The 57,671-nt window shown below is 30.6% G+C and carries 51 protein-coding genes, 1 other RNA gene and 1 other annotated feature; of the genes, 10 read left to right on the top strand and 42 right to left on the bottom strand.

Annotated elements, in window-relative coordinates; all coding sequences use genetic code 11:
• Positions 1 to 520: 520 nt before the first annotated feature.
• Positions 521 to 2,056: an LTA synthase family protein gene (locus KTF99_RS03915; protein WP_227154471.1), complete on the bottom strand. Its 1,536-nt coding sequence runs from the start codon at positions 2,054 to 2,056 to the stop codon at positions 521 to 523.
• A 138-nt stretch (positions 2,057 to 2,194) separates the two neighbouring features.
• On the opposite strand from KTF99_RS03915, the gene KTF99_RS03910 reads away from it, so the two are divergent.
• On the top strand, positions 2,195 to 3,358 hold the full coding sequence (locus tag KTF99_RS03910; RefSeq protein ID WP_003535389.1) for a MerR family transcriptional regulator: 1,164 nt from the start codon (positions 2,195 to 2,197) through the stop codon (positions 3,356 to 3,358).
• A 29-nt stretch (positions 3,359 to 3,387) separates the two neighbouring features.
• Here the strand turns inward: KTF99_RS03910 and KTF99_RS03905 are convergent, their stop codons facing one another.
• From KTF99_RS03905 to KTF99_RS03895, 3 genes are all read right to left on the bottom strand, one after another.
• Positions 3,388 to 4,188, bottom strand: coding sequence for a MurR/RpiR family transcriptional regulator (locus KTF99_RS03905; protein ID WP_217215458.1), 801 nt, complete (start codon positions 4,186 to 4,188; stop codon positions 3,388 to 3,390).
• A gap of 70 nt (positions 4,189 to 4,258) precedes the next feature.
• A complete protein-coding gene (locus tag KTF99_RS03900) occupies positions 4,259 to 4,840 on the bottom strand; it encodes an RDD family protein (protein ID WP_029482046.1) in 582 nt (193 codons plus the stop codon).
• Positions 4,841 to 4,939: 99 nt separating this feature from the next.
• Entirely contained in the window at positions 4,940 to 6,298 is a 1,359-nt protein-coding gene (locus tag KTF99_RS03895) for a PTS sugar transporter subunit IIC (protein ID WP_003535395.1), read from the bottom strand.
• Between the two features lie 304 nt (positions 6,299 to 6,602).
• Between KTF99_RS03895 and KTF99_RS03890 the strand changes: the two genes are divergently transcribed.
• Positions 6,603 to 7,331, top strand: coding sequence for a 6-phosphogluconolactonase (locus KTF99_RS03890; protein WP_003535397.1), 729 nt, complete (start codon positions 6,603 to 6,605; stop codon positions 7,329 to 7,331).
• A gap of 70 nt (positions 7,332 to 7,401) precedes the next feature.
• On the opposite strand, the gene KTF99_RS03885 is transcribed toward KTF99_RS03890, so the two are convergent.
• Complete coding sequence (locus KTF99_RS03885; protein WP_003535398.1) at positions 7,402 to 8,256, bottom strand: YitT family protein; 855 nt, start codon at positions 8,254 to 8,256, stop codon at positions 7,402 to 7,404.
• Positions 8,257 to 8,451: 195 nt separating this feature from the next.
• Here KTF99_RS03885 and rfbA point away from each other — a divergent pair, with 195 nt between their 5' ends.
• Genes rfbA through rfbB form a run of 3 tightly spaced genes read left to right on the top strand, consistent with a single transcriptional unit; the run spans position 8,452 to position 10,946 of the window.
• Entirely contained in the window at positions 8,452 to 9,333 is an 882-nt protein-coding gene (rfbA, locus tag KTF99_RS03880) for a glucose-1-phosphate thymidylyltransferase RfbA (RefSeq protein WP_003535399.1), read from the top strand.
• Positions 9,334 to 9,344: 11 nt separating this feature from the next.
• Complete coding sequence (gene rfbC, locus KTF99_RS03875; protein ID WP_003535400.1) at positions 9,345 to 9,920, top strand: dTDP-4-dehydrorhamnose 3,5-epimerase; 576 nt, start codon at positions 9,345 to 9,347, stop codon at positions 9,918 to 9,920.
• Positions 9,921 to 10,946: a dTDP-glucose 4,6-dehydratase gene (rfbB, locus tag KTF99_RS03870; RefSeq protein WP_003535401.1), complete on the top strand. Its 1,026-nt coding sequence runs from the start codon at positions 9,921 to 9,923 to the stop codon at positions 10,944 to 10,946.
• A gap of 66 nt (positions 10,947 to 11,012) precedes the next feature.
• Here the strand turns inward: rfbB and KTF99_RS03865 are convergent, their stop codons facing one another.
• The 4 genes from KTF99_RS03865 to KTF99_RS03850 all read right to left on the bottom strand — a co-directional run bounded on the left by KTF99_RS03865 (position 11,013) and on the right by KTF99_RS03850 (position 16,379).
• Positions 11,013 to 11,405 carry a pyridoxamine 5'-phosphate oxidase family protein gene (locus KTF99_RS03865; RefSeq protein WP_003535402.1) on the bottom strand — a complete coding sequence of 131 codons (393 nt, stop codon included), beginning with the start codon at positions 11,403 to 11,405 and terminating at the stop codon, positions 11,013 to 11,015.
• Between the two features lie 202 nt (positions 11,406 to 11,607).
• A complete protein-coding gene (locus tag KTF99_RS03860) occupies positions 11,608 to 13,119 on the bottom strand; it encodes a L,D-transpeptidase family protein (RefSeq protein WP_003535403.1) in 1,512 nt (503 codons plus the stop codon).
• A 153-nt stretch (positions 13,120 to 13,272) separates the two neighbouring features.
• Positions 13,273 to 14,781: an LCP family protein gene (locus tag KTF99_RS03855; protein WP_029482048.1), complete on the bottom strand. Its 1,509-nt coding sequence runs from the start codon at positions 14,779 to 14,781 to the stop codon at positions 13,273 to 13,275.
• Between the two features lie 98 nt (positions 14,782 to 14,879).
• A complete protein-coding gene (locus KTF99_RS03850) occupies positions 14,880 to 16,379 on the bottom strand; it encodes an LCP family protein (RefSeq protein WP_003535406.1) in 1,500 nt (499 codons plus the stop codon).
• Between the two features lie 243 nt (positions 16,380 to 16,622).
• On the opposite strand from KTF99_RS03850, the gene KTF99_RS03845 reads away from it, so the two are divergent.
• A complete protein-coding gene (locus KTF99_RS03845; RefSeq protein WP_003535408.1) occupies positions 16,623 to 17,726 on the top strand; it encodes a transglutaminase domain-containing protein in 1,104 nt (367 codons plus the stop codon).
• Positions 17,727 to 17,923: 197 nt separating this feature from the next.
• Positions 17,924 to 18,739, top strand: a complete 816-nt coding sequence (gene spo0A / locus KTF99_RS03840) for a sporulation transcription factor Spo0A (RefSeq protein WP_003535410.1) — start codon at positions 17,924 to 17,926, stop codon at positions 18,737 to 18,739.
• A gap of 111 nt (positions 18,740 to 18,850) precedes the next feature.
• Here the strand turns inward: spo0A and KTF99_RS03835 are convergent, their stop codons facing one another.
• The 11 genes from KTF99_RS03835 to KTF99_RS03785 all read right to left on the bottom strand — a co-directional run bounded on the left by KTF99_RS03835 (position 18,851) and on the right by KTF99_RS03785 (position 32,045).
• Positions 18,851 to 19,612 carry a sporulation initiation factor Spo0A C-terminal domain-containing protein gene (locus KTF99_RS03835; protein WP_009300433.1) on the bottom strand — a complete coding sequence of 254 codons (762 nt, stop codon included), beginning with the start codon at positions 19,610 to 19,612 and terminating at the stop codon, positions 18,851 to 18,853.
• Positions 19,613 to 19,862: 250 nt separating this feature from the next.
• A complete protein-coding gene (locus KTF99_RS03830) occupies positions 19,863 to 20,405 on the bottom strand; it encodes a hypothetical protein (RefSeq protein ID WP_003535413.1) in 543 nt (180 codons plus the stop codon).
• Between the two features lie 200 nt (positions 20,406 to 20,605).
• Complete coding sequence (locus tag KTF99_RS03825) at positions 20,606 to 21,892, bottom strand: PTS ascorbate transporter subunit IIC (protein WP_003535415.1); 1,287 nt, start codon at positions 21,890 to 21,892, stop codon at positions 20,606 to 20,608.
• 12 nt (positions 21,893 to 21,904) lie between these two features.
• Entirely contained in the window at positions 21,905 to 22,201 is a 297-nt protein-coding gene (locus KTF99_RS03820; protein WP_003535417.1) for a PTS sugar transporter subunit IIB, read from the bottom strand.
• Positions 22,202 to 22,204: 3 nt separating this feature from the next.
• A complete protein-coding gene (locus KTF99_RS03815) occupies positions 22,205 to 23,353 on the bottom strand; it encodes a putative N-acetylmannosamine-6-phosphate 2-epimerase (RefSeq protein ID WP_003535418.1) in 1,149 nt (382 codons plus the stop codon).
• Positions 23,346 to 25,445, bottom strand: coding sequence for a BglG family transcription antiterminator (locus KTF99_RS03810; protein WP_029482051.1), 2,100 nt, complete (start codon positions 25,443 to 25,445; stop codon positions 23,346 to 23,348). Before KTF99_RS03810 ends, KTF99_RS03815 begins: the two co-directional genes overlap by 8 nt.
• 49 nt (positions 25,446 to 25,494) lie before the next feature.
• Positions 25,495 to 26,241, bottom strand: a complete 747-nt coding sequence (locus KTF99_RS03805) for a sugar isomerase domain-containing protein (protein WP_254210087.1) — start codon at positions 26,239 to 26,241, stop codon at positions 25,495 to 25,497.
• Positions 26,238 to 26,987 carry a sugar isomerase domain-containing protein gene (locus tag KTF99_RS03800; RefSeq protein ID WP_029482053.1) on the bottom strand — a complete coding sequence of 250 codons (750 nt, stop codon included), beginning with the start codon at positions 26,985 to 26,987 and terminating at the stop codon, positions 26,238 to 26,240. The genes KTF99_RS03805 and KTF99_RS03800 overlap by 4 nt, the downstream gene beginning before the upstream one ends.
• Before the next feature lie 208 nt (positions 26,988 to 27,195).
• On the bottom strand, positions 27,196 to 27,837 hold the full coding sequence (locus tag KTF99_RS03795) for a YggS family pyridoxal phosphate-dependent enzyme (protein WP_003535425.1): 642 nt from the start codon (positions 27,835 to 27,837) through the stop codon (positions 27,196 to 27,198).
• On the bottom strand, positions 27,838 to 29,397 hold the full coding sequence (locus tag KTF99_RS03790) for an amidohydrolase (RefSeq protein WP_029482055.1): 1,560 nt from the start codon (positions 29,395 to 29,397) through the stop codon (positions 27,838 to 27,840). It abuts the gene before it with no gap.
• A gap of 41 nt (positions 29,398 to 29,438) precedes the next feature.
• On the bottom strand, positions 29,439 to 32,045 hold the full coding sequence (locus tag KTF99_RS03785; RefSeq protein WP_003535427.1) for a sensor domain-containing diguanylate cyclase: 2,607 nt from the start codon (positions 32,043 to 32,045) through the stop codon (positions 29,439 to 29,441).
• A 166-nt stretch (positions 32,046 to 32,211) separates the two neighbouring features.
• Between KTF99_RS03785 and KTF99_RS03780 the strand changes: the two genes are divergently transcribed.
• Positions 32,212 to 32,802: an ECF transporter S component gene (locus tag KTF99_RS03780; protein WP_003535428.1), complete on the top strand. Its 591-nt coding sequence runs from the start codon at positions 32,212 to 32,214 to the stop codon at positions 32,800 to 32,802.
• 87 nt (positions 32,803 to 32,889) lie between these two features.
• On the opposite strand, the gene KTF99_RS03775 is transcribed toward KTF99_RS03780, so the two are convergent.
• The 7 genes from KTF99_RS03775 to KTF99_RS03745 all read right to left on the bottom strand — a co-directional run bounded on the left by KTF99_RS03775 (position 32,890) and on the right by KTF99_RS03745 (position 40,285).
• A complete protein-coding gene (locus tag KTF99_RS03775) occupies positions 32,890 to 33,867 on the bottom strand; it encodes a D-cysteine desulfhydrase family protein (protein WP_029482059.1) in 978 nt (325 codons plus the stop codon).
• Positions 33,868 to 33,956: 89 nt separating this feature from the next.
• Complete coding sequence (locus KTF99_RS03770; protein ID WP_008792521.1) at positions 33,957 to 35,054, bottom strand: hypothetical protein; 1,098 nt, start codon at positions 35,052 to 35,054, stop codon at positions 33,957 to 33,959.
• Entirely contained in the window at positions 35,048 to 35,680 is a 633-nt protein-coding gene (locus tag KTF99_RS03765) for a corrinoid protein (RefSeq protein WP_003535432.1), read from the bottom strand. The genes KTF99_RS03770 and KTF99_RS03765 overlap by 7 nt, the downstream gene beginning before the upstream one ends.
• 2 nt (positions 35,681 to 35,682) lie before the next feature.
• Entirely contained in the window at positions 35,683 to 36,324 is a 642-nt protein-coding gene (locus KTF99_RS03760; protein ID WP_003535433.1) for a DUF1638 domain-containing protein, read from the bottom strand.
• Positions 36,321 to 37,760, bottom strand: coding sequence for an ASKHA domain-containing protein (locus KTF99_RS03755; protein ID WP_003535435.1), 1,440 nt, complete (start codon positions 37,758 to 37,760; stop codon positions 36,321 to 36,323). Before KTF99_RS03755 ends, KTF99_RS03760 begins: the two co-directional genes overlap by 4 nt.
• Complete coding sequence (locus KTF99_RS03750) at positions 37,732 to 38,742, bottom strand: uroporphyrinogen decarboxylase family protein (RefSeq protein ID WP_224209045.1); 1,011 nt, start codon at positions 38,740 to 38,742, stop codon at positions 37,732 to 37,734. The genes KTF99_RS03755 and KTF99_RS03750 overlap by 29 nt, the downstream gene beginning before the upstream one ends.
• Positions 38,743 to 38,833: 91 nt before the next feature.
• The gene (locus KTF99_RS03745) at positions 38,834 to 40,285 is read right to left on the bottom strand and encodes a GntR family transcriptional regulator (RefSeq protein ID WP_009300427.1); all 1,452 of its coding nucleotides are present in this window, start codon (positions 40,283 to 40,285) and stop codon (positions 38,834 to 38,836) included.
• A gap of 189 nt (positions 40,286 to 40,474) precedes the next feature.
• Between KTF99_RS03745 and KTF99_RS03740 the strand changes: the two genes are divergently transcribed.
• A complete protein-coding gene (locus KTF99_RS03740) occupies positions 40,475 to 42,691 on the top strand; it encodes a GGDEF domain-containing protein (RefSeq protein WP_117561367.1) in 2,217 nt (738 codons plus the stop codon).
• Positions 42,692 to 43,032: 341 nt separating this feature from the next.
• Here KTF99_RS03740 and KTF99_RS03735 read toward each other — a convergent pair whose 3' ends face one another.
• The 10 genes from KTF99_RS03735 to tmk all read right to left on the bottom strand — a co-directional run bounded on the left by KTF99_RS03735 (position 43,033) and on the right by tmk (position 53,306).
• On the bottom strand, positions 43,033 to 43,734 hold the full coding sequence (locus tag KTF99_RS03735; RefSeq protein ID WP_003535448.1) for a GntR family transcriptional regulator: 702 nt from the start codon (positions 43,732 to 43,734) through the stop codon (positions 43,033 to 43,035).
• Positions 43,734 to 45,665 carry a methionine--tRNA ligase gene (gene metG / locus KTF99_RS03730; RefSeq protein ID WP_003535449.1) on the bottom strand — a complete coding sequence of 644 codons (1,932 nt, stop codon included), beginning with the start codon at positions 45,663 to 45,665 and terminating at the stop codon, positions 43,734 to 43,736. The genes KTF99_RS03735 and metG overlap by 1 nt, the downstream gene beginning before the upstream one ends.
• A 40-nt stretch (positions 45,666 to 45,705) precedes the next feature.
• Positions 45,706 to 45,904 (bottom strand) — a binding site (T-box leader).
• An 89-nt stretch (positions 45,905 to 45,993) separates the two neighbouring features.
• The gene (locus tag KTF99_RS17355) at positions 45,994 to 46,128 is read right to left on the bottom strand and encodes a hypothetical protein (protein WP_003535451.1); all 135 of its coding nucleotides are present in this window, start codon (positions 46,126 to 46,128) and stop codon (positions 45,994 to 45,996) included.
• A 1,013-nt stretch (positions 46,129 to 47,141) separates the two neighbouring features.
• Positions 47,142 to 47,792: a GTP pyrophosphokinase gene (locus tag KTF99_RS03725; RefSeq protein WP_009009604.1), complete on the bottom strand. Its 651-nt coding sequence runs from the start codon at positions 47,790 to 47,792 to the stop codon at positions 47,142 to 47,144.
• A gap of 92 nt (positions 47,793 to 47,884) precedes the next feature.
• Complete coding sequence (locus tag KTF99_RS03720; RefSeq protein ID WP_008792528.1) at positions 47,885 to 49,201, bottom strand: polysaccharide deacetylase family protein; 1,317 nt, start codon at positions 49,199 to 49,201, stop codon at positions 47,885 to 47,887.
• 137 nt (positions 49,202 to 49,338) lie between these two features.
• Complete coding sequence (gene rsmI / locus KTF99_RS03715; protein ID WP_008792529.1) at positions 49,339 to 50,193, bottom strand: 16S rRNA (cytidine(1402)-2'-O)-methyltransferase; 855 nt, start codon at positions 50,191 to 50,193, stop codon at positions 49,339 to 49,341.
• The gene (locus KTF99_RS03710; protein WP_003535464.1) at positions 50,186 to 50,923 is read right to left on the bottom strand and encodes a tRNA1(Val) (adenine(37)-N6)-methyltransferase; all 738 of its coding nucleotides are present in this window, start codon (positions 50,921 to 50,923) and stop codon (positions 50,186 to 50,188) included. The genes rsmI and KTF99_RS03710 overlap by 8 nt, the downstream gene beginning before the upstream one ends.
• The gene (ricT, locus tag KTF99_RS03705) at positions 50,923 to 51,735 is read right to left on the bottom strand and encodes a PSP1 domain-containing protein (protein ID WP_003535465.1); all 813 of its coding nucleotides are present in this window, start codon (positions 51,733 to 51,735) and stop codon (positions 50,923 to 50,925) included. Before ricT ends, KTF99_RS03710 begins: the two co-directional genes overlap by 1 nt.
• 12 nt (positions 51,736 to 51,747) lie before the next feature.
• Positions 51,748 to 52,689, bottom strand: a complete 942-nt coding sequence (locus KTF99_RS03700; protein ID WP_003535466.1) for a hypothetical protein — start codon at positions 52,687 to 52,689, stop codon at positions 51,748 to 51,750.
• Positions 52,686 to 53,306 carry a dTMP kinase gene (gene tmk / locus KTF99_RS03695; RefSeq protein WP_003535467.1) on the bottom strand — a complete coding sequence of 207 codons (621 nt, stop codon included), beginning with the start codon at positions 53,304 to 53,306 and terminating at the stop codon, positions 52,686 to 52,688. Before tmk ends, KTF99_RS03700 begins: the two co-directional genes overlap by 4 nt.
• Before the next feature lie 205 nt (positions 53,307 to 53,511).
• Here tmk and KTF99_RS03690 point away from each other — a divergent pair, with 205 nt between their 5' ends.
• Positions 53,512 to 53,928, top strand: coding sequence for an Hsp20/alpha crystallin family protein (locus tag KTF99_RS03690; protein WP_003535468.1), 417 nt, complete (start codon positions 53,512 to 53,514; stop codon positions 53,926 to 53,928).
• 21 nt (positions 53,929 to 53,949) lie between these two features.
• On the opposite strand, the gene KTF99_RS03685 is transcribed toward KTF99_RS03690, so the two are convergent.
• From KTF99_RS03685 to ffs, 5 genes are all read right to left on the bottom strand, one after another.
• Positions 53,950 to 54,111, bottom strand: coding sequence for a hypothetical protein (locus KTF99_RS03685; RefSeq protein ID WP_003535469.1), 162 nt, complete (start codon positions 54,109 to 54,111; stop codon positions 53,950 to 53,952).
• A gap of 32 nt (positions 54,112 to 54,143) precedes the next feature.
• The gene (gene recR / locus KTF99_RS03680; protein WP_003535470.1) at positions 54,144 to 54,737 is read right to left on the bottom strand and encodes a recombination mediator RecR; all 594 of its coding nucleotides are present in this window, start codon (positions 54,735 to 54,737) and stop codon (positions 54,144 to 54,146) included.
• Positions 54,738 to 54,749: 12 nt separating this feature from the next.
• Positions 54,750 to 56,672: a DNA polymerase III subunit gamma/tau gene (gene dnaX / locus KTF99_RS03675; RefSeq protein ID WP_003535471.1), complete on the bottom strand. Its 1,923-nt coding sequence runs from the start codon at positions 56,670 to 56,672 to the stop codon at positions 54,750 to 54,752.
• A gap of 61 nt (positions 56,673 to 56,733) precedes the next feature.
• Positions 56,734 to 57,192 (bottom strand): nucleoside deaminase, encoded by a 459-nt coding sequence (locus KTF99_RS03670; RefSeq protein ID WP_009009600.1) that lies wholly within the window; start codon positions 57,190 to 57,192, stop codon positions 56,734 to 56,736.
• Between the two features lie 17 nt (positions 57,193 to 57,209).
• Positions 57,210 to 57,295, bottom strand: an RNA gene (gene ffs, locus KTF99_RS03665) — signal recognition particle sRNA small type.
• Positions 57,296 to 57,671: the final 376 nt, after the last annotated feature.

Genomic DNA, 57,671 nt, shown 5'->3' with positions numbered 1-57,671 from the left:
TTATATATTCCAGCCTCTAAATCCACTCCAACCTTAAATACACCATTATTTTAAAGATTTAATGTTGATCGCTCATCAACAAATAACACTGTTTCATTAGATTGATATGTCAAGCCCATATCTTCGTAATTTTCATAAAAAATAAATACTTGACCTACTTTTTATTTCTAGCAAATGCATCAACACTTGCCTCAAGATTTTCTCCATATTCTGTTGCATACCCGGTAGCTTCTAAAACTTACTTTATTTCTGAATTAGTTTTTAATTCTGAGCTGTTTGAGCCACTCGAATTATCTGATTTACTACTGCCCCCAACCATTCCAATACATAAAAATAGTACCAATACAATTGAACTTATTGTAATCTTCAGATAAATACCCATATCTTTGAATCATGGTAAATAGAATATATTATCAAGATTTCATACTATAAAGCATATCTATCTAAAATATTCTTTAAATAATTTTATTAGACTCTTTTCTAGACTTTCTGAAACATATAATAAAAATCAACGCAATACTTAATTAAACTTATAAATATTCTCATCTAAAAAAGTTGAACTCTTTTGAACTTCAGCCTCAATATAAGCCTGACCATACTTTTCAATCGCTGTAGGTAAACTACTAAAAAGATTTGTACCTAAAGCTAACTTATTTCCATCTACTTTAAATCCCATAGCTGCTAACGTAGTTGGAAACATATCTAAATGACTGAACTGTCTGTTTTTTATATTATTACTCGATACTTTAGAATTAATAAAACAGTTATATGTCGTTCTAACATAATCAGCAGGAATATCTTTAGTATATTTAACCGCCATAGTATTATGATCACCAACTAAAACAATTGTTGTATTTGCAAACCAGGACTGTTCCTTACACCATGAGATAAAATTATTTACTTGTTTTGATTGACAAGCATAAATATTCTCATATCTATTTGAATAGGTATTCGGACAAAGTGAACATTTAATTCCATCGGTTGTATGGCAATCTATTGTTGCCATTGTAAAATTAAATTTTTGACCACTATTGACTAAGTTAGTTATCTCCTCCTTAGCAATTCTAAATAAGCCCTGATCATTTATTCCCCACTCGCACACTTCACCTCGTTGCACTCGTCCATCATTCTTAAGGGCTTTATAATCTACGATCTTATAGTTTCCATGTTGTTCGAACAGCTTATCAGTCCCCGCGAAAGTCGCATTACCTCCAATACAAAATTCCTGAATATAACCATTTTCCGCAAGAATATCACCAATCATTTTTGCTCCCGGCATAAATTTAGCATAATTACTCATATCATTAGCTACTTCTGATTTTAATGGCAAGCCTGATGACTGCCCTACCATTGAAGCTATCGTCCAAGTAGTTCCAGTAAACCCCAAAGCCCCTCCAGCTTTGTCAGTATTTGAAAAACTAATATTCTCATTGGCTAATTGAGTCAGCTCAGGTAAACAATTAATTTCTTTGATACCGCCATTAACAACATCCATGAACGTATTTTCATAAGACTCTAAATATATATATATTAAATTATTAGGATTCTCACCAGAAACTGCAACACTCGTTGGATCAGCATAAATAAGTTCTGGATCTCCGTCCGAAACCTCTTTCTTTACAGCAATCTTTTTCGGCTCATATATTTCCGTTTTTTGATTACTTTTGCGCAAATAGTCAAATACCCCAAAATTACTTTCTGCCATAGATAACGCACCTGCCAATAAAACAACTCCTAAAACCCATAGATGACGATTAATCACATATAAAAATCTTGGTTTCACAAATCTATTTGCCCAATATTTTCTTATCAAATAGTAAGAAATTAAAACAATTACCATTATTACCAAAGAAAAAACAAGTGATTCTAAAATCCAGCTAATAATAATACCATGATCAGTACTTGTTGTCGGAGCTAATACAGTAAACAACAACTGATCCATATCTACTTTTCCAAAAGTACGATTACACCACAATACCGAAGTACAAATCATTAACGATAAAAATAAAAAAATACTAAATATAATTATTGATACAGCTCTATGCCTTTTACTCATTACTATCACCAAATTTAATTTTAACATAATCTTTAACAATTTCTAACAAATTTCTAACACAATAATATATTCGTTTCTAAATTAGATTAAAAATTTATTTTTCTTTAAAAAAACAACACTTCACCTTATAATATAACTATGGAAAAACTATATTCAACTGGTGAATTTGCGAAAATGGCAGGTGTCACCTTAAGAACAATCAGATATTATGATAAAATCGGTCTTTTAAAACCAACAAAAATTCTTGATAACGGATATCGCCGCTATTGCAATCGTGATTTAATTACCCTTCAAAAGATCCTCTCACTAAAAGAATTAGGATTCTCACTTGAAGAAATTTATCCTCTTATTCAAGATAATAACCAGGATAACTTTAAAGAGTCGATTAAACTGCAAACCAATCTAATTGATCAGAAAATCAAACATTTAACCAATCTAAAAGATTCTTTAAAAGCAACAGAGCGTCTAATCAATAAAAAAAATATCGCCTGGGACAAAATTATTGAACTGATCCGCTTATCAACAATTGATGATAATCTTGTCACGCAATATATGAATGCTAAAAATCTTGATACACGAATCAAACTGCATGACAAATTTTCAATAAACCAGCAAGGCTGGTTTCCCTGGATTTTTGAACAAATTGATTTTTCCACCGTGTATCGTCTATTAGAGCTCGGCTGTGGAAATGGTAAATTATGGGAGAACAATACATATAATCTTCGTAATCGAGAAATCTTCTTATCAGATAATTCTGAGGGAATGATAGATGAAATTCGTCAAAAACTTGGAAATGATTATAATTATATTGTTGCAGACTGCCAAAGTATTCCTTTTAAAAATAACTACTTTGATACAATTGTTGCTAATCACATGCTTTTTTATTTAAAGGATTTAAAACAAGGTTTAACTGAAATAACTCGTGTCTTAAAGAATAATGGTACTTTTTATTGCACGACCTACAGTAAATATCATATGCAGGAAATTAGCGAACTTGCTCAAAACTTTGACTCACGTATCTCTTTATCTGATGATCCTCTTCCTGAACGTTTCGGTCTTGAAAATGGTAAAGATATTTTAAAAAGCTATTTTAATTATGTGGAATTAAAAAAATATGAAGATTATTTGTTAATAACTGAAGCCCAACCACTTATCGATTATATTCTTAGTTGTCATGGTAATCAAAACGAATACCTTGGTAATCGACTAAAAGAATTTAAAATATATATCGAAGATTTAATCAAAGAATCCCAGGGGATTAAGATCACCAAGGACTCTGGTTTATTTATTTGTACGAAGTAAAGCGACTCTTTTAGGAGTCGCTTTACTTTTTAAATTGGTTCAGGAGCCTCTAGATACCGCTCCGCATAACATGTACAGATCATTCCCGTAATGGCTGCTAAGCAATATGGATGACTGGCATAGTCATTAATACTTTCATAGCGAATATAGTAATCTACATAGGGAATTTCAATATCCGAATTACAAGTAATTAAATATATTTTAGGTTTGTCATTAGTATTTCTAAATAATGTCTTTCTTTCAAAAGCTCGTTTAAAATAAGTACCGGATTCTGATAAAATAATAATCAAATTACTACTATCAGCATTATTGATATATTCAATTTGATCACTATATTTCATTGATGTATGAATACATTTATGGCATGTTTGAAGATCATATTGTAAATTTTGGGCAACACTTTGTGATTGCATATATCCAAAGGCTGCAACATTTGAATAATTCGCAATATCAGTTACCAATTTATAAATATCTTTTTCGTTAATTGTTCTCTTTAATAATTGTAAATTTTCTATAACCCCTTCAACAAAGGATTGACCAGGAACCTCTTTTTGATAACTTTGATAATAGAATTTATTTTTGGCATACTGGTGAGCTGGCTGGTACTTTGCAATTTGACTTTTTAACTCATTATAATCTCGTAAGCCAATATCACGGCAAAACCTAGAAATACTAGAATTAGACACATAGCACTCTTTCGCTAATTCGGTTATGGAGATATCCTCCAGAGCCCGCATGTTCTCTAAAATATATTTAGCAATTCGATAATTATTAGAATTAATTAATTCGCTATTGATCGTTGATAACAAGATAATCGTTAAATTATACATACCAGTTCCACCCTTCATAAAATCTATTAATAATTCAATAGTATATCATGAACAGTTAAAATGTCTAATTTTATTTTCTAATTACTACTGTTCTTGCTAGTTTATCATGAAAAGATTGTGATAAAGGATTAAAATACGCATAAATAATTGAAGCGAGGGTTATTGCATACGCTCCATATTTAAGAATCGGAATAATCTCGGCTGTAATCAATAAGCCAATTAATTTACGGATATACGTGGCTGAAACGACAATCCCACCTTCTATTACTACTGCACCAATGATTTCTCTTAAAAACATTGTTTTTGTATCCACTTTTTGTCCATCAGTTTTAACAACTTGTAGTTTACAAATTTTCTTTCCTAAAGTTTGACCTTTCCATATATATGTCGGAACAGCAAAATAATAACAAATCCCAACAACTACAACAAACAGACCATAGATCATTCCTATTTTATAGCCATATGTTTCTAGTTGAAAAGAATATGGTTGAATATAGTCCTTACCCCTAAGAAAAAAAGTTACAGGAATAGCGACAATCATATTACTACTGTACCAGTCAATGACCATTGCTAAAAAACGCTGAAATCGCAACTTAGCAATATCGTAGCCTTTTATCTCTATTTTTCTTTTATTATCTCTTTTTTTACTCATTTTTCTTCTCCAATAAATTTTTAAAATAAAAAGAGATTTAAAATCTCTTTTTGGTGTGTAAGTTTATCTTTATCCTTGATTGTATCAACTTTTAATAAATTAGCTATTTTCTTCAGCTAATTTCTGTTTTTCCATTAATTTAAAGAATGGATAATAAAGTAGCATATCCAAAATAATTAAGATAATAACCATGATTCCCGCTTTGATATCCATACAGCCCAAGGCTGCGCCAATCGGTGCCGGAGTTGTCCATGGAGTCTCAACTACGCCCTTTCCAACAATATTTAAAGCCATACAAGTATAAGCAATAATTGTATTAATTACCGGTACAAAAATAAATGGTATCATCATTAACGGATTCAAGACCATTGGTAACCCGAAGATGATTGGCTCATTGATATTAAAAATTGCTGGTCCGATTGATAATTTACCTAATGTCTTTAACTCTACTGATTTTGAGCGTAACAAGAGAATACATAAACCTAATGTTGCACCTCCGCCACCAAGTGTAATTACATAAGACCAAAATGGTTGAGTAAAGAAATTGACAATTGGCTCACCAGCTGAAAAAGCAGTGATATTTGCCATTAAATACATTTGCATAAACGGCAGTCTGATTGGCTGCGTAATACTTGCCCCATGTAAACCAAAGAACCAGAAAGTTTGAGCAATAATTGTAATTAAACAAATTCCAAGTAATGAATCTAATCCTGAAATTGCTGGTGCTAAAATCGTCATGATCAAACTAGGTAATAATTCACCACTAATATTTTGAATAATCAATGATAAGCCATAGAAGACTCCCATACAAACAAATAGTGGTAAAATTGAATCAAATGATGAAGCGATTGCTGGAGGAACTCCCTCAGGCATCTTAAAACGAATATTTTTCTTCAACATCACCCTCATTATTTCAACACAGCCGATAGAAACAATAATAGCAGTAAAAATACCTTTAGCATCTAGGTAGGTCGTAGGAATAAAACTAGCTGCCTGTGCTAATAGATCATTAGTATTGGCCCCCTCACTAATTGCACTAGTCAATACCGCAGTTGTTGTTGGTGCACAAATCAATAAAAATACTGTGGTTGAAACAATCGCTGCATTTAATCCTGACATTTCATATCTTTTAGCCAAATGATATGCGATCGCGATAGCAACAAATAGCCCCATTAATGCCATTGTCATATTGTACGGCAGTCGCAAAGCCGTTGCATTGGCCTGAGCCCAATTATACCAGCCAATTAATAGATCACTAATTACTCCCCAATCCGGTAAACTCTTTGGCGTAAATGGTGGAGTTGAAATAATTAAACAAAAACCACCTAAAATCGATAATGGAATCGCCACTACCATACCATCACGAATTGCTGCCAAATGACGCTGGTTCCCAAGTTTATTAGCAATTGGAACTAAAGTCTTATTGGCAATCTCATTGAATTTTTCAATAAAATTCATATTTTAATTCCTCCCTTCTTTTAACCTCCCCATGATTATATAAACTCAACCAGTCTATAAACAATTATTTTGCATAATTGCGAAATAATTTCCAATATTTGGAAATCACTAATTATTTTAGTTGAATTTATGATAAAATGAAAAAATAGCTAAAAAAAGTTATTTTAAAAAATATAAATATTATTAATTATTTTACCAAAATTACCTTGACCTAATATCTTTATTGCCTTAGAATAGCCTTTGTGTAAGCTTTACTTCTTTATCCAAGATGTTTCATAAAATATGAAAATCAAGGAGAAAGATTATGAAATTAATTATTGAAGATTCAAAAGAAAAAATGAGTGAAAGTGCGATGCAAATTTTACTCGGAACAATGATGCAAGATAAGCGTGTAAATATTTCACTAACCGCTGGTCGTTCACCCGAATTATTATATAAAATGATGATTCCATATGTTAAAGATCAAGCAAAATTCGCTGATGTGCAATATTATTTATTCGATGAAGCCCCATATATTGGAAAAACAGCTAAAGAAGATGGTGAAAACTGGAAAGAAATGCAAAAAGTGTTTTTTGAACCAGCTAATATTCCTGCCGATCGAGTTCATATCACTACTATGGACAATTGGGAAACCTTTGATGAACAGATTCGTAATGCCGGAGAAATCGATGCAATGCTGATTGGGTTAGGATTTGATGGTCACTTTTGTAGTAACTGTCCTCGCTGTACACCAATGGACAGCTATACTTATGCATTAGAACGCAAAATTAAAAATGCGGTTAATCCCGCTTATGCTGATAAACCCCAACAACCGGTAACTTTAACAATGGGTCCAAAGAGTTTGATGCGAGTAAAACACCTAGTAATGATTGTCACAGGTAAAGAAAAAGCAGAAATTTTAAAGCAAATGCTTGATTCACCAATCACTGACGAATTACCAGCTACCATTTTAAAACTGCATCCTAACTTTACGGTTATTTGTGATCAAGATGCTGCTTCATTACTAGATTTAAATAACTATAAAAGATTATAACAAAACGGCCTATTGTAGTGTCCCGCCTAAAGTTAGACTGACTTTAGGCGAGCGCTGCATATTAGCCGTTTTATTTATTTTCATATTTTTTTGCACTTGAGAAGCCTTTTCCCCTAACCTCATTTACCTTATTGATAATCATAAAGGCATCAGGATCGATGTCATAAACATAATTATTTAACTGGGTCAACTCTCGATTATTTACAACTGTTAAAACTACTGGGTACTGATTATGCTTAAAACCCGTCTCACTATGAATCAGTGTAGTTCCCCGATCAAGAACACTAATAATCTTTTCATTTATCTCATTAAATTTAGCGCTAACTATTTTGACTTGCATCTGTGATTTTCCAATAACCAATACTTTATCTAAGACAACAGTATAGATCAGCACTAGCAAGATTCCATAAAAAACCATTTCTCGATTACGAATGACCATTTGTCCTAGTAAAATAATAAAATCAAAACCATACATACTTACTGAAATAGGAATACCTAATTTTTTATTTAGGATCAATGGCGGTATATCCATTCCTCCAGTACTAGCTCCACAACGAATTACTAACCCGATTGCTGTACCAATCATTAATCCCGCTAAAATAACGCATAATAATGTATCTTTACTCATCATTTCATTTTTAAAAACACCTTGAAGAATCCCTAAAATGAATGGATAGTAAAAAGAACTGATCAAAGTCGTTAAAGCAAACTTTTTCCCTAATACTTTCCACCCAATTAAAAACATACTGACATTAAAAATTGAAACAAAGACAGTTATTGAAAATCCAGTCGTCGCATTTACTAACAACGCCATCCCTGTTGTTCCACCTGTAATTAAATTATTAGGTAAAATAAACATCGTTACTCCTAAAGCATAAATTGTATTACCTAATAATATTCCGATTATATTTCTGATATCTTTCATTTTCTCACTCTTTCATCATTACTTTCAACTTTATCTATTTTAAATCATAATTGTTTTTTATACAATACAATTACTAATTAATTCTTTTAGACATCTTTTTAGTACTAAAAACTTTAATATCATTATACAATAACACTTGACCCTTACGTTACGTAATGGTTTAAGATTATGATGAAATAAAGGAGGCTTTTTAATATGAAAGGTATTGTATTAGCTGGAGGATCTGGAACAAGATTATATCCTCTAACTCAAGTAACAAGTAAACAATTATTACCAATTTATGACAAACCAATGATTTATTATCCATTAAGTATTTTGATGGAAGCTGGAATCAAAGATATCCTAATCATCTCGACACCTGATGATACTCCTCGTTTTGAAGAACTATTAGGTGACGGCAGCCAATTTGGGATTTCACTTCAATACAAAGTACAACCCTCTCCTGATGGATTAGCTCAGGCATTTATTCTTGGTGAAGAATTTATTGATGGTGAAGGATGTGCAATGGTCTTAGGGGATAATATTTTCCATGGTCATGGCTTAGGTAAACGTTTAAGAGAAGCTGCTAATAAGTTTAGTGGAGCAACCGTATTTGGATATTATGTTGATGATCCTGAGAGATTTGGGGTTGTTGAATTTGATGAAAATGGTAAAGCTGTTTCACTAGAAGAAAAACCAGCTAATCCTAAATCTAATTATGCTGTTACAGGGCTATATTTCTATGATAAAAATGTTGTTGAATTCGCTAAAAGTATTAAACCAAGTGCCCGTGGCGAATTAGAAATTACTGATTTAAATAAAATCTATCTAGATAATGGTACTTTAGATGTAACTTTATTAGGACAAGGATTTACCTGGTTAGATACAGGAACTCATGAAAGTTTAGTCGATGCAACTAACTTTGTTAAAACTGTAGAAACTCATCAAAACCGGAAGATTGCATGTCTTGAAGAAATCGCTTATAATAACGGGTGGATTTCCAAAGACCAGCTTAATACATCATATGAGTTGTATAAGAAAAACCAATATGGTAAATATTTAAAAGATGTATTAGACGGTAAATTTATAGATCAATAAGAGGTAGACAAATGAAAAAAATTGAAACTAAAATCCCTGGTGTGGTTATCATTGAGCCAGATATTCATGGTGATCACCGCGGTTATTTCATGGAAACATATTCAACAAGTAATTTTCATGAATTAGGAATTGATAATGTCTTTGTTCAAGACAACATGTCTTTTACAGCAAAAAAAGGGACTTTAAGAGGCTTGCATTTCCAAAATGATCCAATGGCCCAAGCTAAATTAGTTAGCTGTACTAAAGGAACTGTTATTGATGTCGCTGTTGATATTCGTAAAGGTTCTCCAACTTATAAACAATGGGTTGCAGTAGAGTTGAGTGAAGAAAATAAGAAGATGTTCTTTATTCCTCGAGGATTTGCTCATGGTTTCTTAACATTAACTGATAATGTTGAATTTAGATACAAAGTAGATAATTTATACTCTAAAGAACATGATCGGGGAATTCGTTACGATGATCCTTCGGTCAATGTTGATTGGGGCGGATTATTAAATGGAATTGAACCAATCTTATCAGATAAAGATAAAAATGGTCCTACATTAGATGAAAGTGATTGTAATTTTAAATTCGAAGGAGATAAATAAATGAAAATTTTAGTAACAGGTGGAGCAGGTTTCATCGGTGGAAACTTTGTTCACTATATGGTTGAAACTTATCCAGAAGATATGATCGTTAACTTAGATTTATTAACTTATGCTGGAAACTTAGAGACTTGTAAACCAGTTGAAGGTAAACCGAATTATAAATTTGTTAAAGGTGATATTGCTGACCGTGAATTCATCTTTAAGTTATTTGAAGAAGAAAAATTTGATGTTGTTGTTAACTTCGCAGCAGAATCACATGTTGATAGAAGTATTACTGATCCTGAAATCTTCGTTAAAACAAATGTTATGGGAACAACTACTTTATTAGATGCAGCTAAAGAATTTGGAGTAAAAAGATATCATCAAGTATCTACTGATGAAGTATATGGTGACCTACCTTTAGATCGACCTGATTTGTTCTTTACTGAAACAACACCATTACACACATCTAGTCCTTATAGTTCATCAAAAGCTTCTGCAGATTTATTTGTTTTAGCTTATCATCGTACTTTTGGATTACCAGTAACTATTTCTAGATGTTCAAATAACTATGGTCCATATCATTTCCCTGAAAAGTTAATTCCATTAATGATTTCAAGAGCTTTAGCTGATGAAGAATTACCAGTATATGGTAAAGGTGATAATGTTCGTGACTGGTTACATGTATACGATCACTGTGTTGCAATTGACTTAATTATTAGAAAAGGTCGTGTTGGTGAAGTTTATAATGTTGGTGGTCATAATGAAAGAACTAATTTAGAAGTTGTTCAAACTATTTTAAAAGCTTTAAATAAACCTGAATCTTTAATCAAATATGTTGAAGATCGTAAGGGGCATGATCGTCGTTATGCTATTGATCCAACTAAATTAGAAACAGAACTTGGATGGAAACCAAAATATAACTTTGATACTGGTATCCAACAAACCATTCAATGGTATTTAGATAATAAAGAATGGTGGCAAAATATTCTTTCTGGTGAATATCAAAACTATTTTGAGAAAATGTACGCTGGAAAAGTAAAATAATTGTTATTTAAATTAAAAATTGTTGAACATAAATGAGTTCAACAATTTTTTTTATTATCAAATTAATTAAAATTTGAAGATTTTTGGTTCTTCTGTAAAAGAACAGATTTTTGCAGTTACATTACGAAGATAAAATACTTCTGTATTTCCATCTCCAGGCTGATACATTTTTTGCAATGATGGATAGGCTGCTAACATATGTTTTTGTGCATCAATATTATTATCAAGATAAGCAGTTGCTTCAATTCTAATCCATTTTCCATCATCCATAGCACAAATCTCTATTTGAGGATTCTCTTTAATTTGTCGCGAAACAGCTTTAACTTTACCAGTTTGGATATACAATCTATTATTATACAAATCAATTGTCCCAAATGGCCTAACCCGCGGTTTATAACCCTCAACAGTAGCTAAATAATAAGTTCCACATTTCTTCAAGAATTCATAAACTTCATTCATACCAGCTCCTCCTTATAATATATATTTTACTCCCCTCAACTCATTAGTACAATCTAATCATTATAAACTTAGTTAAATCATTATATTAGTTATAATTTTATTCTTTAATCTCTCTTATCAGCATTTATAATAAATAATTTAAAATAATTAAAATTAAAAAAGCATTCCTTTAGTTTAACTAAGAAAATGCTTTTTAATAATTTTAATAATGAATAAAAACTGGATCATTCATTCTAATCAGCTCATATAATTTTTTGGCATCCTCTTCTTGAAGATTCAAACATCCATGTGATCCTTTTACTTTATACAGATCTGGAGTCCAATTTGCCCAGTCGCTTCGATCCAAAGCATGATATCCAGTTCCTGTCCACATAATTCTAATCCAATATTTAACCGGAGTCTCGTAATCTTCGCCAACTAAAACTTTCTCTGGTTTTTTCTCTTTGATATACCATACCCCTGTACGTGTGATACGATCGTTTTTCTCAGTTGGTAATCCACTTACACAAATACAAGAATAAGCTAATTGACCATCACGATACACGTATACTCTTTGTTCAGTTAAATCAATTTCACTATAATTTTGAGTATCCCAATCATTTTCAAAGTTTTCATAATCTTTTTGATATGCCTTATTAGAATAAGTTGGTTCTAATTCCGTTGTTAAAGCTTTTTGATTCTTTTTACTTTGCTCACTGAGGTAGGCCTCAATTAATTTACTGTCCGTTTTTTCAGTAATCGCTGCTTCTACTTGTTTAACGATCTTTTCATAATCAAGGCGCCAGCCATAGTCACCACCTGAAATCTGAATCACGTTTCCATTATGAGTCGTAAAATTACGTTTCTTTCCAACTGTCTTATAGCGCAAACAAAATTCTTCAATCCACTCGCTCATTGCTTCTTTATCAAGGACAACTTCACCTTTATCATTACAGCTTAACCAGTTTTTAATATCATCTGGTGTCATCGTCTCAACTTTGCCTTCTCCCATATCCCAGTTAATCCAATTTAATAGATAATTATTATACGTATTCAACATCTCTTCTAAATGCTTATCACTAATATCACTAACTGGCTGTTGATAAACTTCTGCATATTTATCTTGATCAGTTAAATCAATCTTTGTAGTTAATTTACTTATTGACGTTGTAATTAAGTTACTAAATTTTTCGAGATTTAGTTCATTTCCAATTGTTGCTTTAACCATTTTTCCACTCTTCGTTGTTTCATCGTATTCAATATGAGCATTTGTTGACTGCACAATTTGATATTCTTCATTCCCATTGATAAGCACTGAACCATTAACTATTTCACTTAATTTATTTTGATCATAAGATATTTTTAAATCAATATCATGGTTGTAACCACTAAAAATCCCAAAAATACTACGTTGACTGCGATGATTTTTATAGTCACTTTCTAGATTTTTTTCAAAATCTGCACTTAAATTAATATCTTTCCCTGCAATCGTAAGCTTTTGATTTCCCTCTGCCCCTATTTCCAAAGCATAACTTTCAATCTGGTTCTTTAATACATTTTTACTTTCTTCATAAGTCATGCTTGATACATCGATTCCATTAATAGATGTATTAGGATACCACTTATCACGATAATAAAATGAAAAAATAGCAAAGACAACAATAACTCCTATAATTACTCCACCAGTAATTTTAACACTCTTTTTTAATTTTTTTATCTTCTTAATAAACGCCAATCTACTTCTCTCCTTACAACAACAAACCTTAAATTTTATCTCATTATAGCACAAATAATATCGGTTTCAATCAATTCGCTTAATTAACAAAAAAATCAACAATCTTAAATAAATTTAACAAATTTAACATAAAAAGCCGACTATAATCGTCGGCTAACTTAATCCTTTTACATCAGCTTCAGTAAGTTTTTTACCAGCTTCAATTTTATCAATTACTTTACGAATATTTTGAATTGATTTTTTATAAGGGATTGTAATATATGTTTTCTTCCCTTTTTGCGAATATGTATCATATGAAATAGCCCCATCACCAGTTACTTGAACATTGAATATTTCCCAATTGGCCATATCATCTAACTGCATATTAACTAATGACTTGATATCATCACTTGACATATCAGTTTCAAAACTTCCCTCAACAGCTGCTAAAATATTGCTATAGTTAGTAATAATTTTCGGTGACATTGCTTTTTTCAACATTGCTTTTAATAACCGCTGCTGATTTTTACCACGATCAAAGTCTCCCGATGGTAGAGCATAACGTTCCCGAACAAAACATAATGCTTGATCACCATTTAATTCATTGACACCTTTTTTTATCTTATAATTACCATGTAATGTTGTAAATTCATACGGTGAATCTACTTCCACTCCCCCCAAGGCATCAATAATGTTTGTAATTCCACTAAAATTAGTTTTTGCATAATAATTGACTTTTAGATCTAAAAAGTCTTCTAGTGTCTGAATTGTCTCATTAATTCCATACATTGCTGAATGGGTAATTTTATCCATCTTACCATTTTTATGCAGATTGACTTGAGTATCTCTAGGAACACTAACCATCAATACTTGTTTTTCAAATGGATTGACACAAACAACAAGATTTACATCCGCACGAGAGATAGTGTTAACTGAACCATATGTATCAATACCAGTTATATAGACAATAAAAGGATTTTCAGTAACATCTGTCTTTGTTGTTACTGCTTCTAATTTTTCTTGAACTTCCATTTTATAAACCACTTTAGTTTCATCTTCAAAACTTTCGTGATTAGTTTCCAACACACCTAAATATGACTGATCAGCAACAATACAATCTACTTCACCTTTATACAGAGCATCTGCTAAATCAGCATAATCACTATAATTTTTCTTTTCAGGTTCTTTACCGATTTTTTCTTGTACTTGTGCTAAAGCATCGGTAATACTAGATACACTAGTTTTATTTTCTACTCCGATTGTTTTTCCTTTCAAATCTTCAACTTTATTAATTTTTCCTTGCTTCATTGCATATACTGCAATAACTCTAGTTTGTGTAAATGCACTTGTAATATTACTTAAAAAACTATTACCCTGTGAAGCATACACGCTTCCTACGATCAATAGAGCAGATAAAGCAACACTTACGAACTTACTAATAAAAATTCTAAAGCCTTTTCCTGTTCTTCTTTTTCTTCGTGCTCCGGATGTAATCCAAATCATTTCAAGCAATAATAATGCTATTAAAACAATTATTAAAATTGCATAATACCTAGTTGGTAACATTTTCAATACATAAATATATCCTAAGAATACGGCTGAAGCAATTAACTGTATCGTTAAAATAATTCCTTTAGATGTAAGTTTAGAAAACATTCCTTTTTTCTTTTTCTTCTTTGCCATTCTCTCACCTCACCGAACACCTTTTATAATATCATATTGATTTGTCGTAGCATAGGTTATTTTGTTGTTAAATAGAAAGAGCTTCATAATGAAGCTCTTTAGTTTCCTAGCCCTTTTAAATCCTCTTCAGAAATAGTTCCACCTTGTTCTACCGTATCAATGATCTTCTTAATTTTTTTAACTTGTTTTTGATAAGGTTTCATTACATAGACCTCTGTTCCATACATTGATGCAGTTTTCGAAGTTTTATAACCTTCACCTTCTACTTGAACATTATAAACAGTCCAATCCGACATATCGTTTAACTGCATATTCAATAACGACTTAATTTCTTTACTTGACATATCAGTTTCAAAACTTCCTTCAATCGCAGTCAAAATATTATTAAAATTAGTGATTATCTTTGGTGACATTGCTTTTTCTAACATTGCTTTTAATAATTTTTGTTGATTTTTACCACGGTCAAAATCTCCATTTGGTAAAGAATATCTTTCCCGAACAAAGCATAATGCTTTATCCCCATCCATTTGGTTTTCGCCTTTAACAATGTTGTAATTACCATGTAATGTTGTGAATTTATAATCAGAATCGATTGTTACCCCACCAAGAGCATCTACAATATTTGTCATTCCACTAAAATTAGTTCTCGCAAAATAATTAATTTCAACATCTAAGAAATCTTCAATCGTACTAATTGTTTCACTTGTTCCATAGATTCCGGTATGAGTTAATTTATCCATTTTACCATTCTTATGCAATTGAATTTCACAATCACGCGGAATACTGGTCATCAAAATTTGTTTTGTTTTAGGATTAACAGTAACAATCAAGTTTACATCACTTCGAGCTACGGTACTAACACTACCATATGTATCAATTCCAGTAACATAAATTGTAAATGGGTTTTCTGTTACATTTGTTTGTTTAGTTGTAACACTTAACTTAGATTCATATTCATATGATTTAATAATTTTTGTTTCGTCATCAAAACTATCATGATTTGCTTCCAACATCGACTTATATTCTTGTCCAACAATAATAGCATCTACTTCACCTTTATACAGAGCATCGGCCAATCCGCTATAGTCATCATATTTAACCATATCTTCTTGTTCCCCAAGATCATTTTCCATATCAGCAATTGCTTTAGTAATCGTCGTTGTATCATGTTGATAAGATACACCAAATTTCTTTCCATCAAGATCACTTAATTTAGTTGCACTATTATTTTTCATTGTAATCACTGAAACTAAATATTTTTGTGTTGTTGCTTTAGTAACGGTATTAAAAAAATCATTTCCCCTAACAACATAACTTGATGCGAACATTAATAAAATACTCATTAATAAGCTAATAATTTTTGTAACGATTGAACGCTTGCTTTTTAAACCTTGATTAATTTTCTTTTGCCCGCTCCTCATGATAAAGAAGAAAATTATAATTAATAAACCTAATGCCCCTGTCGCTGGAATCAAGTATTTTAATGGTACTAGATCTAATTGAAAGATTAAATATGTAAACAATGCGGTTGCGAATAACTGCACTGCCAAAATCAAATACTTAGAAGTAATAAATTTAATAAACTTATTGTCTTTCATATAAGCCTCCTATATTCGCACTTTTTTACCGTTAAATAATATCATAATCTGTTTTATAATACAAATTTATGTCGAAATAAATAGAAATTTTAAGAATTTTGTAAGAAATATTAATCATTCATCTATGTTTATTAATAAACATGTTATATTATGGTCTTTATGTGATAATTTTAGCCACTTTTATCATAATCCTTCTTTCTCATGAATAATCCATGTTATACTAAAAATAGGAGGAATCCAAAAATGAAAAAGATATTACTGACGATATTATCACTATTTTTATTAACCGGGTGTTTTAGTTTTCGTGAAAAGTCTAATTCTCGACCAGCAATAACTATTGATACTGACTACTTAAGCGGCGATGCGAGTTATTTATACTATTATCAGTCTTTATCATCTAAAGAAAAAGAAATTTATGAAAATATTTATAATTGCATTCTTGATAATGCAAAAAAGGTCACAATCAGCAGTAATGATTATGAATTAGTTCAAAAAATAAATGATTATGTTTTATATGATCATCCCGAAATCTATTATCTAGATTATTTTGAGCTACAAAATCAAGTTGATATATGTAATTATATTCCCAGTTATTCATATTCTAAAAGTGAACGTGACACTTTAACAGCTCAATTAGAATCTGTCCGTGATGAATTAGTAAATTCGATTTCAAGTGAAAGTAGTGATTATGATAAATTAAAAAAAATTTATCAATTTGTAATTGAGAAGTGTCGATATGTTGATAATGCTAAAGATAATCAATATATTACTAGCTCGTTAATTTATGGTGAAACAGTTTGCAGCGGCTATGTAAAGGCTATTCAGTATCTTGCTGAAGCAGTTGGGATAAAAAGCGCCTATATCGTGGGTAAAGAAATTGGTGCTAGTGACGATGAAGCTTATCATGCCTGGAATTTAATTTATCTAGATGATGACTATTACTATCTTGATGCTACTTGGGGTGATTATGATAGCGAAGGCAATATTTTTGCAATGATGAACTATTTTATGTTTGATTCTGATGATATGTTGAAATTATATGAACCTCTTGATCAATATGAAATAACGAAACAAGGAAATTATACGTATTTCAAATATGAGAATCTTTATAACGAAAATTACAATAAAGCAGCATTAAATAAAATGGTAAAACAGTATAAACATGATAATATTGCCTGGATGGAATTTAAATTTAGTGACAGTTGTTATCAGGAAGCAAAAAAAAGATTGATTGATCAAGAGGAAATGTTTGACCTTTTCAATCCCTATACAAGTAAGCAATATACTGTTCAATATTTTTATTATGATAATTTAAATGTTTTAATTTTTAATCAAAAAATCGAATAATCAGCCGTTCGACACGACTCGTTATTATCCTTGAAAATTCGAGAATTCTTCACGAATTTTCACGAAAACTTTCTTGTTATAGGGAACTTAATTCCTTACTTTACTAAATCCCTAATTATCTATAAATAAACCCTTTTCTCTTTTATACTGTATAAATATAATAAATTTTGTCACTAAAACGAAAGGGGAATATAGAGATGACAGACGTTAAAAAGTATACAGTATACATTTTAGAAGAAAACAAGGATTTATTGAATAATATTAAGGACAGTTTAATTGCGACAAATAACTTTACCGTTATTGGTACTAGCGATAATGCAACAAGCTGTTTAAACTATTTATCTAATAATAATTGTGATTTATTAATTATTGATTTAATGCTTACCAACATTGATGGAATCGGTGTTCTAAATAAACTTAAGGAAGTAAATAGTCGTGCCTATAATAAAGTAGTTTGTATTACTAGCTTTACTAATCCATTAATTTGTGAAACATTAGAAAAATTAAATGTAAGTTATTGTTTTAAACAACCATTCGATATCAATTATTTTGCGACAACCTTAAATTCTGTAATGAAAGTTACATTAGAAGATATTAAAGGTATGTCACAAAACGAATCTGAAAAATATCAAAAAATTAAGTTAGAAAACGAAATTACAGATATCCTTCATGAAGTTGGGATTCCAGCCCACATCAAAGGATATATGTACCTAAGAACTGCAATTCTATCTACTTACTATAATATCGAATTATTAGGTCAAGTAACTAAAGTCCTTTATCCAGATATTGCCCGCCAATACAGTACTACCGCTTCAAGAGTAGAACGTGCCATTCGTCATGCTATTGAAGTTGCTTGGAACCGCGGTAATACTGATGCAATTGATGATATCTTTGGTTATACAGTCAGTGCAACTAAATCAAAACCTACCAATTCTGAATTTATTGCAATGATTGCTGATAAACTTCGTCTAGAACATCAAACAAAAGCGGCAAGCCGTCATAGTTACTTATAAGAGCGTAAGCTCTTTTTTTCTACCTAATTTTAGAAAAACTAATCTTTTTCTTATATCAATCATGGAGATCTCCATAACTGACATAAAAAGAGGAATTAAATCCTCGGATCGTTAACTTCCTTTATACTTTGATAATAACTCATCTACAATTGTTGAAATAAATTCAGAATTACATGTTTTACGTTTTGCCCGAAATCCAAATAGCTGCTCTAGCTCATCTTGACAACCACTTTCCCAAGTACATTTTAAAACATGACGAATCGACTGTTCAACTCGTGATGCCGTTGTTCCATAAGTTCTAGCAATACGCGGATATAATTCTTTAGTAATTTCTCCTAAAAGATTAATATTTCCACAAACTAAAACAATTGCTGTAACTAGATAATTATAGCCTTTTAAATGTCGTGGCATTCCCACTTTCATAAACGTATCATGAATTTCCTTTTTTAGAACTGTTTGATGATAATCGTCAATACCTAAATTATGTTTTAATCTAATTTTTAAGATACGATCAATGATTTCCATAAAATAGTTTAAATCAACCGGTTTCTTTAAACAGTAATCTACTGCTAAGCCTTCTAACATTTCAAATACTAGTGAGTTAGTAAAATCACTAATACAAATAACATGTTTTAAGGCTTTTGGATTGTTAGATCTTATATTCCCAATCACTCCAGCACCATCTATATTAGTCAAAATTAAATCAATTACAAGTAAATCACATGTATGCGTAGCTAAATAGTCTTCACATATACCACCATCATTAAAAGTTGCAATAATTTCATAATGATCATTACTTCTAATCTTATTGACCAGTTTCTCTTTCAACAAATGATTTTCTGTTAAAATCACAATACCTGCCTTATTATTCATTTTTAAATAACTCTGTGCCTAATACACTTCTCCTCACTTTTTCCTTTATCCCATGTCTAAAAACCTATTTTTAAGCGCACTAAAACATCATATCCGAGCCTGTTTCATAATTTGCCAAGAACTTGTGATTTAATATTAATTTCATGTTCAAAGAACTCATTTATACACTCCCCCCTAACTTATCCCGAGTGCTAGTATAACAAATTTTTCCAATTTCGAACATAAAACTTATGTGTATATAGCAAATTAGCTAAACCAAATGGTTCAGTAGGCGTGACGAGGATGAATTTGAGAAACATTTCATCTGTAAAAATTGTACTTGATATTTTTCAAAGAAATATCTCTGAATCTCTCTTTCTTTACTTTTTAGGGTAAATCCAGATTTTTTTAGATAATTTACCCACTTCCGTTCATAATTTTTAATAACATAAATAGCATTTGGACGATCAATAGTTGGATAACTACTTAAAAATTCTTCTAACCGGTGATTATAGTAAGATCTTAGCATCTCAATTTGTGTAGTCAGCAAAAGCATTGATGAAGGTACCATGCACTCAACAAAAACTGCATGTGTTTTTCCACAGTGTTTACACATCACGCGCTGGATTCGAATACAAATTTTATTAGTTGCAGTTTTATAAAATCTTGGATAACATCCAATCTTAACAAAACTCCCTTTGGCCCCACAACTACACTCCAGGCTTTTAAAATCAACATGATCTAACACTTGATCATATATTTCTTGAGTAAATTCGTTAATAAAATACTCGGCACTATTAGCAACTGTTATCATTTTCTTTATCCCCTTAAATTATCCCTTTCTTTAAAATATCCTATTTTCATCAGAATTGCAATTATTTAGATAGTCAAAGTTTTTTTAATTAAGTTAATTTTAAGGAGCTAAATACACAAATATAAAAGACAGTCAGTTTCTTTTTCTTTTCTTGACAATCTTAATAAACTTAAAAAGGGATAATTTTATCCCTTATAATTTTAAGCAAACAACTGTAGTATCCATTTGAAAAACGCTGGAAATACAGAATAATCAAAATCATTTGACCATCTAGCAAAGTCCGCTACTGTTGTTGATAAAACGCCTACCGTTAACGCTTGTCCAAATGACAATAACAGTCCAGCAACGACTCCAGCTAAAATAGCCCCACGCCAGCCTCCTGTAGAGTTTCCAAAAACACCTGCTGGTCCACCTCCAAAAAAGGTAGTAATAACCGGTGGTGTCAGAGCATACCAGCCAATTGCACCAAAGATAATCGTACACAATATAACTGTACCTAAACAACTTAAAAAACCTAGCATAACTGCAGTTGGAGCAAAGTTAAAAACGACAGGACAGTCTAATGCTGGTACTGCATTAGGTACAATTTTTTCAGAAATACCTTTAAACGCTTCTGTGATCTCTGAAACCATCATTGAAACACCATTCAATACAATTGTAATCCCCACTCCAAATTGAACGCCAGAAACAATCGCATATAAAATTGCGGGCTGTCCATTACTTAAATTCGCTTCGACATAATCAAAACCAGCCAAGCATACTGCCACGATATATAGGATTGTCATAACTAAAGCGGTAGAAACTGTAATGTCTTTTAAAAAGTTTAATTTAGGATTAATATTAATGTTTTCAGACGATTCATTTTTATGTTTTTTAAATAAATTTCCAACTAATGAACCCGTAATAACTCCGAATGTTGTGGTGTGACCATAGGCAAAATCATCACTGCCGGTAACCTTTCTCAAGAAAGGCTGGGCCAATGCTGGAGCTAAAGTACAGTAGATTCCTGTTAGTAGACCACCAATAATAATGACTAACGTATTATTTGGATTAGCAAACACTTCTACAGCTACAGCTAAATAAACAAAGATCAAATAATATGTTTGATGTGCTGTTAAAAACACGTACTTAAATGGTGTAAATCTAGCTAAAATTAGATTTATAAAAAAACCAATAACCATAATAATTGCAATCGTCGATGCCCACTGTTCAGTAAATGCATTTGTTCCCATTCCAGTTGCAACTGTTTCAATCCCCATAATTTTTTCCAGCAGCGTAGCTATCGGCGTAACTACGCCTGCGATTGTGCTTGTTCCTACACTTAGAATTAAATAACCGATTCCCGTTTTGACTGATCCAGAAATAATTTTATCTATTGATTTTTTTTGTAAAATAAGACCAATCATCGCAACAATACTTAAGAAAATAAACGGCTGATTAAACACATAATTTTGAAAAATATCTACAATAACTTTAAATACTGACATAATCTCCCTCCTCTACAATAAATTCTTTTTTTCTAATAATTTTTTTATTTTTTCCTCTAATTCATTCATATCCATTAGATTATTGATTACAATAACATCCTCATAACAAGAACGTAATTCATCAGCAAACGATTCAAAAGTAAATACTGCATCGCACATTAGTCCTTTAGACATTGATAATCCTTTATTCTCAACTGTTACCTCTAATGGTAAAGCAAATTTTTTAAAAGTTTTATCAATATTCATTCTTAACAAAGTGCTTGTTCCGACTCCGGCACCACATACCGTGATAACTTTAAAACTTTTCATTTTTCATCCCTCTTTTGCATCATGTAATATTGTTTTTACTATTTTAGCTGGCTCACTTATGGATGTTCCGATAACAACTGCAAAAGCTCCTGCCTCTATACATTTCTTCATCTTACTACCGTCATTAATTCTTCCTTCGGCAATGACTCTTGATACTCCGGCTGTTTTTAGCTCTTTAATAATTTCATAATCTGGATCTGGTGATGGCACTGTTCCAAATATAATTGGATTTTTAGAATATGGCGTGTATCCTGATAAAGTAGTACCTACTGCATCAACTCCCGCTTTAGATGCTCTGATTCCCTCTTCCACTGTAGAAATATCTGCAATAACAAATAACTCTGGATATTTATTTTTTATTTTATTAACAAATTCTTCTAATGATAAATCATCATAACGTTCTCTTTGAGTGCCATCTATGGCTATACCATCAACGCCAGCTGCAACTAGCTGATCGACTTCATCCATTGTTGGTGTAATTCTAAAACTAGAATGAAGCGGATCATCTCCTTTATAGATTTTTTTAATACCAATAAGCGGAACATCTACAACTTCTGCAATTGCCTTTACATGTTCTAAATTTGTTCTTATCGCCTTAGCTCCTCCAGCAACACAACTTTGAGCCAGGCATTGAATTGCAATAGAATTGTCCATATAGGGATTTATTGCTGAATCAGCATAACAAGAAACTATCAGTCCCCCTTTAATAGCATCAATATTTTTATTATCCTTTAAAATATCTTGATAAGAACGGGCATTAAATATTTTATGTAAATATTTTCTATCCATTAGACATAGTGCCACTTCTTGAAACAGCTTTAAATGCTCCTCATCACTTTTAGCTGCAAGCGCTAACAATACTCGAACTGGATCATTAACAGAGTGTCCAAACTTCACTCCATTTTTAAAAGTTACTAAGCTAATACTATTTTGATACACATGACCATTTGGTCTTGCGTGAGCCAAGGCAACCCCTGGCATGACTACAATATAGGGGCCATTTTTTTCAATAATATTCACCATATCATTTATATACTGGTGATCAATATAGCCATTTTTCTCTAATAGATAACCAGCATAGACAATTGCTTCTTTCCAATCATGGCACTCTTTATAAAAATCCACACAATTCTCTTTTATATATTTAATCATATTTACTTACCTCATTAATCTGGTCTAAAACATAGTCTAGTTCAAAATAACGTTCTATCCCATTATTTCTTATATTCTCTAAAAATTTGATAAAATTATTTAATGCTTTCATGTGCGTATAATTATCTTTAGCCGCTAAACATAAAATAATATGCACTGGATCATATTTATCATGATTAAATTTGACACCATTTTTAATAATTAACAGACTCATTGATGTTTGATTAACCCCATAATCAATTTCTCCATGAATAAGGGCTATTCCTTCATCAATAACCATATATGACCCTGATTTTTTCACCGTATCTATCATTGATTTAATATAACATTCTGCAATATCTTGACTCTTAACTAGCATTTGTCCGGCACAGCAGACTGCAGTCTCCCAATGATCGACCGTATCACATAGTAGAACTTTATCAGCAGTTAAATATTCATTTAATAATGGCTGCAGTTTGATTCCTGCATCAATTCCTAAATCTTTAAAATATTCACTGAAATCATCGAAAAGCTGCTGATAGTTTACAATCTCGCAGTTTCTCTTAACAATACTTAAAATTCCATCCATAAAAGTATCACTTTCTTGAATATTTTGATGAACAATTTTTTCCATAGCATTTTCAATCAATCGATAATCACTCTCTTTTAAAATTACATTGACTTTAACAACCAAACACTGCATTATTTGTAGATCAATACTTGAAATAATAAAATCGATATTACTGAGATCTATATTTAAAATCCGTTCTTCAGTTACTGTTTTCTTCACAATAATATTTTTAAATCTCGAGCAGATCATCTCCTTCATTAAAGAAGCCGTCCCAAAACCATGAACACAAACAATTACAACATTATACACATCTTTAAAACGATTTTTTCTCTCTAAAGCGGCACAAAAATGAAGCGTTAAAAAAGCTATATCATCCTCTTTAATTCCTTTTAATTCCTTATAGCCTAATTCATCAATTGTTTCTAATAATGCTATAAAAACTTCATGATAATTTTTCTTAATAACTGTCAAACTCGGATTAACAACCGGTACTTGATTTTGCAGTTTAAATACTGTAGGACCTAAATGGAGGGTTAAAGAATTGATCAATTCCTCATCTCGACTAAAATTTACATTAAGTTTTTCTCCTACTTTAAAGGCTAAAGTAGTTGCTATCATTTGTATATTAGCCCAATCATAGATAACATATCGCTTTAAAGTCGTATATCTAGCACTATTTAATAAGATCGTAATAATAGCAACTTCTGATTGTGACATCTTAATATTTAATGCCTGCATTATTTGTGAACAAATAAATTGAGCATCATGATATCCTTCTGTTTTTGAAATCTCAATCAAATAATCTTGATGTAGGATGATATCATACCCTAATTCTATTCTTGTCAAAGAAACAGCTAAATGGATACAAATATCTTTATATGATAAATAGGTTAATTTCTTTTCACTATGACTTTCAAAATCATTCATAACTTTAATAATGATTTTCCAGTATTTATCGAAGACCATTCGATAAATATTCTTTTCAATAAAAGTTATTGGTGTATATTGAAAGTGCATAAATTTATTAAAATCAATATTCTTTTCAATAACTCTAAAGAAACATGAGCGTATGTCTCTTTCGTCACCCTCTATATAACTGCCTTTTCCTGTTTTTACATTAATAGAAAAATCATATCCCTCATATTCTTGTCTTATCGAAAGAATATCTTTATCAATACTACTTTTACTAACATTCATTTCATCAGCAAAATACTGACTTGTGAGTGGTTCACTGCAACACCACATTGAAACTAAAATATAGCACTTTCTTTCAAACGGACTTATCGCATATACATAATTATCCAAATTCGAAATTTCTTTCATCAGTATCTCTTTTTCTTGATGAGTAATATTAAACTGAATCTTTCCATTTCTTATCATTATATTTTTTTTAACATTTATTGTTTCTAAAAAATCATTAATATCATCAATAACATATCTAATCATTCGAATAGAGATCTCAAAATCATGTGCTAAATCTTCTACTTGATAGTTTTTTCCGCCGCACAGCTTCTTCAATATTTCCACACTTCTAGTATTCATAAGATATCCTCATATGATTCAATAAGAGAATCATACGCCTCCTCTCTACTCACTTCATATAATGAATGCGATTTTTATATTGGTTTAAGATATTTTGATTATATTCGTCACCTCCATCAATATTAGCACTATGAAAAATCGGTGGTTCGAAGTCGTCATTAACTAGATTTTCTACTACTTGAATAATCACACTATTTAAAATAAAAGCTCCGGCTATTGTAGAGGTTGGGGCAACCTTTTGGTCTAGACCATCAATAGTAATACTGGAATCCTCAAAATCTCCACAATTATCAATAACAATATCTGCAATATCTAACAATTTCTTTCCTGTTTCATGTCGCGAAACTACAGCTTGACTATATTCTATATTTGTAACAGCAATCACGATCACACCCATTGCCTTAGCCCGTAATGCCATATCAATTGCAATTGTATTTCGACCAGAAACTGAATGAATAATTAGAACATCTTCTTTTTGTATTGGCGTATGCTCTAAAATCAATGTCCCATAACCAGGTAGTCTCTCCATTTGCGAGGTTAGAGTTATTGGTCTTACATCTAATTGAACTTCCTTTGCCATAATTGGATTAATTAAAGCCAATCCACCAGCCCGATAAAACAGTTCTTGGGTAAGAATTCCCGCATGAGAAGCTCCAAAAGCATAAATCGTATGTCCCTTTTCAATACATTGGGTCATTTCTAAGGCAGCTTTTTGAATAGCTGCTTCTTGTGAATCTACAATATTATTTAAAATATCATGAATATGCTGATAGTATCTTGATCTTGCTTTCATCATAAATTCCTTATCCGATAAAAATATTTATCCACTAATTTATCATTATGATCAGCACAATCTTCATTCATAAAAGCCATATGACCATTGTAATAAACATCCGGGTGAATTCCCTTTTTAACTAAAATATCAACCATTTCACATAATATTGCATTTTGTAAAAAGACATTTGGTATTGTACTAGTTGCCCCCACTTTCATAGGAAAATTTTCTATCTCAATTGCCGCATCACCTATTAATGAACAATTATCTAACACTACATCAGCAACATCTTTAAGCTTTACTCCTGCCTTATGTTTTGTCTTTAAGAATTGGCTATATTCCACTGCAGTAATCGCAATAATAGGAATTCCCTTTTCTTTTGCCCTTATAGCAGCATCTACTGGTGCAATATTATTGCCAGAATTAGAAATAATAATCATGCAGTCATTAAGGGTGATTCGATGATAATCAACTATCATTTTTCCAATTTCATACATATTTTCAATGTAATAACTTTTTGTAATTTCAAAACTGCCTGTTGCACTTTGTTCCAGCAAAGCACAATAATTAGCCGGGGTAGCAGCTCGCCAAAATGCATCATCGACTACTAAATGAGAATGACCCGTCCCAAACCCATAAATAAGACCTCCTTTTTCAGTTGTATCAGCAAGTATTTTTGCAGCTTTTTTGATATTATCTTTTTGCGTATTTTTTACTTGTGCAACAACCTTTTCCATAACTTCAAAATAATTTTCCCAAGCTTCCATTTAAAAGCCTCCTTCCTTTACAATTTCATTATACCTAAATTCAAAAGAGCAAATATTTGCAAATTCTTTCAATTTCTTGAGAAGCATTTTACAAGTTCAATAAAAAAAGAAATTTGAAATAATATCCAAATCTCTTAAAATACATTATATTTTATAATGAAAAAAGGAGTTTTAAATTAATAAACTCCGCGACTCTATAAACTTTACTTTATTCAAACAAGGCACTTCCTACCCTTATCATCGTTGCTCCATACTTTAACGCTTCGTGATAATCATTAGACATCCCCATTGATAATTCTGTCATTTCAAACTCTGAATATTTACAATTTAATTGATCAAATAACTCCTTTGTTTGTTTAAAATATACTGCTGTATCATTAGAATCAATATGTGGTGCCATCATCATTAGCCCTTTTACAATTAAATGGGGACATTCTTTTAAATAATCAAATACATCTTCAATTTCTTCTACTGCAAAACCATGCTTACTTTCCTCTTTTGCTACATTGACTTGGATTAATATTGGCATTTTTAAATCATGCTTCTTAGCTTGTTTTTCTACTTCTTTAATTAATGAATAACTATCAATTGAATGAATCAAGCTAACTTTATCAATTATATACTTAACTTTATTTGGTTGTAGCGTTCCTATCATATGAAATTCTTGTGCCCCATGATACTTTTCATATTTTTCTAAAAAAGCTTGGACTCGATTTTCGCCAAAATACTTTACTCCTAGTTTTTCTAATTCATTAATCTCTTCAATTCCAACATATTTTGTTGCTGCGACCAATTTAGCATTACCAACCGATTTTAAAATATTTTTTACTGCCTGTTCATTTACTCTCATTTACTGACCTCCATAGACTAATTGCCCACCTACATAAGTAGCCAATACTTTAATGTCTTTAATATGCTGAACATCTACGTCTAATATATTATCACTAAGCACAACAAAATCGCAATACTTTCCTACCTCCAAAGTTCCTTTGACCTCTTCTTCAAATGAAGCATATGCACCACCGATCGTAAACGACTCGATCGCTTCTTCTCTAGTTAATGCCTGCTCTTTTAGATATGGTCCAGTCCCATCGATAGATGTTCTTGTAACCGCTAATTGAATCCCTTTTAAAACATCTGGGGCTTCAACTGGACAGTCTGACCCATTAGAAATAGTCGTTATATTACGAAGTGTTTTAAAATTATATGATGTTTGTGCTAATTGGGGAGAAACCCTTTGATTAATAATATGATTATCATAATCTAAAAAGACACTTTGAATATAAGCATGTAAATGTAACTGCTGATATTTAAGCAACTGATCTTCTCGAGTGATCTGACAATGCACAATACCATGTCGTGGATCTTCACGAGAATAGTTTTTTAACGCATTTTCGTATCCTTCAAAAATCCAATCTAAGATTCCATCACCAATTGCGTGAATAGCAATCTGCATCTCATGACGATTAGCGTAGTCAAACATCATTTTGATTTCTTCACGACTAAAAACAGGAATTCCTCGTGTCTTAGGTGCATCATAATAAGGCTTACTTAAAAAAGCAGTTCGTGCTCCTAATGATCCATCCCCAAGCATTTTTAATGGGCCTATTTTAAAAAACTCATCACCACTACCGGTACAATAACCTAAATTAATAAACTCTTTTAAGGCTTTTAACGTCGGCAACTGTGCTTGTTCGTAAACTCTTATCGTTAGTTTATTTTCTGCTCTTAATTGTTCAAAAGCCTGTAGAGCATCATGATAATCACTAGTGGCACTCAAGAGATCGTCACTTTGAACAGATGTTATTCCATAACTATGTAACTCTTTTTGAGCGATTAAAATATTATCTTTTATTTCTTCAATAGTTGGCTGAGGGATTGTATCATAGATCAAATAAAGTGCATTTTCTTGAAATAATCCTGCATCTAAATCAAAATAGCCGCCCTCGACTGCTTCACTGGTAATATTTGCTAATTCAATTGCTTTGCTATTAGCAACTAAGATATGTCCACAAGTCCGCGTAATTACAATCGGTTCCTCTTCACTAATCATATCAAGATCTTTTCGGGTAGGAAAACGCTGTTCATCTGTAAAATAATCATGATTCCAGCCCCGCCCAATCAGCCACTGCCCCTTTACTAAATATTTCTTTAATTCTTCTAAAAGTGCTTTAAGCGAATTAGTATGCTTTTCTAATAGAACATTTTTTAAACTTTGACCATAATTAACTAAATGCATATGCGAATCATTAAAACCTGGATATACATATTTATTATTTAAATCAATTTGTTCACCAGAATATTTTAATGCTTCCTTATCACTTCCGATAAAGATAATTTTTCCCTTATCTTCTACAAAAGCAGTTGCCTGATTACAACCGTATAAATTTCCCCGGAAATAAATTCTCATAAAAAAATCCCCCTTTATTTAGAAAGTAGGATACTTTGATCCTACTTTTCATTATAATATTTTGTTATATCGATACTAGTAACTGCAGCAACATCTTGACCATTGATCCACCGAACACGTTTTACCGTTGTCTCCAACTGAGCACTAATGTTACAATTATAAATCAATTTAGTATACGATAAATCGCTATCCTTCATATCTTTAATTGGGCAGTCAGCGCATGGTTCATCATAGCCTCTAAAAGACTTATAGCAATAATCACCAACTTTTACCTGATTAAAAATATGTTTGATTTTATGATTATAATACACAAGTTTATAAGTGTTGGGATCAATAACGTAAATCCCATTTTCTTGGAAATCTAAAATCATTTGAATTGCATTTAAATACTGATTCTTTTCTTTTTCCTGATATTTTTTAACAAGAAAAGTACTAATGATAGCAATCGAAGTTAATAACATTTCTTTTTCTTCCGCTTTATAAGCGTAGGGTTTTTCATGTTCCATGCTTATGATACCAATAATATCATCGCCATTTTTAATAAGACCACTAATTACCATACGGGTCTTACTATTAGCATAAAGTGTTTTAATTGCTGGAGAAACATCTGAAGCCTTGATATCATTAACCCAAAGAATCCCCTCATCATCAAATTGCCGTACATACTCAGGCCAATAATCATGATAAGTAACATCAATAACTTTTGTTAAATCTTCATTCTTTGAACTCCAATAATTATTTACTTTGTATTTCCCAATATCCAAATCTCGTACAATAATTAAATTTTGGCTCATATAATAATGCATTCCCAATAATTCTAGGACTGCTGTAATTGTTTCATTTAAATCTTGACATTTATATAAAATTCTAAAAATATACTCACCAACATTATCAGAAAACTTTTTGGTAGCCCGATCAACAATATTATTCACTTTATCCAATTGACCATCACTAATCTCTAAACTCTCATCATACAAACAAACACCATTTTTATTATTCTTTTTAATTTTGTATAAAGCCTGATCACCATGGTGATATAACTCATCAAATGTTTTTCCATGATTAGGGTATAAAACTACCCCTACAGATACCGTTACTTTAACTTTTGTTCCTCCAGTTCCATAAGCACCTTCAATCAGTTTACATAGATCATTAGCCTTATCAATAGCTAGTTCACTGTTTGAAATATTCTTCATTAAAACTAAATACTCATCACCACCAAGACGAGCAACTAAGTCATCATTTCGAAATTTAGATTTTATTTTTCGAGATATTTCACACAAAAATGCATCACCGTATAAATGACCGAAATTATCATTAACCTGCTTAAAATTATCAATGTCTAAGATCATAATCGCATGATTATTTTCAGGAAAATTTTGAATAATTTCATTTGTTTTAATTTCAATAGCTTCTCGATTATATAGCCCTGTTAGTGGATCTAATTCAATTTTCTTCTTTAGTACAAGATCATGTACTTTATTTTCATTAATATCCTTGATATAACCACAAGCATAAATATCTTTATTAAATTCAATCAAATATAGTGTAATTTGAATAAAATTATAATTATCTTTAAACTTATTATAGAATTGATATTCTAAATCTAATTTACGTTTTCCATCACGATAATTATTTAATAAATTTTGCCGATTTAATTCACGAAGCACTTTGCCATACTCACTAGGAATTGAATTTTCACTTAGTTTTAAAATTGATTTTTCATAGTTTTTACCATCATAAAAATCAATAAAATTATTTTTTGCTATTTTCCGATCAATAACTTCATTCATCGTTAAATTAACTTCAATATAACTCAGTGCATCTTTACCTAAAGCCTCACGATATTCTCGTTCAATTTCATACTTGCTCTTTAGTTCAACAAAATCCGTAATATCTTTACCGATTCCAATTGATTTAACTGCACGTCCCTGCTCATCAAAGATTGTTGAACATTTTAGACTGATCCAGCGTTCTTCTCCATCTCCACGCTTCATCTTTAATTCAATTGAAGTTTCAGGCCTGCCTTTTTCAATCTCTTGGCATAATTTTCTTACTCGTAAACCATCCTCTTGACTGATGATCTTTGCTTCAACCAAACTTTCTGGGATATTATAATAAGTTTTATTAATATCTAAAATTCCTAATGCAACTTCATCAGGACAAAATAGCTGCTCAATTGTATGATTTAACACATCATATTGCCACAATGTTGTATTTGCTTGTTTTAAAGCAAGCTTATAAATTTCTTCACCTATTAGAAGCTCCTTTTTCATATTTGATAATTCGGTTATATCGGTAGCTACGATAATAAAACCTTGCGGATTGTTTTGGTTATCATAAAATCTTGAAACTGTTACTTTTTCTACACTTCCATCTTTATGAAGATTATCTAATGGTTGTAAACCGTGAAGGTAACGCATAATACAGCACTTTTCCGTACTACAATTATCCATTTTAAGAGCTTTACAAGGCTGCATTAATACATTTTCACCTATCAGCTTACGACCTTTCCGGTTCACAAAAAGTATCTTCATTTCATTATCAATTACGAGAATAACATTATCAATAACATCTAGAAGGACTTTATATTCATTATTTAGTTTATCCATTAACTCTTCGATATTTTTGAATTTCAATCCTGACACCTCCTAGACTACTATAATTATATTGTAACTTAACCATTAATAATTGTACAATCCTAAAACTTGCAAATTTTCTTACTGTCCTTATAAATTTATTAAAAACTGTATCTTTTTTAATATCCAGTGTAATGTTAAGATACTTATAGATTTAATAAATAGGGGGATTTTTATGAATAATAAAACACTTAAAATAGCGACAATTGGTTTGATGGCTGCATTAGCCTATGTCTCTTTTACTTTTCTACAAATCAAAATACCAACGCCAGGGGGAACTACATCATTTCATTTAGGAAATACCTTTTGTGTCTTAGCTGCATTATTGCTAGGGGGACTTCCTGGAGGAATTGCAGGAGCGATTGGAATGGGAATTGGTGATCTACTTGATCCTGTTTATGTTACCTATGCACCTAAAACAATTATCCTTAAATTAATGATTGGAATCGTTACTGGATTAGTTGCACATAAAATTTTCAAAATTGAAAAACATGATAATGATTCTCATTTAATAATTTATGTTGTCATTTCTTGTATGGCTGGAATGTTTTTTAATGTGGTTGGAGAGCCAATCTTTGGCTATTTTTATAATTCGATGATTTTAGGTGCTCCAGAAAAGGCTGCTGCCACCTTAGCAAGCTGGAACGCTATTACAACTTCAGTTAATGCTGTTATTACTGTCGCCTTAGCTTCTACTATCTATTTAGTCATCCGACCTCGATTAGCTGGCAGTGGTATCCTGGTAAAATTAGCACCTCATAAATAAGCTTTTATTAAAAGGTAATATTATAAAAAGAACCTCCATTATTTGGTTGTCCAAATAACAGTGTCCATTTCATAATACTACCTTTTTTTATTTAAATTGACTTTGTTTCGGGAATAGCCCAAAGATTCCACCAGTATGCATAAATAAAATATTTTCACTATCAACAAACGTTCCTTTTTCTAATTCATTGATCAAACCATAGTATGCCTTACCAGTATATACAGGATCTAATACTACTGCTTCTAATTTAGCTAAAGATGCAATAGCATCAAGTTCTTCACTTCGACTTAAAGCATATCCCTGACCAACATAACCATCAATTATCTTGATCCGCTCTGTTTTTATTTCCTGATCAAAATATACTTGCGCCTCTTTAATAATTTTTGTTATCTCCTTAATAAAGTATTCCTTATCATCGCAAACATTAAATCCAATAATTTGTTTTTTAGTACGATTAAGCTCATTTCCAATATATAAACCTGCATATGTCCCCCCACTGCCAACAGCATTAATAATTGTATCAAATTCTACTTTCATAGCTTCTTCTTGTTTTAAGATTTCTGTAAAAGCTTCAACATAACCTAAAGTACCAATTCCATTACTTGCTCCCATTGGAATAATATATGGTTTATATCCTTTAGCTTCATAGGCAGTTTTTAATTTCAGCATGATCTTATCCTTATCACGATTAAAAATTTCAGGTTCTTTGATAACAATATCTGCACCAACTAAGCGGTCTAAAAAATAGTTTCCTTCGACTGGCTCACTACTTCCATTGCCACGAAGTAATAAGCAGCTTTTCATTGATAACTTAGCTGCGGCATAGGCTGTTGCACGAGCATGATTTGACTGCATACCCCCACAAGTAATGACTAAATCACAACCTTGTTCAAATGCTTCTCTCAATGAATATTCTAACTTTCTAATTTTATTACCCAATGTTTCTATTCCAGTTAAATCATCTCTTTTTATATAAATATTTTTTTGGAATTGTTTAGATAACTTCTCTAGTTTATATATTGGTGTTGGTAAAAAAGCCAGTTCTACTTTTTCTGGTAACTGCATAATTTATCCCCCTTATCCTTATTTTTTATTATATCATAATTGAATAGTTTCACGTGAAGCTTTTAAAAAAAGTACCACGATTATGGTACTTAATTAGGAATATGATATTTTTCTAAATAAGCTTCAAAGACTTCTTTATCTTTACTGCTGCCAGTACAAATAAAAGCAATACCTTTAGGACTTCCAAGATAATCAACAATATAATCAATATATTCTAATTCTTCTTTGCCACTTATATTAACTTGTAGTAGTAAGCCCGCATCATGTACTTTTTGATAAATTTCATTCCAGCAAGGATCATTTAATGGTTTTGCTCCAGCACCATTGATCCATTGAATTCCTTTAAAACCACATTCAATGATCTTATCAAGATGACGTACTGCACCAGGACCATCTAAATGATAGAATGAACGCTCAATCAAGGATGCCTCTTTCTTTAAGGTTTCAAAAACAAACTCATCAAATTGCTCTGGACCAATCATACAACAAAAATCGCATTGAGAAATAAAATATGGTTTTTGTGATAATAGACTGATCCATCCGGTATAACCCAAAGTATTATTTAAATCAATACTAGCAATCATCTCTTCATAGGCTTGTTCAAATGCTTTGTAAATGTCATCATTTAAACGTTGAACTTCATCAGGATCATCATATAAATCAATTAGTGAGTTATTTGCCCCTCTCATTGATTCAACGATATCCATCATTCCTCCAAGATTAGCAATTCCCATTGCAATATCATCTCCATAAAACTGATTAAATGCTTTGATTAGTTCTAATGATCTTTGATATAAGGGATATGTTTCCTCTAGGCGAGGATGAATATCTTCTAACTCACATCCTTTCATTTCTTGAAACCAAATTGTCCCTTGTTTTACATCAATATGATAAGTTTGACCTAAATAGGCTCCTAAAACTCCGGTTGAGCGCATATAAAAGATAGGAAAAGCATCACCCAAATAAATATTCGAAAAAAATGTTTCTTGATATGCTTGAACTACCTCATTAACCGGCTTATCTAAATCATATAGCATTTCTAATAATTCCCCTCGATTATATCGGTGTTTTTGAGGTTGATAATCTTCATCAAATAAAGTTACTTGAATAATTGGCCGTTCTAATTTATGCTCCCACCATTTTTCAAAATCTTCAACTAACTGTTCTTTTTTTGCTTTAGTTAACATAACGTACCTCCCACGATTGCATAAGCAACTTCACTTGCACTAGTGGCATCATCTGTATAATAATCAGCGCCTATTTCATTACAATAATCTTGATTAACAGGTGCTCCACCAATCATAACTTTAACATTTAAATGTTCTTGAGCAACTAAATCAACTACTTTTTTCATTTCTGGCATTGTCGTTGTTAGAAGAGCACTACAGCAGATAATTTGTGCTTGATGTATTTTTGCTTCTTCAACAAATTTTTGTGCATCTACATCGACACCTAAATCAACTACTTCTAAACCTTTTCCTTCCAACATGATCTTAACTAAATTTTTTCCAATATCGTGAAGATCACCTTTTACAGTACCGAGAATAACGGTTCCCTTACTTTGATGTTCCGTATCTTGTAAATATGGCTTTAAAATCTCGATTCCCTTATTCATCGCCCGAGCTGCAACTAATACTTCGGGAACAAAAACTTCTTCATTTTTAAATTTTACACCAATGGCATCCATACCTTTCAACAACCCCTGATTAAGAATATCCGTTGCTGGAAAGCCAGCTTCTAAAGCTTCATTTACCAATTTGACAACCTTTTTAGCTTGTCCTTTTTGAATTAATTCACTAATTTCTTCAATCATTTCTACTCCTCCATTATCTCAAATACTTGATCGATATCACTACTAATTACAACTTTTTGATTTTTTTCTAAAATTACTAATTCATTACTAGTTTGTAATAATATTTGTTTTAAAAATTTTAAATCTATTTTAATTTGTTCCTGATTTTTAAGAAAAGGAACATCGTCACAATAATTATAAATTAGGTATACATTATCCTGCGTTTGTAATTGGGATTTCAAATAGTCTGCTGTTTCTTGATCGTATCGCTGACACCACTTTAAATATTGTTCATCTTCATAAACATTACAGCCATTAACTTTTAAACTATAACAGCTCCATGAAGAAGACAAGCGATTTGAAAATAATTGTTTAAATCGCTGTTTGCTCCCCAATAAAACAGTTAAACAATCATGCACTCTAACTAGATATACAGGAATATTGCGTGCTTGTATTTCAACTAAAGCATTACCGCAAAGTCCGTATAAAACAATTATTTTTTCATCCCCCCTGCTCTTATCAATTTCTTTTTGGATATTTTTTGCTAAAGTATGTGGTTGATTATGTTGTTGTATATCTAGATATACAAATTCATAATTATCAAGTGATAAGTCTAGTTGTGAAATATAATATTCGTATATTTTGCAAGCAATAACTTTTATCATGAAAACACCATCGCATCTATCCAATAATCATTAAAATCAGGATCTTTTTCTAAATAGATAACTTTTGTTTGATTACTAATATGTTGAACTCGCTGAAAATCTCGTGTCAATATTAGTTTATAAAGACCACTGATAGCACTATTTTTAATATATTGAACTTTGTTAGCTTCTTCTGAACTAATAATATTCAAGGTAACAAGATCCGCTTTCTCCAAATAATTTCCGAAGCCACCCGCAATATAAATAGTTGTTACTTCATCATTCAATTCCTTCAATAATACTTCTTTTCCCGCTTGAATTGCTGCTTTTGCTAACATAAAAGCTTTTATATCTTTAATTGATAAATATACTTCATCATTTAAATAGTATTTTTTTTGCTTATTTAAAAAATTACCTGTATCATCAATAATTCCTAAACGTAGCAAATTAGCGATTAAAGAAATTAAACCACTACCACAAATACTATTAGCATCTTGATTATCAATTGTTTTATAGACAAGCTTATTATTTTCGACTTTAGTCGCACAAACAGCGCCAGCAATACTTGGACCACCACATTCAATATTTACCCCTTCAAAGGCAGGCCCAGCAGGACAAGATGTCGCTAATAGCCGATGCTTATTTCCTATCACCATCTCACCATTAGTTCCCAAATCCATCAGTAATACATTTTCCTTGTTTTTATCCATATTAGTAGCATAAATTCCCATGACAATATCACTCCCCACATAAGCAGAAATATGATTCATAGTCATAACTTCAATCTTTACTGAACTCTTTATAAAATAATTTAAAGGATATTCAGTCATTGTTAAGATTGGTACATCAAATGGTGATACTCCAATTGTTTTTACCTTTTCTTTTAAAAACAAATTAATCATTGTTGCATTACCACAAACTAATATTTCTTTGATTTTTGTAGACACATTGATTCGACTAAATATTTCTTTAATTATTAGTTCACCTAATTTATGATCATTATCACGATTATCAAAATCAATTCGAGCAATCACATCACTTCCAAATTTGCCTTGAGGATTAAAGAAAGACTGACTTTCAATAATCATTCCGCTTTTTAAATTGAGCCATTTCATTGCTACTGTTGTTGTTCCAATATCAATGATAATTCCAACTTTCTCAACAGGTTCGGTAATTACTACGGTATCATTTAAATATATACTATCCTCAATAACTCCGTCTGCTTGTGGCAAAATAAATCGGTCACCCTGATGATATAAATGACTGCAGGCTAAACGATACCCTTGATCCAGCTCTTTTTTAGTAAGCAGTTTTAGATCATCATGATTAACCTCGATGATTCGATTGGTAGCTTTTACTTTACATTTTCCACATTTTTTTTGACCATTACAAGGGGCGATAAAATTACAATCTTGTTCCTGTAAATATTCAAGAATCGTTTTCATAATAATTTTCACAAACTTCCATAAAAGCTTTAATATTTTTCCATGGGGCTAATGGAGGGATATCACAACCACTCGAAATAATAAAATTACGATAATCTTTACACTCTTTTAATAAATTTAGTGTAATTTCTTTGATTGTTTCTGGGGTTCCGTTACTAATTATTTCCACTGGGTCTATATTTCCCATAACAAGACAATCCTTTGGCATTAGTTCTAGCATTTTTTTTATGTTAATAGCATTACCAAAATGATATGCTCGTGCTTTAATTTCTTTAAAATCATCAATCATTTTTAAAGTATTATTACCACAATTATGGTATACGACCATAAAATTTTCATCTTGAACTGCTGTAACTATCTTTTTTACATAGGTACTAGAAAATTCAGTCGCCAAAACTGGCGATAGCACCCCAGCTAGTGGTTCTGCCATTAAAATTCCATCAGCTCCAGCTTCTTTATACGCTGAAATATAGTCGATCAAAAATTTTGTAGCCTTTTCTAATACAATATGTACCATTTCTGGCTCTTCATAACAATTGATCATTGCTTCACTTACATCCATTAAACGACCAGCCAAACTAAACGGACCAATACAACCTCCCAAAATAGGGATATCTTTAATTTCTGCTTTAGTTTTTTTGATTGCATCAATATATAATTGACTTCGCCCGCTTCCCACTGCAGGAACCTTTAATGCCTGAGCATCATCTTCATCTTCAATTAATTGACCAACTACTGTCGGTACTTCGTTATCAGTAACTTTTATTTCTGCACCAAAACATTCTGCTTCAACCGATAAATCCATAAAACCTAAAATTGCTAATGGATTACACTCCTCTTTAATTATCTTAAGAGCTGCAACTTGTTGATCGGTATCATTAATTAATTTTTTGACACTAATATTTAACTTTGTTGCTGCTGGAAAGGTAATTATTGGCATTGCTCGTTTATTTTTCTTCTCTAATACATCATTTAGCCATTTTTCTATTTCCATCATATTCACCTCTATATATATCATATCATAAATATATTATTGTCTATACAATTTTCTGAAATAAAAAAGTTATATTTCTATAAATATAACTTTATTCCGGTGAAATAATATTTTTAGCCTCTCCTAAACCATATTCAATTAAATAATCACGAACAACATTAAGTGAATGATTATAACTCGATGATATTTCGTCAGCAAAACATTCTGCTTCACCTAAGCAAAGATATTCTAATGCCTTTTTACTTTTAATGTTAATTATATTAATACTTTGCTTTTCACTTGGGTAAAAAGCAAAATAATAACCCCAATAAATAATTTTATTAGTTTCTTGTATAATTGTTTTAAACGGTAACAGTGGTAAATTGTCAACTATACAATTAAGCAAACATTCCAACATAAGATTCTTTGAATCTTCTATTTCACCCTGAAGATTTTTGATCTTTTCTTGCGTAATATTTGGAAAAGCTAAGGTTGCAGCTTTTTTGATTAAAATTACCATTGCCTGAACACCGTTTAAATATAATAAAGTATCTTGCCGGTATTGTTTATTTTGCATACATTTAATTGCAGTCTGCTCATCTTGTATCACTACCCTAGTACCTTTAACATTCATTGTTTCACCAAAACCTAATTCATTCAACATATGTAGACTTTTTCTAATTGTAGAAACGCTAACTTTATACATTTTAGCTAATTTTGCTTCTGGCGGTAAAAAGCTTCCCACTGGATAAATACCTAATGAGATCTTATTAATTAAATCACGAGCTATTTGTGTATAACAATGATCTCTGCCTAATTCTGCAGACCAGGTATAGTTGGGTGTCATTTCTTTTATTTCAGGATATTTAAGAGCTAGGTCCGTTAATGTTTTTTCAATAACATTGATAACTGTATCGTACATTAAACCAAAACGATATTCAATTTCACTTTTATCCCTAGTTAATAACGAACTTGTAACCCATGTAATACTTTTAAAAGTATATTCTAAATTAAAATAATTAATATATTTTTCATAATTAACAAAGAATACTGGTCTTGCATATATTTCTAAGCTGGAGAAAATATCTCGTAATAAAGGATTATGTGATTTATCTAACAGTTCAAAAAATATTCGAGTACATATCCGTTCACGTTCCTCTGCACTCTTATCTTCTGATTCTTTTAATCTTTGAGAGCATAATTGTAAGTCTTCTTCATCCCATATCTGTGCTGCAAAAGAAAAAATTACCGGCATAATTAAACCAATCGTTTTATACACATCGATTATTTCCTGACGATGCTCTAATACATATTCAAGGCCATCTTCTTTGAATTTACTATGAATGTTATACACAACGGTTGTCGCTTTACGTTCATGGGTCGAAATATAGCCCTCTTCTTTTAATACGTGCAATACATCTTTAACCGTTCGAATTCCAATATTGTAAAATTCGCACAACTCAGAAATTGATGGTAGCTTCGAGCCATAAGGAAGACGTCCACTTACAATCAAATCATGAAGATTGTTGTATAAATAATTAAATAACGTTTGTTTTTGCTTCACTACGATCAACTCCTTTATCGTTAAATAGGCACATAATATTAAATTACTTAGATTTATTTATATAAATATAATTTTATCACAAAAAAAATCTTTCTACTATATGCTTATGTACCCAATTATTTAATTGTTTATTTTTACGGTAATGATAAAATTAAATTGATATAATTTTATAGTTGGGAGTTTTTTATAATGAAAAAAATTGGTAAAAATATAGTTAATAAAAAACCTTCTATCTACCCTGTTGGTAAATTAATATATATTTATATAATTTTAATCGTCATAATTGTCTTGATGATTTTTAATACAATTAATTTAAATAATACTTTGGGCTCAAGTACCAATACTTATGTAAACGATGTTACTTCACAATTAGCAGATGATATTTCTATGCGAATCGAAGCTATAAAATCTTCGTTAAGACTATTATCTGATTCAATAAATATTTTGCCTGATAATCAAGAGATTTCTTCTTTTCTTCAAAAAAAATGTGAAAATTTAGAATTTACTGATTTGTTTGTTATTGATGATAAAGGCAATACAATTCCCGAGCAATCTGAAACATTTGATTTATCACTAGTAAGTTCATCATTTAAAGGTGAAAATAACCTAATCTATCTTGATGGTCAGAGTCTTCTTTTTTCTACACCGATCTATGATGAGAAAGGAATAACAAAAGTACTTATTGGTATTCGTGATAAAGAAAATATCCAAAATTTAATTAAACCTAAAAGTTTTAATGGCCAAGGTCTATCTTGCATTATTGATCAGAACGGTAATGTTGTCATTTCCCCCACTGATCTTAAACCATTTATGCAGTTAGATAATATCTTTAAAGATGGAACAGATACTGATGCTGTAAATCATATTAAAAAAATGCGTAAAAATATCATTAATGGTAAATCTGGTGTTTTTGAGTTTACTGCTAGTGATGATACTTCTTTAATAATATCTTATCATTATCTTGACCATAATGATTGGACATTATTAACCTTAGTTCCTGGCGAACTCATTTCAAGTGGTACAAATCAATATATTTTCTATAACTTTATTTTAGTTGCTTGTGTCATTTGTGTTTTCTCAGTTCTTTTATATTTAATTTTTCTATCTTACAAAAAACACAAGAACTGGTTAGAGAAAATTGCCTTTACTGATCCATTGACTGCAGGATTGAATAATGCTGGTTTTCAATTAGATGCGCAAAAATTAGTAAATACCGCGCCCCCATCTAATTATACGGTTATTTTTTTAGATATTAAACAATTTAAGTTGATCAATCAGAATTATGGCTTTAATAAAGGGAATGATGTTTTAAAACATATTTATAATGTTATTTACAATAACATTAGCTCTAATGAACTTGTTGCTCGAAGTGAAAATGATCATTTCTTTATTTGTCTAAATGAATCTAATAAACAAATTATTCAAACACGACTTGATATGATAATTGCTGAAATTAATTCATTTGCAAAGAACAAAGCATCACAATTAACTATCTTGCAAGGCGCTTGTTTAATTGAAAATCCTAATTCAGAAATTAATATTATTCAAGATTATGCTCGTTTGGCCTGCCGCCTTAATAGTAAGAAATCAAAATGTACTTACTATGATAAAGAAATTTTGGATACCATGAAAAAAGAACAGGAATTAAATGATTTATTTGAGAATTCAATAAAAAACAAAGATTTTCATATGTTTTTACAACCAAAAATTATTATTTCTAATAATAAAATCGGTGGAGCTGAAGCTTTAGTTCGCTGGTTCCATCCTGAGCGAGGAACTATATATCCATCTGATTTTATTCCACTTTTCGAAAGAAATGATAATATTATTAAACTCGACCTATATATATTCGAAGAAGTATGTATCTTTTTACAGGATATGATTGCTCGTGGTGAAAAACCATTTGTTATTTCAGTCAATGTCTCTCGAGTTCATTTTAAAGATAATGATTTCTTAAAAGCATTTGCAAGAATTAAAGAACAATATAGAATTCCAAATAATTTGATTGAATTAGAACTTACTGAATCCATTTTCTTTGATAATCAGCAAATTGAAAGTATTAAAGATACAATTCATCAAATTCATCAATATGGTTTCCTATGTTCTCTAGATGATTTTGGTGCTGGATTCTCATCTTTAGGATTATTAAAAGACTTTAAAGTAGATGGCATAAAAATGGATAAAAAGTTCTTTGATGATATAAGTAGTCAAAAAAGTAAGGATATTATTGCCAACTTCATTGAACTAGCAGATAAACTGAATATATCGCTTGTAGCTGAAGGAATTGAAACTTTAGAACAGTTAGAATTTCTAAAATCTGTCCATTGTAATATGGTTCAAGGCTATATTTATTCAAAACCACTACCTGTTGATGAATTTATTTTATGGTTAAAAACAATCAAATAATAGTTATTTAAAAACAACTATAATGAAGTCCCCTCTTCAGTTGGACACAACCAGCTGGAAGGGGTTTTATTATGGCAAGGCTAACAAAAGAACATATATAGAAATATATAATAAGTGAAAGCAGAGCTTGCTATAAGTTTATTATCAAAAATATAAAATAAATAAGAACGGTATCCTGTATTTGATAAAAATCATTAATAAACACATATATGATATTTTGCAAAAAGATAAGAATAATCATTATTCTTCAAAAACTAAAACTAGAAATTATCAATAAAGTTTTAATAGATAAACAAGGCCCAGAATCAAATTCAATCGATTCTGGGCTTACTTCATTTTAACTACTCAGATGTATATTTAAATTCGGTAGCATCAAAACTATTGACACCACAATATAAAGGATTATTTTCAGCATTCTTTTCAATAATTGTTGTTTGCAAGATTGGAGCATTCTTAGCAACTTCTAAATATGTTGCAAGTTTTTTAGATGCTAACCGTGCCTCAACCTCAATTGAACGATTGGTTGCCTCTTTAACTTTTATTGTTTCATGAACAATTTGGCTCATTGATCTTGTGCAATCAATCTTATCTAGTGAATTAAAATAGCGTTTGGGTAAGAAAATATTTTCATAGACAATTGGAGTTTTACCACCATATTGAACTCTCTTTAACTGATATACTTCCTCATCAGTTTTAACATCAAGATATCTAAGTGCTAAAGGATGATTTACAACTGTTTTTATAGAGACTACCTTAATTATAACTTTACCATAAGTTTTAACAATTTCTTCATCAGTTTGGATTGATACTTTAGAAATACTACGTGACTTTTTATTTTTAGCAATAAAAACACCACTGCCAGACTTTCTAATTAAAACTCCATCTTGAATCAATTCATCTAAAGCTCGACGAATTGTCATTCTTGATACTCGATATTTTTCAGTGAATTCTCGTTCAGGTGGAAGCATTTTATCTTCTTGATAAACTCCACTTTGGATATCTTTAAGAATATCCTCTTTAATAAATGGATATAAAGAAGCCATTAATGTATTTTTGTCCCGTTTGGTAAATTTTCAACGCTAATTACTTCTAATAATCCCTTTTTATCTCCAGCTAAAATCATTCCTTGTGACTCAATCCCTCGTAGTTTAGCTGGTTTTAAGTTTGCTACAACAATTACTTTTTTACCAACGAATTCTTCCGGAGTATAATGATCAGCGATACCACTAACAATTTGTCTTGTTTCTTTTCCTAAATTAATTTGTGATACTAATAATTTATCAGCATCCGGATGTTTTTTGCATTCTTCTACTGTTCCAACAATTAATTCAATTTTCTTAAAGTCATCAATAGTAATTGTATTATCTTCTTTTGGTTCTTCTTTTACTTCTGGTTTTGCCGGTTGCAATGCTTCTACTTTCTTTTGAATTTCTTTTGGATCCAAACGAGCAAATAACATTTCTGGTTTTTCAGCTACTTTGGTACCTTCTTTATATGTTCCAAAAGTATCTAAAGCTAATAAATCTCTTTGATCAGTATTAATTTGATCTAAAATCTTATTAGCAGTAGATGGCATATATGGAATTAACGCAATCGCTGCAAAACGAATACTTTCAATTAAGTTATAAAGAACTGTCGCTAAACGATCCCTTTTTGTTTCATCTTTAGCAAGCGCCCATGGCATTGTTTCATCAATATATTTATTAGTTCTTCTTAATAATGTAAAGATGGCATCAAGGGCATCAGATGACTTAAATTCATCCATCTTACCAATTACTTTTTTAGGCATTGCTAATGCTATTTCAATTAACTCATCATCAACTGCTTCTGTAACTTTTGGGTTATTAACAATTCCGCCAAAGTATTTATTTGACATAGCAATAGTACGATTTACTAAATTTCCTAAGACATTAGCTAAATCAGAATTAATTCTTTCTACTAAAAGATCCCAGGTGATGCTTCCATCATTATCATATGGAATTTCATGTAAAACATAATATCTAACTGCATCTACACCAAAAATGTCTACTAAATCATCTGCATAGATTACATTTCCTTTTGATTTTGACATTTTACTTTCACCTTGTAATAACCATGGATGTCCAAATACTTGTTTAGGTAAAGGAATATCTAAAGCCATTAGCATAATTGGCCAATAAATAGTATGGAAACGCACAATATCTTTACCAATTAAATGTAGATCTGCAGGCCAATACTTTTGATATAATTCGCCATGATTACCATCGACATCATACCCTAATCCTGTAATATAGTTACTTAATGCATCAATCCATACATAAACAACATGTTTAGGATCAAAATCTACGGGAATCGACCAAGTAAATGAGGTTCTTGATACGCATAAATCTTGTAATCCTGGTTTTAAAAAATTATTCATCATTTCATTCTTTCGTGATACTGGTTGAATAAATTCAGGGTGTGTTTCAATATGTTCAATTAAACGATCAGCATATTTTGATAATTTAAAGAAATATGCTTCTTCCTTAGCATCATGGACTTCACCTCCACAGTCTGGACATTTTCCATCTACTAGTTGTGATTCTGTAAAAAATGATTCACAAGCCGTACAATATTTACCTTCATAATGACCTAAGTAAATATCCCCTTGATCATATAATTTTTTGAAGATTTTTTGTACTTGTGACTTATGATAATCATCAGTCGTTCTCATAAATCGATCATATGTAGTATCCATTAAATCCCAAATTCTTTTTACTTCACCAGCTTTTTCATCAACAAACTGCTTTGGCGGGATTCCTGCTTCTTTAGCTTTTAACTCAATTTTTTGACCATGTTCATCTGTCCCAGTTTGGAAATAAACATTATATCCTTCTTGTCTTTTAAATCGAGCAATTGCATCTGCTAAAATAATTTCATAAGTATTTCCAATATGAGGTTTTCCTGAAGTATATGTAATTGCAGTTGTTAAATAATAATCTTTTTCATTCTTCATATATATTTCTCCTTTATTTTTAAATAAAAAAACGCCCTAATAAAAGGACGAATAATCGCGGTACCACCTTTTTTACACATTGCTGTGTCACTCAATACTTTTAACGCAAGTCAAACGATTATCTTTAACTATTCAAGATAACAGCTCCGGGGCCATCACTTAAAGTTTAACTCTTAGTTTCCACCTGCCACTAAGTCTCTATATGCGCCACTTTAACATCTTCCCATCTTCGCTTTTTCCACTCTTAACTTTAGCAAACTCTAAGCCTAAAGTCAAATTAAATTTAGACTAATAATGTTCTTCCATATGAATTATCTATTATAAATATCTATTTTTCATTTATTAAATGATAAACATATGTTGCCCGTTGTTCCATACTATATTCACTAGCTTTAACATTATTAGCTGTTAAAAAATTTTGTAATAAAACTAGTATTGTATCATCAGCTTTTAAAAATCCCATCTTCTCTTGGGTGGGAACAATAGTATGTAGCAATTTTAATAAGTACTTCTTTAATTTTTAATTATTTCTTTGCTCACATACTTAATCCTTTCTTTGATTCAAAATGTTTCACGTGAAACATTTTGAATCAAGCATTAACTCTCTTTAATATTTTTTTATTTCTGTTGAAACTTATTTATTGCTTCATATAATTGGAAAAAATTACAATCTTATCGTGGATATAATTCTACCTCGATAGCAGTAATAATTAGACATTTATTTTAATATTTAAACAATTTCACAATAACTTACCTTTATTTTTTTATTAATAGCGTATATCTTATAGAAAATAATATATCCATTACTATCTAAGCACTCACAAATATCTTATTGCTAACATATACTACTTTGCCCAGTAATATTTATAGATAGCAAGTTGTGCCATACTATCATTGACTTCTTTAAAAGAATCAAAACTAATTAATGTATAAATATAATTTTTATTTTAGCTTAACCACAGTTATTATTTTCTTTATGAATATACAATGATTTAATATCTAAGTTAAAAATCTATTAGAAATAAATTATTCATTATTATTTTATTAATACCAATTATTAAAATAACTACTCTTAAAACATTATCATATGGATTTAAAAATAGTTTACTTTCCTCCACTACACAAAATACATTATTTTTTCTTCATATTAGCTATGCTTCAAATAAGTTAATGTGATTTCTCAATAATAATTACTTAACCTATCTTCACAAAAAATATCTTACAATATTTTTGCTACTCTGTTTTATAGACAAAATAAGCATATATACTTTGTTTACCTTTACAATATGCTCAATATTATAATTCAAATAACTACTTATCATTTTATATATGCTTACAGGTTATTTTTTTACTTACTACTATATAGTACCTATATATATCATAGTAATCGCCTCTTAAAAAGTATATATTATACTATGTATTTATATTTTTATACTAACAACTCTACTTAGAAAAGTATATTAAACAAAAAATGTTTCACGTGAAACATTTTTTGTTACTCCAAGGCTGATTCAACTCTAAATAAACTTTTTGCATTTCTTCATCAGTCTTAGCCATCATATCGGCACACCATTTTAAACGCTGTTTAATATCATTATTAGCAACAAAATTAGTTTTATAAGCTAATTCATGCTCCAACGATGCCCAACAGTCCATTGCAATAGTTCTAATTTGGATTTCTACCGGTACTTGCATCATCCCTTCTCTTTGATAAACAGGTACACTCACAATCAAATGCAAACTACGATAACCATTCTCTTTAGGATATTGAATATAATTATTGTGTTTTATTTGTATTACATCATCTTGTAAAACTAGTAATTGTGCAATGTATTGAATATCATTGATATACTGGCAAATCACTCGCAGGCCAGCTATATCATTTAACTCTTTAATATTATTAAAGTTCTTACTAAACCCCTTTCTTTCTAATTTATCTAAAATACTTTGTGGAGATTTGATTCGACTCTGAATATTATGAATTGGACTATGTTCACATTTAAATTTCAATTCTTGATCTATGATTTCTAGTTTAGTCTTTACAATCATAATAGCTGCCCGATAAGGTTGCATCAATTCTTCAAAATGCCTCTGTTCTTGAAAAGCATTAATCATTTCTTGATTCATTTAATCACCCCAATCATGATTATATTAAACAATTGCATAATAGATACATTAAAAATATGGTTTTTTGTGTAAAAAAAATTCGCTAGCATATACTAGCGAAAAACTGTTTTCAAATCTTTATATTGTTTAAGCGTATCAAGAGTAACAAATTGATAACCACGGTTATAAAGTTCTCCCAAAGCCATTTCTAATCCCTCAACAGAGAAATTATGAATATCATGTAATAAAACTACTGCACCATCATATGAATTATTAATAATAGTCTCTTTTATTTTATTAGCATCTTTTAACTTCCAGTCCAATGTATCAACACTCCATAGAGCAATTTCCATTCCATTATTTTTGACTACTGATTTTACATTATCATTGAAAGCACCATATGGTGGTCTAATTAATGTAGGTTCAGCACCAGTAATCTTATAAATTGCATTTTGTGTATCAACAATTTGTTTATTAAGTCCTTCAGCATCCAACTTTCTTAAATCTGGATGATCCCAAGAGTGACTAGCAATCTCAAAACCATGTTCATAGACTGTTTTTACCACATCAGGATATAAAGTAATATTTTTCCCTAATTCAAAGAAAGTTGCACGACCATTATATTTTTCAAACATTTCAACTACTTTTAAAGTATTTGTTTTGTGTGGTCCATCATCAAGAGTGAAAGCAATCATTTTCTTGTTTGGATCAACTTCAGGCTGAGCAGCAGGTCCTGCAACATCTAAAGGTGCATCTGAAGGTATATTCTTATTCGCTAATTTGATTAATTCTTTATTATCTTTATAATTAACTTCAATCTTGTTTTTCAAATCTTCAGTAGTGTAAATAATTAATTTATCTTTTTCTACTGTTAAATTGTTACTTTTAGCATCTACTTTATCAATTCCTTGACTACTAGCTAACACTGTTTTAAAAGTATTTCTTAAACTGTCTCCAACAGTTAGAATCTTTTCTTTTTTTGTATCATAAGTAAATAATTTTTCTTTTGTTTCTACTACTTTGTCATCTTCATCATAACGAATAGTTTTAAATTTTAAGTTAATAAACTGATTATATACTTCATTGATTGAGTAGTCCATGTATAATATATCTTTACTATTTTTATTAATCTTTTGTTCTTTTACATAATTTTCTTGATAATCTTTAACAATTTTATCTAAATTACTGTTTTTTGTCTTTGGATAATATAATGAAATAAAGAAACTATCATCGTCTTTTTCATAGTGTTCTACTGTTCCAAATTTCTTGTTATCTTTATTATATACTTTATACTTATCATACGGTCCCTCGCGGTTAATAAACCAAAATATTCCTCCTAATAAAATTGCTATAACAACAATTACTACTAGGGCAATTGTTGGTTTTTTCTTTAATTTTCTTCTATTATTTATTGCGTGCCTATACTCCATAACTTTCCCATCCTTTCGCCATACATATAATACGATATTTGTCGAATTAAATCAAATTTATTGTATTGCTAATAAAACATCTTTTTTAATGTTTCACGTGAAACTTTTAAGAATTTTATTTAATTGAAAAAGACGAATTACTCGTCCTTTTGATGATATGTAGCATATACTTCATTTTTCTTAATATTTCTTAATTTAGCAACCTCTTTAATTGCATCCTTAACAGTCATTCCTTTGCTAACATATTCATCAACATGTTCAACAATAGTTTGCTCAAAAACTGTCTCTTCTATAACATTATTATTGCCAGAAACAACAATAACCATTTCTCCCTTTAAATCACCAGCAACTTTAGTAATTTCACTTATAGATCCACGTAAAATTTCCTCATGTTTTTTAGTTATTTCCCGACAAAGTGCAATTGGTCGATCTCCAAGAATATCTTCCATTAATTTAAGTGTCTTAGTAATACGATGCGGAGATTCGTAAAAAACAATCGTTTCTTGATAATTCTTTAATACCTGCAACTCTTTTTTCTTCTTCTTATCTTGATGATCTAAGAAGCCATAAAATAAAAATGGTTGCGGAGCAATTCCAGAAACTACTAATGCATCTAAACAAGCATTAGCCCCACTAATTGGAATTACATTTATCTCATTATCGATTGCAGCTTTTACTAATTCATAACCTGGATCAGAAATAGCTGGATAACCAGCATCACTAACTAATGCAATATTATTACCATCAAGCAACAAATTAATCAATTTAGGAATCGATTGCCCTAAATTATGCTCATGATGGGAAATTAATTTAGTTCTAATATTATAATGATTTAATATTTTAACAGTATTTCTGGTATCCTCAGCACCAATATAATCAACTTCCTGTAAAGTTCTAATTGCTCGATAAGTCATTTCTTCTAAATTACCAATTGGTGTGGCAACTAAATATAAACATGGCCGGTCATTTTGAAAACTTTTTTGTCTATTCATCAATATTTTCTCCAAACATTTTTCTTACCTCATTACTATAACTACCATCTGCATTATGTGCATATAAAGGTGGTTCAATTTTTAATCCTTTTTTTCCTTTATACATTCCTTCAACTAATAAAACATGACTGTCGCGATCAATCTTAGGATAAACAAAACGAATTCTTTTTGGTTCAATATCATACTTTTGCATTAAATTCAAAATATCAATCATCCGATCGGGACGATGAACCATGGCAAACTTTCCCTTATTATCAAGTATTCGAGCAGCACTCTTTATAATTCCTTCTAGATTAATCTTAATTTCATGGCGCGCAATTGTTAAATATTCATTTTCATTTAAATTACTATCCTCATCTACTTTGAAAAAAGGTGGATTACAAATAACTAGGCCAACTTTTTTAGCATCTTTGACATATTCTGCAATATCAGCGTGAACAATATTAATCTGTGTTTCTAAATTATTTAATTCAATATTCTTAATTGCTAAATCAACTGCTTCTTTTTGGATTTCTATCCCAGTAATCGGACGATTGGTTCGCTGTGATAATAGTAACGGAATTGCCGCATTATTAGTACCAAAATCAATAATTTGTTTAACATCTTTAGTTATGGTGCAAAAATTAGCTAATAAAACAGTATCCAAAGAAAAATTAAACATATCTTTTCTTTGGATAATTTTCATATTATTATAAGCTAATAAATAATTTAATACTTCTTGATCAGACATTATTTATTATCTTTTTGTTTAAACTTAATTTCATCAAGATTAACAAAGATAATTGCACCACCATTATCGATCTTAACAAGATCATTAATAACATTAAGTCCTAATACTTTAACATCTTTTCCTTCATATTTTACTCGACTGCCAATTTTAGGAAAACGTTGTTTCTCAATTGTATAAACTTCATCTTCATACTTAAGACAGCACATCAAACGACCACAAGCTCCAGATATTTTTTCAATATTAATAGCTAGCATTTGATTTTTTGCCATATTAATTGATACTCCATTAAATTCACCAAGTAATGATGTGCAGCAAAGTGGTAATCCACAAGTTCCCATCCCACCTATTACTTTTGCTTTATCTCTTGGTCCTATTTGTCGTAATTCAATACGACATCTAAATACCGTAGCTAATTCTTTTAATAATTCTCTAAAATCTACCCGTACATCTGATGTATACATAAAAATCACTTTTGCCTTATCTAGTGTAAATTCGCAATTAGTCAATTGCATGTCTACATCATAACGTGAAATAATATCACGGCAAGTAACTAGAGCTTCTTGGGCATCAATTATATTTTTCTTATAGGCTTCAATATCACGTTGTGTCGCTTTTCTTGTGATTTTTTTTAATTCTGTATCTAAATTAAATTCACTTATTGATTTTAATGACTGTGAAATCTCACCAAGTTCTACTCCACGTGCTGTTTCAACTACTACTTTATCACCTTTATCTAATTCGATATCTGTTGAAAAATAATAAACTTTACCAGCACTTTTAAATTTAACACTTGCCAATTTAATTTTTTCCATAATATCTCCCTTCTATAGTCTATACATCATACTATCCATCAGCATCGGTACATTAGCATTGCTTTCGATAGTATAAATAGTTTCTAAAATAATTTCTATTTGTTTAATCAATTGACTCTCATCAATTTTTATATTTCTCAAAAATTCTTGATGTTCACAATATACAATATCATCAGTATGTTTCACGTGAAACATATCTTTCATCGCTAATACTAACATATTTAAAAACAATTTTATATCATCACGCTCTTTATATTTTTTTAATAAATTAGTCTGAGTATTAATAATCAAATTAGCTCTCTTTAAAAATAAATCCTCAATAAAATTTATTACTTGCAATTGCATATATTCAAAGCGTTCATCGTATAAAGTCTTAGCTTCTTCTATACTAGGGGCCAAATAAGCTAAAATATGAGCAGATTCCTTAGTAATGCCATCTTGGCACAAAGCACCAATTATAACCTCTTTGCTATCAGGCTTGATATCAATTACCTGACATCTAGATAAAATAGTTGGTAATACCCGACTAGCATTATTAGCAGTAAAAATTGCATAAATCCCCTCGGTTGGCTCTTCAAGCATCTTAAGTAACGTATTCATCGCTTCTTTTGTAGCATATTCAATATTCTCAATTATATATATCTTAGCTTTTCCTTCTAAAGAAGACTTTTTAAAGGTATCTTGAATCAGTTCAATATTACCCTTTTTTATAGAATTATCTTTACCATTAAATCGAATAATATCACTATATTTATTTTCTTTAACTTTACGACAATCATTACAATTTTCGCAAGCTAATGTTTCATCACAAATCAATGACATTGCAAGATAAGTCAAAGGAATGTTAGTATTATTTCCAATTAATAAAAAAGCATGCGGAATCCGTTGTTGTGAAAATTCATTTTTTATTAAATTATAAAAAATCGGTTGATTCTTTTCTATGTACTCTTTCATAATTTACTCTTAATTACATTTATCACTTGCGCAACAACTTCATCGATTGTCTTACTTGCATCAATTTTAGTAATTCGCTCAGCATACTTTTCACAAATCGTCATATAACCATTATAAACATCTTTATGAAAATCATCAGATTCTAAATCTAAGCGATCTGCCACTCGCTCACCGTTATTGATCCGAGCTAGTCCTACTTCATATGGCAAGTCAAAGAAAATAGTAGCATCAGGTTTAATATTACCAATTGCAAACTGATTTATCTGATAAACTTCCTCTATTCCTATTTTTCTCCCTACACCTTGATAGACCAATGAACTATCAACAAAGCGATCACAAATTACAATATATCCATCGTTCAAAGCCGGAGCTACTTTTTCAACTAAGTGTTGACGTCGAGCTGCTGCATATAATAATGCCTCTGTTCGTGCGTCCATTGTAATATTATTAGTATCTAAAATAATCTTCCTTATTTGTTCAGCTATATCAATTCCACCAGGCTCTCTAGTTAATAATACTTTATATCCTTCCATTTGGAGCTGTTCAACAACTATTTTTGACACAGTTGTTTTTCCACTACCATCTGGTCCTTCTAACGTAATGAATTTACCCTTCATTTTATCTTCCTTTCAATCTTTAAATCAAAAACAATTCACACTAAATTATACCATATGTGTGGTTTTGTTACAATTTAATAGTTTTTTTAGCACTCTATACTTGACAGTGCTAAAAAATGTATTATAATATAAGTGTAATCCAAAGGAAGTATCGATTACATGAAGTAATTTCAATTTTGTATTATTAACAAAGGAGATGGTTTATATGAAATTACTACCTGGTTTTGCTACTTTTGATGATGTTTTTGAAAATATGTTTAGTGATCCTTTTTTCAAAGGAACAAGTACTCATATGCGAACAGATGTAAAAGAAGTAGACGATAATTATGTACTTGATATGGAGTTACCTGGTTTTGATAAAAAAGATATCTCCATCGAACTAAAAGATGGTTATTTAAATATTACAGCTAATAAATCTACTGATGGAAAGGAAACTGATAATCAAGGAAATATCATTCGTCAAGAACGTTTTACTGGTACTTGTTCAAGAAGTTTCTACATTGGGGATGAAGTTAAACAAGAAGATATCCGAGCTAGTTATGATAATGGTGAGTTAAAGATTACATTACCTAAAAAAGCTCCAAAAGAAATTACAACAAACACATATATTCCTATTGAATAAAAAATCCGGTTCCCGGATTTTTTATAATAATGAGATGATATAAATTACAATAATTCCTGGTAAGGATAACATTGAGAGTACAAATATATTAATAAAGTTATAGCTAAAATAATTATTTGTTAAAATATTTAAAATCAATAAAATTACAAAAGCTCGAGTAATTACAAATAAAACTCTACGCATAAAAAGACACCTCATATAAATATATGAGGCGTTTATATTTTCTTTCTTCCTTCTAACGATTTTAACAATGTTAATTCATCAGCATAGTCAATATTACTTCCTATTGGTAATCCGTTAGCGATTCTACTAGTATTAATATTCTTTTTTGATAATAATTTAGCTAAATATAAAGCTGTAGTTTCTCCATCACGAGTTGGATTGGTCGCAATAATTACTTCTTTAATCGAGTCGTCTAAACGCTCAAATAAACTTGCAATATTTAAATCATCCATTGTTTTACCATCCATTATTGACATAGCGCCATGTAAGACATGATATAAGCCATGATATTCTTTTACTTTTTCCATCGCAAAAACATCCTTAGGATCCTCAACAATACAAATAGTCGTCTGATCACGGTCTGGATCTTGACAAATATCACAAATTTCACCTTCACATATATGACCACATTTTTTGCAATAATGAATTTTGGTTTGAATACTGCCAATTGCTGCAGAAAATTCATCTACATATTTTTTATCCATTGATAAAACATGATATGCTAATCGTTCTGCACTTTTTCCACCAATACCTGGCAAACGCTTAAAACAATCAACTAAATCTTGGAATGCTTGGGGATAATTCATCGTAACCTCCTTTTATTCTTCAAACTCAACCAAATCACCAAATAACTCAACCGCCATAGCTTGAGCATCATTTAGTTCAGCTCTCTTTTCTTTAAATTCACCAATATGATGTAAAACAATTGGCTCAGGTGCGGGTAATGTTCCCGCCCGATTCATATCAATATACTTTGAGCGCATATCTGGCCAAAGTGAATTTTTAATTGCAATAAAATCATAATTTTCACCAAGAACCTCTTTTAAAAAATTCTTTAACTGATAATAATTTTGAGTTTCATTCACCTCATTAACATTTGGTTGATGCTCAAAAGCTACAATTATTCCTCCTGGGGCAGCAGCAACTGGCTTACCATCACATAACATTGAGGCAAATTTAGCAGTATTTAAATTGAATCGATATCTAGCAATAACTGTCCATTTTTCTTTAATATCATTTAAAACCCGGCGATCAGCTTGAACTAAAATATTTAAAATATCACTAAAAGACACCTCAATATTTTCTGGTGATTTATTTACAATAATATTCTCATCAATTTCCTGGGAAATATCTTCCCCAACAGGCAAAGAAACATCACTATTACTTATAACTGTTTCCAGAGTTCCCTCAGCAACTTCTTCAGGAACCACCGTTTCTGTAATATCATCAGCCTTAGCTTTTAATTCTTCAGGAATACTTTCTTCAATTTCCGGATCATATTCAATAACCCCTTTATTTAACTCTTCCTCGATAATCTCATCTTCAATTACTTCTTCTGGAAGTGAATCTGTTTCCTCAACCACAGGTATCGCTTTAGCAGTATCTTTTACAGGTAAAATATTTACCTGTTCAATTGCTTTAGAATTATCAATTGCTAATTTATTTTCTTCTTTAATACGATTACATATTTTAAGCATAGCCAATTCAAAATATGTATTAGCATCTAAAGATTGACTGTAATGACTGCTAGCTTCAATTAATATATCAATAATTTCAAAAGCTTCTTCTACCAAAATATACGGTGCCAAATTATCAACATCTTGCTGTGTTAAAACGAATAAAATTGAAACATCTTGAGTATTTTTATAAATGATAATATCCTTTAATACATCAACTAAATCAAAAGTAAGCCGCTTAATATCGATACTGCCACTTAACATATTATCAAGGGAAGTCAAAACCCCTTTTATATCTTTAGATAACAATTGTTTAATAAATGAAATTTTATTATCCATTGATAGCAAGCCATATACCATATTAACACTTTCAACCGTCAACTCATTATTATACGCCAAACATTGTTCAAGTATACTTAAAGCATCCCGCATTCCACCTTCAGCTAATTTAGCAACACTTTCAAGTGCAGATAATTCATATTTTTTATTTTCAGATTTTAAGACATATTCCAATCTTGAAATAATATCATGGTTTTCTACTTTCTTAAAATCAAATCGTTGACATCTAGAAATAATTGTTGGCAAGATTTTATGCGGTTCTGTAGTTGCTAAAACAAAAACAATATGAGCTGGTGGTTCTTCTAAAGTTTTTAATAGCGCATTAAAAGCACCAGTTGACATCATATGAACCTCATCAATAATATATACTTTGTATTTACCATTAATTGGTGCATATTTTACTTTATCAATCAAGTCTCGAACTTCATCAACCCCATTATTGCTCGCAGCATCAATTTCAATAACATCAGGATGTTCCCCAACAGTAATAGCCTTACAATTAGGACATTGATCACATGGAGGATTTTCACCAGTACAATTTAATGCTTTGGCTAAAAGTTTAGCTACTGTTGTTTTCCCTGTTCCACGTGGTCCGGCAAATAAATAAGCATGTGAAATTCTATTTTCTTTAATAGCATTTTTCAAAGTTGTTACAATATGTTCTTGACCGGCAACTTCTCCAAATGTTTGGGGCCGATATGACCGATATAAAGCTTTATATGACATCACTAATCACTCCTCATTCTTATTTATTATACTATATTATCTAATAAAAAGGATAAAAGAATTAACTTTTATCCCGCTTACGTTTGTTTTTAAAATAATCCTTTATCACTTTTGAGCATTTATCTCCTAATACCCCGGAGACAATCACGGGCTGATGATTAACAGGAATATCCGATTGATAAATCGTAGTTAGGGCTAACCAGCGTGATTCAAAAGCACCAAATACAACTCGCTGAATTCGACTATTAATTATAGCACCAGAGCACATTACACAAGGTTCAAGAGTCACATATAATGTACACTCATCAAGATACCATGAGTTTAATGTTCGACAGGCTTCTTCAATTGCTATTATCTCAGCATGTGCCGTTGCTCTTTTACTGGTTTCACGAAGATTGCGTCCACATGCAATAATCTTTCCATCTTTAACTATCACTGCTCCTACTGGCACTTCATCCATATCTAAACATTTTAAAGCCTCTTGATATGCAATTTCCATAAATTCAAGATCTTGATCCATGACTTTCTCCTTTATACAAAAAACCACTACACATAGACGGGGATTCTTAATGCTGCTACCTTCCGGTCCTGACATGGTTCGAAGCCGCCTATTGTAATGGCAAGTATGATTATACCGTATCTATATAATAAATTCAATCATTTTTAATATTGAATCTATAAAATTATTTTCAATTTACAACATACCTTAAAAATATTGATCACTAATATAAATTATAAATTTCTCACTACATTTTAATCACTATTTTTTCTAAACCATAATTAACCATAAATAAAATTTATTTTGGTACAATTATAACTAATTCTAACGATAGTTATTTTCTATACTAACAACTGTAGTCAGGATAGTTTTAAATAGTTTTTTCAATCCTTTCTCTAATTGACTACTCTTCATGATATCCTTTCCCTGATATCAATATAAAAACAGATAGTTTTCCCTCTATCTGAATGATAGAAACAAGTAGCTTTCCCTCTACTTGT

The sequence above is a fragment of the Erysipelatoclostridium sp. MSK.7.34 genome, from assembly GCF_019041935.1.
Classification (GTDB): Bacteria; Bacillota_I; Bacilli_A; order Erysipelotrichales; family Coprobacillaceae; genus Thomasclavelia; species Thomasclavelia ramosa.
Note: the sequence above shows the minus strand (reverse complement) of the source record. Positions and strands in the feature narration are given on the sequence as shown.

What these genes read in the sequence shown, in the direction of transcription:
- KTF99_RS03915 (WP_227154471.1), bottom strand. Translation starts at nt 2,056, where the DNA reads ATGAGTAAAAGGCATAGAGCTGTATCAATAATTATATTTAGTATTTTT.
- KTF99_RS03910 (WP_003535389.1), top strand. Translation starts at nt 2,195, where the DNA reads ATGGAAAAACTATATTCAACTGGTGAATTTGCGAAAATGGCAGGTGTC.
- KTF99_RS03905 (WP_217215458.1), bottom strand. Translation starts at nt 4,188, where the DNA reads ATGTATAATTTAACGATTATCTTGTTATCAACGATCAATAGCGAATTA.
- KTF99_RS03900 (WP_029482046.1), bottom strand. Translation starts at nt 4,840, where the DNA reads ATGAGTAAAAAAAGAGATAATAAAAGAAAAATAGAGATAAAAGGCTAC.
- KTF99_RS03895 (WP_003535395.1), bottom strand. Translation starts at nt 6,298, where the DNA reads ATGAATTTTATTGAAAAATTCAATGAGATTGCCAATAAGACTTTAGTT.
- KTF99_RS03890 (WP_003535397.1), top strand. Translation starts at nt 6,603, where the DNA reads ATGAAATTAATTATTGAAGATTCAAAAGAAAAAATGAGTGAAAGTGCG.
- KTF99_RS03885 (WP_003535398.1), bottom strand. Translation starts at nt 8,256, where the DNA reads ATGAAAGATATCAGAAATATAATCGGAATATTATTAGGTAATACAATT.
- rfbA (WP_003535399.1), top strand. Translation starts at nt 8,452, where the DNA reads ATGAAAGGTATTGTATTAGCTGGAGGATCTGGAACAAGATTATATCCT.
- rfbC (WP_003535400.1), top strand. Translation starts at nt 9,345, where the DNA reads ATGAAAAAAATTGAAACTAAAATCCCTGGTGTGGTTATCATTGAGCCA.
- rfbB (WP_003535401.1), top strand. Translation starts at nt 9,921, where the DNA reads ATGAAAATTTTAGTAACAGGTGGAGCAGGTTTCATCGGTGGAAACTTT.
- KTF99_RS03865 (WP_003535402.1), bottom strand. Translation starts at nt 11,405, where the DNA reads ATGAATGAAGTTTATGAATTCTTGAAGAAATGTGGAACTTATTATTTA.
- KTF99_RS03855 (WP_029482048.1), bottom strand. Translation starts at nt 14,781, where the DNA reads ATGGCAAAGAAGAAAAAGAAAAAAGGAATGTTTTCTAAACTTACATCT.
- KTF99_RS03850 (WP_003535406.1), bottom strand. Translation starts at nt 16,379, where the DNA reads ATGAAAGACAATAAGTTTATTAAATTTATTACTTCTAAGTATTTGATT.
- KTF99_RS03845 (WP_003535408.1), top strand. Translation starts at nt 16,623, where the DNA reads ATGAAAAAGATATTACTGACGATATTATCACTATTTTTATTAACCGGG.
- spo0A (WP_003535410.1), top strand. Translation starts at nt 17,924, where the DNA reads ATGACAGACGTTAAAAAGTATACAGTATACATTTTAGAAGAAAACAAG.
- KTF99_RS03835 (WP_009300433.1), bottom strand. Translation starts at nt 19,612, where the DNA reads ATGAATAATAAGGCAGGTATTGTGATTTTAACAGAAAATCATTTGTTG.
- KTF99_RS03830 (WP_003535413.1), bottom strand. Translation starts at nt 20,405, where the DNA reads ATGATAACAGTTGCTAATAGTGCCGAGTATTTTATTAACGAATTTACT.
- KTF99_RS03825 (WP_003535415.1), bottom strand. Translation starts at nt 21,892, where the DNA reads ATGTCAGTATTTAAAGTTATTGTAGATATTTTTCAAAATTATGTGTTT.
- KTF99_RS03820 (WP_003535417.1), bottom strand. Translation starts at nt 22,201, where the DNA reads ATGAAAAGTTTTAAAGTTATCACGGTATGTGGTGCCGGAGTCGGAACA.
- KTF99_RS03815 (WP_003535418.1), bottom strand. Translation starts at nt 23,353, where the DNA reads ATGATTAAATATATAAAAGAGAATTGTGTGGATTTTTATAAAGAGTGC.
- KTF99_RS03810 (WP_029482051.1), bottom strand. Translation starts at nt 25,445, where the DNA reads ATGAATACTAGAAGTGTGGAAATATTGAAGAAGCTGTGCGGCGGAAAA.
- KTF99_RS03805 (WP_254210087.1), bottom strand. Translation starts at nt 26,241, where the DNA reads ATGATGAAAGCAAGATCAAGATACTATCAGCATATTCATGATATTTTA.
- KTF99_RS03800 (WP_029482053.1), bottom strand. Translation starts at nt 26,987, where the DNA reads ATGGAAGCTTGGGAAAATTATTTTGAAGTTATGGAAAAGGTTGTTGCA.
- KTF99_RS03795 (WP_003535425.1), bottom strand. Translation starts at nt 27,837, where the DNA reads ATGAGAGTAAATGAACAGGCAGTAAAAAATATTTTAAAATCGGTTGGT.
- KTF99_RS03790 (WP_029482055.1), bottom strand. Translation starts at nt 29,397, where the DNA reads ATGAGAATTTATTTCCGGGGAAATTTATACGGTTGTAATCAGGCAACT.
- KTF99_RS03780 (WP_003535428.1), top strand. Translation starts at nt 32,212, where the DNA reads ATGAATAATAAAACACTTAAAATAGCGACAATTGGTTTGATGGCTGCA.
- KTF99_RS03775 (WP_029482059.1), bottom strand. Translation starts at nt 33,867, where the DNA reads ATGCAGTTACCAGAAAAAGTAGAACTGGCTTTTTTACCAACACCAATA.
- KTF99_RS03770 (WP_008792521.1), bottom strand. Translation starts at nt 35,054, where the DNA reads ATGTTAACTAAAGCAAAAAAAGAACAGTTAGTTGAAGATTTTGAAAAA.
- KTF99_RS03765 (WP_003535432.1), bottom strand. Translation starts at nt 35,680, where the DNA reads ATGATTGAAGAAATTAGTGAATTAATTCAAAAAGGACAAGCTAAAAAG.
- KTF99_RS03760 (WP_003535433.1), bottom strand. Translation starts at nt 36,324, where the DNA reads ATGATAAAAGTTATTGCTTGCAAAATATACGAATATTATATTTCACAA.
- KTF99_RS03750 (WP_224209045.1), bottom strand. Translation starts at nt 38,742, where the DNA reads ATGGAAATAGAAAAATGGCTAAATGATGTATTAGAGAAGAAAAATAAA.
- KTF99_RS03740 (WP_117561367.1), top strand. Translation starts at nt 40,475, where the DNA reads ATGAAAAAAATTGGTAAAAATATAGTTAATAAAAAACCTTCTATCTAC.
- KTF99_RS03735 (WP_003535448.1), bottom strand. Translation starts at nt 43,734, where the DNA reads ATGGCTTCTTTATATCCATTTATTAAAGAGGATATTCTTAAAGATATC.
- metG (WP_003535449.1), bottom strand. Translation starts at nt 45,665, where the DNA reads ATGAAGAATGAAAAAGATTATTATTTAACAACTGCAATTACATATACT.
- KTF99_RS17355 (WP_003535451.1), bottom strand. Translation starts at nt 46,128, where the DNA reads ATGGGATTTTTAAAAGCTGATGATACAATACTAGTTTTATTACAAAAT.
- KTF99_RS03725 (WP_009009604.1), bottom strand. Translation starts at nt 47,792, where the DNA reads ATGAATCAAGAAATGATTAATGCTTTTCAAGAACAGAGGCATTTTGAA.
- KTF99_RS03720 (WP_008792528.1), bottom strand. Translation starts at nt 49,201, where the DNA reads ATGGAGTATAGGCACGCAATAAATAATAGAAGAAAATTAAAGAAAAAA.
- rsmI (WP_008792529.1), bottom strand. Translation starts at nt 50,193, where the DNA reads ATGAATAGACAAAAAAGTTTTCAAAATGACCGGCCATGTTTATATTTA.
- KTF99_RS03710 (WP_003535464.1), bottom strand. Translation starts at nt 50,923, where the DNA reads ATGTCTGATCAAGAAGTATTAAATTATTTATTAGCTTATAATAATATG.
- ricT (WP_003535465.1), bottom strand. Translation starts at nt 51,735, where the DNA reads ATGGAAAAAATTAAATTGGCAAGTGTTAAATTTAAAAGTGCTGGTAAA.
- KTF99_RS03700 (WP_003535466.1), bottom strand. Translation starts at nt 52,689, where the DNA reads ATGAAAGAGTACATAGAAAAGAATCAACCGATTTTTTATAATTTAATA.
- tmk (WP_003535467.1), bottom strand. Translation starts at nt 53,306, where the DNA reads ATGAAGGGTAAATTCATTACGTTAGAAGGACCAGATGGTAGTGGAAAA.
- KTF99_RS03690 (WP_003535468.1), top strand. Translation starts at nt 53,512, where the DNA reads ATGAAATTACTACCTGGTTTTGCTACTTTTGATGATGTTTTTGAAAAT.
- KTF99_RS03685 (WP_003535469.1), bottom strand. Translation starts at nt 54,111, where the DNA reads ATGCGTAGAGTTTTATTTGTAATTACTCGAGCTTTTGTAATTTTATTG.
- recR (WP_003535470.1), bottom strand. Translation starts at nt 54,737, where the DNA reads ATGAATTATCCCCAAGCATTCCAAGATTTAGTTGATTGTTTTAAGCGT.
- dnaX (WP_003535471.1), bottom strand. Translation starts at nt 56,672, where the DNA reads ATGTCATATAAAGCTTTATATCGGTCATATCGGCCCCAAACATTTGGA.
- KTF99_RS03670 (WP_009009600.1), bottom strand. Translation starts at nt 57,192, where the DNA reads ATGGATCAAGATCTTGAATTTATGGAAATTGCATATCAAGAGGCTTTA.